This is a genomic window from Bradyrhizobium sp. LTSP849, from assembly GCF_000938255.1.
Taxonomy (GTDB): Bacteria; Pseudomonadota; Alphaproteobacteria; order Rhizobiales; family Xanthobacteraceae; genus Bradyrhizobium.
The window spans coordinates 1-57,671 of the sequence record NZ_JYMR01000005.1 but is presented as its reverse complement, the minus strand read 5'-3'; the positions used below and the strand labels follow the sequence as shown (position 1 = coordinate 57,671).

At 63.5% G+C, this 57,671-nt stretch carries 49 protein-coding genes and 1 pseudogene (1 of these 50 running past the window's edge); 23 read left to right on the top strand and 27 right to left on the bottom strand.

Annotation, left to right across the window (positions count from 1 at the left end; translation table 11 throughout):
• The 3 genes from UB31_RS04750 to UB31_RS04740 form a co-directional block, all read right to left on the bottom strand.
• A protein-coding gene (locus tag UB31_RS04750) for an isocitrate/isopropylmalate dehydrogenase family protein (RefSeq protein ID WP_045010005.1) crosses the window boundary here: on the bottom strand, window positions 1-821 show its 5' portion. It extends 259 nt beyond the left edge of the window; 821 of the gene's 1,080 nt are visible here — the first part of the coding sequence; its start codon is at window positions 819-821; its stop codon lies beyond the left edge, outside the window.
• Between the two features lie 133 nt (window positions 822-954).
• Window positions 955-2,022 carry an alcohol dehydrogenase gene (locus tag UB31_RS04745; RefSeq protein WP_045009062.1) on the bottom strand — a complete coding sequence of 356 codons (1,068 nt, stop codon included), beginning with the start codon at window positions 2,020-2,022 and terminating at the stop codon, window positions 955-957.
• A 142-nt stretch (window positions 2,023-2,164) separates the two neighbouring features.
• Window positions 2,165-3,361: a CaiB/BaiF CoA transferase family protein gene (locus tag UB31_RS04740; protein ID WP_045008881.1), complete on the bottom strand. Its 1,197-nt coding sequence runs from the start codon at window positions 3,359-3,361 to the stop codon at window positions 2,165-2,167.
• A 204-nt stretch (window positions 3,362-3,565) separates the two neighbouring features.
• Between UB31_RS04740 and glgA the strand changes: the two genes are divergently transcribed.
• On the top strand, window positions 3,566-4,981 hold the full coding sequence (gene glgA / locus UB31_RS04735) for a glycogen synthase GlgA (RefSeq protein WP_045008880.1): 1,416 nt from the start codon (window positions 3,566-3,568) through the stop codon (window positions 4,979-4,981).
• Window positions 4,982-5,144: 163 nt separating this feature from the next.
• Here the strand turns inward: glgA and UB31_RS04730 are convergent, their stop codons facing one another.
• The 5 genes from UB31_RS04730 to UB31_RS04710 all read right to left on the bottom strand — a co-directional run bounded on the left by UB31_RS04730 (window position 5,145) and on the right by UB31_RS04710 (window position 12,095).
• Window positions 5,145-6,098 carry an oxygenase MpaB family protein gene (locus tag UB31_RS04730; protein WP_045010004.1) on the bottom strand — a complete coding sequence of 318 codons (954 nt, stop codon included), beginning with the start codon at window positions 6,096-6,098 and terminating at the stop codon, window positions 5,145-5,147.
• Window positions 6,099-6,206: 108 nt separating this feature from the next.
• A complete protein-coding gene (locus UB31_RS04725) occupies window positions 6,207-7,502 on the bottom strand; it encodes an MFS transporter (protein WP_045002864.1) in 1,296 nt (431 codons plus the stop codon).
• Window positions 7,503-7,525: 23 nt separating this feature from the next.
• Complete coding sequence (locus tag UB31_RS04720; protein WP_045002865.1) at window positions 7,526-8,047, bottom strand: PRC-barrel domain-containing protein; 522 nt, start codon at window positions 8,045-8,047, stop codon at window positions 7,526-7,528.
• Between the two features lie 22 nt (window positions 8,048-8,069).
• Window positions 8,070-10,274: an amylo-alpha-1,6-glucosidase gene (locus tag UB31_RS04715; RefSeq protein WP_045002866.1), complete on the bottom strand. Its 2,205-nt coding sequence runs from the start codon at window positions 10,272-10,274 to the stop codon at window positions 8,070-8,072.
• A 57-nt stretch (window positions 10,275-10,331) separates the two neighbouring features.
• Window positions 10,332-12,095, bottom strand: coding sequence for an ABC transporter ATP-binding protein (locus UB31_RS04710; RefSeq protein WP_045002867.1), 1,764 nt, complete (start codon window positions 12,093-12,095; stop codon window positions 10,332-10,334).
• Window positions 12,096-12,363: 268 nt separating this feature from the next.
• Between UB31_RS04710 and UB31_RS04705 the strand changes: the two genes are divergently transcribed.
• Window positions 12,364-13,434: a glycosyltransferase family 4 protein gene (locus UB31_RS04705; protein ID WP_045002868.1), complete on the top strand. Its 1,071-nt coding sequence runs from the start codon at window positions 12,364-12,366 to the stop codon at window positions 13,432-13,434.
• A gap of 150 nt (window positions 13,435-13,584) precedes the next feature.
• Here the strand turns inward: UB31_RS04705 and UB31_RS04700 are convergent, their stop codons facing one another.
• From UB31_RS04700 to UB31_RS04685, 5 genes and pseudogenes are all read right to left on the bottom strand, one after another.
• Window positions 13,585-15,516, bottom strand: coding sequence for an alkyl/aryl-sulfatase (locus tag UB31_RS04700; RefSeq protein WP_045002869.1), 1,932 nt, complete (start codon window positions 15,514-15,516; stop codon window positions 13,585-13,587).
• A gap of 173 nt (window positions 15,517-15,689) precedes the next feature.
• Window positions 15,690-16,973: a TRAP transporter large permease gene (locus UB31_RS42930; protein WP_045003046.1), complete on the bottom strand. Its 1,284-nt coding sequence runs from the start codon at window positions 16,971-16,973 to the stop codon at window positions 15,690-15,692.
• 243 nt (window positions 16,974-17,216) lie between these two features.
• Window positions 17,217-17,558 (bottom strand): annotated as a pseudogene (locus UB31_RS42925) (TRAP transporter small permease); the annotation flags it as partial.
• 258 nt (window positions 17,559-17,816) lie between these two features.
• Window positions 17,817-18,818 (bottom strand): DctP family TRAP transporter solute-binding subunit, encoded by a 1,002-nt coding sequence (locus UB31_RS04690; protein WP_045002870.1) that lies wholly within the window; start codon window positions 18,816-18,818, stop codon window positions 17,817-17,819.
• Between the two features lie 201 nt (window positions 18,819-19,019).
• Complete coding sequence (locus UB31_RS04685; RefSeq protein WP_045002871.1) at window positions 19,020-19,790, bottom strand: methyltransferase domain-containing protein; 771 nt, start codon at window positions 19,788-19,790, stop codon at window positions 19,020-19,022.
• A 155-nt stretch (window positions 19,791-19,945) separates the two neighbouring features.
• Here UB31_RS04685 and UB31_RS04680 point away from each other — a divergent pair, with 155 nt between their 5' ends.
• Window positions 19,946-20,689, top strand: a complete 744-nt coding sequence (locus tag UB31_RS04680) for an SDR family NAD(P)-dependent oxidoreductase (RefSeq protein ID WP_045002872.1) — start codon at window positions 19,946-19,948, stop codon at window positions 20,687-20,689.
• A gap of 202 nt (window positions 20,690-20,891) precedes the next feature.
• Complete coding sequence (gene arr / locus UB31_RS04675; protein ID WP_045002873.1) at window positions 20,892-21,305, top strand: NAD(+)--rifampin ADP-ribosyltransferase; 414 nt, start codon at window positions 20,892-20,894, stop codon at window positions 21,303-21,305.
• Window positions 21,306-21,350: 45 nt separating this feature from the next.
• On the opposite strand, the gene UB31_RS04670 is transcribed toward arr, so the two are convergent.
• Together UB31_RS04670 and UB31_RS04665 are read right to left on the bottom strand one after the other, a co-directional pair.
• Window positions 21,351-21,755 carry a PaaI family thioesterase gene (locus tag UB31_RS04670; RefSeq protein WP_045002874.1) on the bottom strand — a complete coding sequence of 135 codons (405 nt, stop codon included), beginning with the start codon at window positions 21,753-21,755 and terminating at the stop codon, window positions 21,351-21,353.
• 165 nt (window positions 21,756-21,920) lie between these two features.
• Window positions 21,921-22,883, bottom strand: coding sequence for a LysR family transcriptional regulator (locus tag UB31_RS04665; protein ID WP_045002875.1), 963 nt, complete (start codon window positions 22,881-22,883; stop codon window positions 21,921-21,923).
• A gap of 115 nt (window positions 22,884-22,998) precedes the next feature.
• On the opposite strand from UB31_RS04665, the gene UB31_RS04660 reads away from it, so the two are divergent.
• The 3 genes from UB31_RS04660 (at window position 22,999) to UB31_RS04650 (ending at window position 26,141) form a co-directional block, all read left to right on the top strand.
• Window positions 22,999-23,979 carry a Bug family tripartite tricarboxylate transporter substrate binding protein gene (locus UB31_RS04660; RefSeq protein WP_045003047.1) on the top strand — a complete coding sequence of 327 codons (981 nt, stop codon included), beginning with the start codon at window positions 22,999-23,001 and terminating at the stop codon, window positions 23,977-23,979.
• Window positions 23,979-24,587, top strand: coding sequence for a dioxygenase family protein (locus UB31_RS04655; protein WP_045010003.1), 609 nt, complete (start codon window positions 23,979-23,981; stop codon window positions 24,585-24,587). The genes UB31_RS04660 and UB31_RS04655 overlap by 1 nt, the downstream gene beginning before the upstream one ends.
• A gap of 165 nt (window positions 24,588-24,752) precedes the next feature.
• Window positions 24,753-26,141, top strand: a complete 1,389-nt coding sequence (locus UB31_RS04650) for an MFS transporter (RefSeq protein ID WP_045002877.1) — start codon at window positions 24,753-24,755, stop codon at window positions 26,139-26,141.
• A 5-nt stretch (window positions 26,142-26,146) separates the two neighbouring features.
• On the opposite strand, the gene UB31_RS04645 is transcribed toward UB31_RS04650, so the two are convergent.
• A complete protein-coding gene (locus UB31_RS04645; RefSeq protein WP_045002878.1) occupies window positions 26,147-27,769 on the bottom strand; it encodes a B12-binding domain-containing radical SAM protein in 1,623 nt (540 codons plus the stop codon).
• Between the two features lie 307 nt (window positions 27,770-28,076).
• On the opposite strand from UB31_RS04645, the gene UB31_RS04640 reads away from it, so the two are divergent.
• From UB31_RS04640 to UB31_RS04595, 10 genes are all read left to right on the top strand, one after another.
• Window positions 28,077-28,526, top strand: a complete 450-nt coding sequence (locus UB31_RS04640) for a (2Fe-2S)-binding protein (protein ID WP_045010002.1) — start codon at window positions 28,077-28,079, stop codon at window positions 28,524-28,526.
• 12 nt (window positions 28,527-28,538) lie between these two features.
• Entirely contained in the window at window positions 28,539-30,722 is a 2,184-nt protein-coding gene (locus UB31_RS04635) for a xanthine dehydrogenase family protein molybdopterin-binding subunit (protein WP_045002880.1), read from the top strand.
• 46 nt (window positions 30,723-30,768) lie between these two features.
• Complete coding sequence (locus UB31_RS04630) at window positions 30,769-32,049, top strand: NAD(P)/FAD-dependent oxidoreductase (protein WP_197087204.1); 1,281 nt, start codon at window positions 30,769-30,771, stop codon at window positions 32,047-32,049.
• Window positions 32,042-32,494, top strand: coding sequence for a sulfur oxidation c-type cytochrome SoxX (gene soxX / locus UB31_RS04625; RefSeq protein ID WP_045002881.1), 453 nt, complete (start codon window positions 32,042-32,044; stop codon window positions 32,492-32,494). The genes UB31_RS04630 and soxX overlap by 8 nt, the downstream gene beginning before the upstream one ends.
• An 8-nt stretch (window positions 32,495-32,502) precedes the next feature.
• Entirely contained in the window at window positions 32,503-32,970 is a 468-nt protein-coding gene (locus tag UB31_RS04620) for a SoxY-related AACIE arm protein (protein ID WP_045002882.1), read from the top strand.
• A complete protein-coding gene (gene soxZ, locus UB31_RS04615) occupies window positions 32,970-33,290 on the top strand; it encodes a thiosulfate oxidation carrier complex protein SoxZ (RefSeq protein WP_045002883.1) in 321 nt (106 codons plus the stop codon). Before UB31_RS04620 ends, soxZ begins: the two co-directional genes overlap by 1 nt.
• Window positions 33,287-34,066, top strand: a complete 780-nt coding sequence (gene soxA / locus UB31_RS04610; RefSeq protein ID WP_045002884.1) for a sulfur oxidation c-type cytochrome SoxA — start codon at window positions 33,287-33,289, stop codon at window positions 34,064-34,066. Before soxZ ends, soxA begins: the two co-directional genes overlap by 4 nt.
• A gap of 81 nt (window positions 34,067-34,147) precedes the next feature.
• On the top strand, window positions 34,148-35,470 hold the full coding sequence (locus tag UB31_RS04605) for an ABC transporter substrate-binding protein (protein WP_045002885.1): 1,323 nt from the start codon (window positions 34,148-34,150) through the stop codon (window positions 35,468-35,470).
• Window positions 35,467-36,402, top strand: a complete 936-nt coding sequence (locus UB31_RS04600; protein ID WP_045002886.1) for a carbohydrate ABC transporter permease — start codon at window positions 35,467-35,469, stop codon at window positions 36,400-36,402. Before UB31_RS04605 ends, UB31_RS04600 begins: the two co-directional genes overlap by 4 nt.
• Complete coding sequence (locus tag UB31_RS04595) at window positions 36,399-37,223, top strand: carbohydrate ABC transporter permease (protein ID WP_045002887.1); 825 nt, start codon at window positions 36,399-36,401, stop codon at window positions 37,221-37,223. The genes UB31_RS04600 and UB31_RS04595 overlap by 4 nt, the downstream gene beginning before the upstream one ends.
• Window positions 37,224-37,279: 56 nt before the next feature.
• Here the strand turns inward: UB31_RS04595 and UB31_RS04590 are convergent, their stop codons facing one another.
• The 3 genes from UB31_RS04590 to UB31_RS04580 form a co-directional block, all read right to left on the bottom strand.
• Window positions 37,280-38,932 (bottom strand): hypothetical protein, encoded by a 1,653-nt coding sequence (locus UB31_RS04590; RefSeq protein WP_045002888.1) that lies wholly within the window; start codon window positions 38,930-38,932, stop codon window positions 37,280-37,282.
• Window positions 38,933-38,942: 10 nt separating this feature from the next.
• A complete protein-coding gene (locus tag UB31_RS04585) occupies window positions 38,943-39,641 on the bottom strand; it encodes a cysteine hydrolase family protein (RefSeq protein ID WP_045002889.1) in 699 nt (232 codons plus the stop codon).
• A gap of 205 nt (window positions 39,642-39,846) precedes the next feature.
• Window positions 39,847-40,797: a hypothetical protein gene (locus tag UB31_RS04580; protein ID WP_045002890.1), complete on the bottom strand. Its 951-nt coding sequence runs from the start codon at window positions 40,795-40,797 to the stop codon at window positions 39,847-39,849.
• A 165-nt stretch (window positions 40,798-40,962) separates the two neighbouring features.
• Between UB31_RS04580 and UB31_RS04575 the strand changes: the two genes are divergently transcribed.
• Window positions 40,963-44,439 (top strand): indolepyruvate ferredoxin oxidoreductase family protein, encoded by a 3,477-nt coding sequence (locus UB31_RS04575; protein WP_045002891.1) that lies wholly within the window; start codon window positions 40,963-40,965, stop codon window positions 44,437-44,439.
• Between the two features lie 135 nt (window positions 44,440-44,574).
• On the opposite strand, the gene UB31_RS04570 is transcribed toward UB31_RS04575, so the two are convergent.
• The 4 genes from UB31_RS04570 to UB31_RS04555 form a co-directional block, all read right to left on the bottom strand.
• Entirely contained in the window at window positions 44,575-46,302 is a 1,728-nt protein-coding gene (locus UB31_RS04570) for an FAD-dependent oxidoreductase (RefSeq protein WP_045002892.1), read from the bottom strand.
• A 59-nt stretch (window positions 46,303-46,361) separates the two neighbouring features.
• Window positions 46,362-47,381, bottom strand: coding sequence for a S1C family serine protease (locus UB31_RS04565; RefSeq protein WP_045002894.1), 1,020 nt, complete (start codon window positions 47,379-47,381; stop codon window positions 46,362-46,364).
• A 91-nt stretch (window positions 47,382-47,472) separates the two neighbouring features.
• Entirely contained in the window at window positions 47,473-47,922 is a 450-nt protein-coding gene (locus tag UB31_RS04560) for a hypothetical protein (protein ID WP_045002895.1), read from the bottom strand.
• 7 nt (window positions 47,923-47,929) lie between these two features.
• Window positions 47,930-49,528 carry a GMC family oxidoreductase gene (locus UB31_RS04555; protein ID WP_045002896.1) on the bottom strand — a complete coding sequence of 533 codons (1,599 nt, stop codon included), beginning with the start codon at window positions 49,526-49,528 and terminating at the stop codon, window positions 47,930-47,932.
• 203 nt (window positions 49,529-49,731) lie between these two features.
• On the opposite strand from UB31_RS04555, the gene UB31_RS04550 reads away from it, so the two are divergent.
• Window positions 49,732-50,520: a thermonuclease family protein gene (locus UB31_RS04550; RefSeq protein ID WP_045002897.1), complete on the top strand. Its 789-nt coding sequence runs from the start codon at window positions 49,732-49,734 to the stop codon at window positions 50,518-50,520.
• A gap of 219 nt (window positions 50,521-50,739) precedes the next feature.
• Here UB31_RS04550 and cyoD read toward each other — a convergent pair whose 3' ends face one another.
• Genes cyoD through UB31_RS04530 form a run of 4 tightly spaced genes read right to left on the bottom strand, consistent with a single transcriptional unit; the run spans window position 50,740 to window position 54,590 of the window.
• On the bottom strand, window positions 50,740-51,129 hold the full coding sequence (gene cyoD, locus UB31_RS04545) for a cytochrome o ubiquinol oxidase subunit IV (RefSeq protein WP_045002898.1): 390 nt from the start codon (window positions 51,127-51,129) through the stop codon (window positions 50,740-50,742).
• Window positions 51,126-51,767, bottom strand: coding sequence for a cytochrome (ubi)quinol oxidase subunit III (locus UB31_RS04540; protein ID WP_045002899.1), 642 nt, complete (start codon window positions 51,765-51,767; stop codon window positions 51,126-51,128). Before UB31_RS04540 ends, cyoD begins: the two co-directional genes overlap by 4 nt.
• Window positions 51,767-53,767 carry a cytochrome o ubiquinol oxidase subunit I gene (gene cyoB, locus UB31_RS04535; protein ID WP_045003049.1) on the bottom strand — a complete coding sequence of 667 codons (2,001 nt, stop codon included), beginning with the start codon at window positions 53,765-53,767 and terminating at the stop codon, window positions 51,767-51,769. Before cyoB ends, UB31_RS04540 begins: the two co-directional genes overlap by 1 nt.
• Window positions 53,757-54,590: a cytochrome ubiquinol oxidase subunit II family protein gene (locus UB31_RS04530; RefSeq protein WP_045002900.1), complete on the bottom strand. Its 834-nt coding sequence runs from the start codon at window positions 54,588-54,590 to the stop codon at window positions 53,757-53,759. Before UB31_RS04530 ends, cyoB begins: the two co-directional genes overlap by 11 nt.
• 232 nt (window positions 54,591-54,822) lie before the next feature.
• Here UB31_RS04530 and UB31_RS04525 point away from each other — a divergent pair, with 232 nt between their 5' ends.
• The 4 genes from UB31_RS04525 to UB31_RS04510 all read left to right on the top strand — a co-directional run.
• Window positions 54,823-55,635: an SDR family NAD(P)-dependent oxidoreductase gene (locus UB31_RS04525; RefSeq protein WP_045002901.1), complete on the top strand. Its 813-nt coding sequence runs from the start codon at window positions 54,823-54,825 to the stop codon at window positions 55,633-55,635.
• 17 nt (window positions 55,636-55,652) lie between these two features.
• Window positions 55,653-56,207 carry a carboxymuconolactone decarboxylase family protein gene (locus tag UB31_RS04520; RefSeq protein WP_045002902.1) on the top strand — a complete coding sequence of 185 codons (555 nt, stop codon included), beginning with the start codon at window positions 55,653-55,655 and terminating at the stop codon, window positions 56,205-56,207.
• Between the two features lies 1 nt (window position 56,208).
• On the top strand, window positions 56,209-57,009 hold the full coding sequence (locus UB31_RS04515) for an SDR family NAD(P)-dependent oxidoreductase (protein ID WP_045002903.1): 801 nt from the start codon (window positions 56,209-56,211) through the stop codon (window positions 57,007-57,009).
• A 102-nt stretch (window positions 57,010-57,111) separates the two neighbouring features.
• A partial coding sequence (locus UB31_RS04510) for an IS5/IS1182 family transposase (protein WP_045009489.1) occupies window positions 57,112-57,671 on the top strand: 560 nt, incomplete at its 3' end.

Here is a 57,671-nt window from a genome sequence, read left to right as displayed (position 1 = left end):
TACTTGTCACCGATGTCGGCCGACGGAGCCATGCCGAGGCCGCCGATCAGGCTCGCGGTGATGTCGGAGACGATGTCGCCGAACATGTTCTCCATCACCATCACGTCGAAATCCCAGGGCCGCTTCACCAGCATCGCCGCGCAGGCGTCGACATAGAGCCGATCGGTCTTCACCTCCGGATGATTTTTCGCGATCTCATCGAAGATGCCGCGGAAGAACGCAAAGGCCTTGAACACGTTCGCCTTGTCGACGCAGGCAAGGCTGCCCTGCTTGCCGCGCGCCTTGCGCCGCTCGGCAAGGCGGAACGAGAACTCGAACAGGCGCTCGGAGGTCCTGCGCGTGATCACCAGCGTCTCGCGCGCGTCCTCGTGGGTGACGATGCCCTTGCCCATCGAGGCGAACAGGCCTTCGGTGGATTCGCGGATCACCACGAGATCGATGCCACGCTGATCGGCGCCGACGATCGGGCTCGGCACGCCCGGGATCAGCCGCGCCGGCCGCACGCCGGCATAGAGATCGAAGATGAAGCGCAGCTCGATCTGCGGCGCGATCTCGGTGTTGTCGGGGTAGCGGACCGACGGCAGGCCGCAGGCCCCTAACAGGATCGCGTCGGCCTCCTCGCAGAGCTTGATGGTGCTGTCCGGCATCGACTTGCCGGTGGCGAGATAATTGTTGGCGCCGGCAGGCGCCTCGGTGAAGCGGAAACGCAAGTCCGACTTCGCCTCGATCTTGCGCAGTACCTCGAGCGCGGGCGCCATGACTTCGGGACCGATGCCGTCACCGGCGAGCACGGCGATGTGGAAGGCGTTGTTTGCGGACATTTCAAGGGCCTCGGGAAGGAGCTAGCCAAGTCGTCATTGCGAGCGAAGCGAAGCAATCCAGAACTGCATCCGCGGAGACAATCTGGATTGCTTCGTCGCTTCGCTCCTCGCATTGACGAGGAGAGAGTGTGGGTTACGGCGTCAGCACCGTGCGTCCGACTACCGCGCCCTGCTGCAATTGCACCAGCGCATCGTTGGCCTTGTTGAGCGGTGCCGTCGTCACCGGGATCGGCGGCACCTTCTTGCTACGGACGAGCTCAAGCAACTCCTGCGTCTCGCGCAGATTTCCGACATAGCTGCCCTGGATCGTCACCGCCTTGATCGGAATCAGCGGCAGTGCCCAGGTCGCTCCGCCGCCGAACAGGCCGACGATGACGAGCTTGCCGCCCTTGGTCAGGCAGTCGAAGCCAAGCTGCGTGGTAGCAGCGTTGCCGACGAGGTCGATTACGGCGCGGATCGGTCCGCCCGCCTTCTTCGCCAGTTGCTCCAGCGCATCCGGTGCCTTGGGATCGACGGTCGCGAGCGCGCCGGCCTTCTCCGCCGCCTCGCGCTTCCTGGCATCGATATCGAGCATGATCGCGCCCTTGCCGCCCATGGCTTTCAAGAGCGACAGGGCCATCAGACCGAGCCCGCCGGCGCCGAACATCACGATCGGCGTATCGAAATGTTGCTCGACCTTCTTCAATGCGCTGTAGGTGGTGACGCCCGAGCAGGCATAGGGCGCGGCCGATGCGGGATCGAGCCCCCTGAGATTGAGAAGATAGCGCGGATGCGGCACCAGCATGTGGTCGGAATAGCCGCCGTCGCAATAGACGCCGAGCGAGCGCGGCGTCAGGCACATGTTCTCGTCGCCGCCAAGACAGGTGGCGCATTTGCCGCAGCCGATCCAGGGATAGACGAGGCCGACATCGCCGAGCTTGATATCACCCTGATCCGATGGCTTGACATCGGGGCCGAACGCCAGGACCTCGCCGACCGTCTCATGGCCCATGGTCAGCGGCAGGTTGATGCCGCGCTCCTTCAGCGACAGCGGCTTGCGGCCGTGGCCGAGATCATAGCCGCCTTCCCAGATATGGAGGTCGCTATGGCAGACGCCGGCCGCCTTCACCTTGATCAGCACCTGCGTACCCGATGGCTGCGGCGTGGCCTCGTCGAACTCTTTCAGCGGCGCCTTGAAATCGGCGACCTTGAAACTCTTCATCGGCGTCCTCCCGGCATATTTCTTGTTGTCGCGCCACCATGCCACGGGCGGCGGGACGAGACAAACCTGTCTAGTTGATCGGCGGATGGTGGCAAGCCGGCCACGCGCAACGCCGCATTGCTGGCCTGCACGAAGCCGCTCGTCAGCCCTGCACGGATGTTTTGCCTGACGGAATTGGCGCGTCGTCGGCGAGGCCAACCTCGTTGCGCAGTTCGCGCGTGTGCTCGCCGAGCGCGGCCATCCTCTCGCCCGGCGTCGTGTCGGCACCGGTCATCCGGAACGGCAGGTTCAGAACCCTGAACGAGCCGCCCTCGTCCTGGACAGCCGACAGCGCCTGCCGGTGCGCGAGCTGCGGATCGGCCAAGGCCTCGGTGATGGTGCGATACGCCGAGGCCGGCACGCCAGCGGCGCTCAAACCGACAAGACATTCATCGGTCGACAGCTGCCGCGACCATGCCTCCACACCGTCCATCATGTCGGCCCAGTTCTCGCGGCGCGCGGCGTAGGTGGCAAAGCGCGGGTCGGCGATCCATTCGGGGCGGCCTATCACGCCCATCAATCCCTGAAACGTCTTCTCGCTCGCGACAGTGATCATGACGTAGCCGTTGGCCGTCTCGGTCGGGCCGAACATCGGACGCGGCGGCGGCTTTACCGCGAATTGCGAGCTCTGCAACTCGATCACCGTCAGCGTCAGCATCGACTCCAGCATGGAGACGTCGATGTGCTGGCCGAGCGCGGTTACCGTGCGCTGGTAGAGCGCGGACGCAATCGCGCCAAAGCCATAGGTGCCGGTGACGACGTCGGCATGATAGATGCCGCAATAGTCGGGACGGCTGCGGCCGGGCTGGTAGGCGAGATGCGCCATGTCGTAGCCGGAAGCCGCGTGGATCACCGGCGCATAGGCCGGCAGCTCGGCCGAGGGACCGGTCTGGCCGTAGCCGGAGATCGAGCAGTAGATCAGCTTCGGATTGACCGGGCGCAGGCTGTCGTAGTCGAGCCGCAGCCGGCGCATCACGCCGGGACGGAAGTTCTCGACGAGGATGTCTGATGTCGCGACCAGCCGGCGGACCGCCTCCCTGCCGTCCTCCGATTTGAGGTCGAGCACGACGCTTTTCTTGCCGACATTGAGCTGGCCGAACACGGTGCTGCATCCCTTGCGCAGCGGCGGCCGGGTTCGCATCGTCTCGCCGCCGTCGGTCTCGATCTTGATGACCTCGGCGCCCATGTCGGCAAGCATCCGCGCGCAATGGGGACCGGCAATGGTGGTCGAAAAATCCAGGACCCTGAGGCCGGCAAAGGCCTTTGTCGTCGTCCCCTCATGCTTATCTGATAGCTGCATGCGTGCCGCGTCCCTGCCTGTGTCCTCGGGTCCCCTAGGAACAATCGATGTTCTCTATCGTTGGTGCGCAGACCCTAGAGGGCGGCGGCTAAGTAGGAAAGTCTTTACCGAACCGACGCGACTCGCGGGCAGGCTTTGGAATCCTGGGGCAACTGGACCCTTTCTTGCATAGCAGCAAACTAGATCGGCAAGGGGCAATCGTTCTTGAGGGTCTTATTTGTTACGACAGAGATGGACGACTTCGTCCGCGTCGGCGGACTTGGTGCCGTTTCTGCTGCCCTTCCCAGAGCCCTTCGTCCGTTCGCAGATATCCGGATCATGCTGCCCGGCTATCGCGACATCATCGAGCAACTCACGCATATACAGATCGTTGGACGCTGCCCGGCATTCGCGGAGATGCCGGCTTGCTCGCTCGGCCGGGCCGCAACCAAGGACGGCCTGCCGGTCTATGTGCTGTTGTGCTCACAACTCTACGACCGACCCGGCAATCCCTATGGCGACGAGTCCGGGCGCGATTGGCCGGACAACGACATCCGCTTCGCGCGCTTTGCCTCGGCCGCCGCTGAGCTTGCCATGGGCAAGCTGGACAAGAATTGGGCAGCAGACCTGGTGCATGCCAACGACTGGCAGGCCTCGCTCGTGCCGGCTTACCTCGCCTGGCGCGGAAGCAAGCTGCCGTCGATCCTGACCATTCATAACCTCGCCTATCAGGGCCTCTTCCCGAAGGACTCGTTGCGACGGATCGGCGTGCCCGAGAGCTCCTTCCACATCGACGGCGTCGAATTCTACGACCAGCTCTCCTTCCTCAAGGCGGGGCTGGTCTATGCCTCGCACCTCACCACCGTCAGCGGCACTTACGCGCGGGAGATCACCACGTCCGAATACGGCTGCGGCATGGAGGGCCTGTTGCGCCTGCGCTCCGATGCGGCCGAGCTCACCGGCATTCTCAACGGCATCGACGAGAGCTGGGACCCGCGCTCCTGCGCCCAGCTCGCGCAACAATTCGGCGCCGGCGACTGGGTCGGCAAGAAGGCCAATGCGGATTATGTGCGCAAGCAGTTTGGGCTGGCGGTGTCGCGCGGCCCGATGTTCGGCATCGTCGCGCGCCTCGTGCACCAGAAGGGCATCGACCTCGTGCTGGCGGCGGCCGACGAGATCGTCGACGCCGGCGGGCAGATCGTGGTCACCGGCTCCGGCGAGCCGGCGCTGGAGCAGGCCCTGATCGATGCACACCGCCGTCGTCCCGACGCGATCGGCGTTACGATCGGCTTCAACGATGCCCAGGCCCGCCGCATCTTCGCCGGCAGCGATTTCACCCTGATGCCGTCGCGCTTCGAGCCGTGCGGATTGAGCCAGATGTACGCCCAGCGCTTCGGCTCGCTGCCGATCGGCCACCAGACCGGCGGGCTCGCTGAAACCATCAGCGACGGCGAGACCGGCTTTTTGTTCTCAAAACCCTCGCACGAGTCTTTCCTCGGCGGCGTCCGCCGGGCCTTCGAGGCTTTCATGGCCCAGGACCAGCTCGACTCCATGCGCCGCAGCGCCATGGGACGCTCGTTCTCCTGGAGCATCTCGGCCGGCAGCTACAACGCGCTGTACCGGAAGCTCGCGGCGGTGTGAGAGAGCACCATACGCCACTCTATCCCCCGTCACCCTGAGGTGGCCGCTCCTTCAGCGGCCCTCGAAGGGCGACGGCCCGGCTGCAGTTGCGGGGCCGTGCATCCTTCGAGGCTCGCCGCGCAGTGCAAGTGCACTGCGCAACTCGCACCTCAGGATGACGGAGCTAAGACTCCCTACCCCGCACGTCCATTTGCGGCCGTCCGATCCAGGCACGGTTGAGACAGCGGGTCATCCAATCCGGCTCAGCTCTGCCATTCAGCCGCGCCTGTGCTTCCTGATAGGGACCGACGTATCGCAGCCGATCGGGCAGTTTCGGATAGACGCGCTTGATCCATCTCAGCGCGCGGTCGGCTACCATCTTGTCCCGATCGTCGAGCTCAAACCCAATACCCGCGCGCAAGCGCTCCGGCAGCAGGCTCGCGGTGAGCGCGCGATACCATCGCGGCGGCCGCAGCCATGGACGGGCGCCGGTGAAGATTTGTGCCGCGATCTCGCGCGCGGCCGGACTGACGGTCAGCGTGTCCGACTGCGCCATCATTGCAGTGTAGGCTGCGAAGCCGGCCCAGTCCGCCGGCAGATCATCCGCCGTCAGTCCGAACAAGGCGCCGAACGTCCGGCTCTCGGTCCAGTAGCGTTCGCGCTCGTCCACCGAGAGCGGGGGCAGGACCAGGTCGTGCGCCATCAGCGCGGTCTCGACCAGCGTGGCGTGGACCCAGCGCAGCGACGGAATGTCGTTGGCGCAGTAGCGCGAGCCGGCCGCGAACGGACCGACCGCTTCGGGCATCTCGCCGACGATCATGCTGTGACGCCGGTGCAGCTGCCGGGACGACAGCATGGCGCGGTCGAGCGAGCCGAACACCATGGCGAAGACGATGTCGAAGGTACGATGGAAGCGGCCGATCGGATCGGCAAAAGTGCGCGAATGCTCGGCGATGGCGGCAGCGACCCAGGGGTGGGCGAGCTGAAGCAACAGCGCGCGGCCAGCACCGAGGAAGATAACGGCCTCCCGGTCGATCTGCCAGGTCAGCGAGGCCGGACCGAATACGCCGGCCACCGGCCCTACCGCGTGAGCCCGAACCTGATCGAGGGCAGATTCCAGATCGTTCTCGGACACCACTTGCAGGGCCTTTCGACTGCGGACCGAGACTGACAATCCGCAGGGCCTGTGGCAATTCGATGAACGACGATGTTCGTCTTGATTTCGGAGAGCCGTTTCGGGCTGCGATCATACCGTGCGCCGCGTCTCCGGCATCACCAGCAGGATCAAGAGAAAGCCCATTGCGGCGACGCTCGCCAGACCGACGAAAGCGGTGGCATTGCCGAACTTGTCGCTGACATAGCCGCCGAGCACCGTGCTCAGTGCCGCGCCGATGCCGGTCGCGGTGCCGACGATGCCCTGCGCGAGGTTGAAATGGCCGCTACCGAAGGCGACGTCGGCCACGATCAGTGGGATCATCACCGCGAACACCGCCGCGGTGAAACCGTCGAACACCTGCACCAGCACCAGCAGATAGGGATCGCGCACCGTTGCGAACAGAAGGCCGCGGATCGCCAGCGCGCCGAAGCCGATCAACAGCAGCGGCCGCCGGCCCCAAAGCTGCGACTTGCGCCCGACGGTCGGCGACAGCAGCGCCACGATCGCTTGCGGTACGACAATGCAAAAGGCGACAAGGACCGTCGCCCATTGGCTCGACCGCGCCGTCACCGCGCTCGCCATCAGCGGCATCATCGCGGCGTTGGCGAGCTGCAACAGCAGCACGCTGAGTGCGAACACGATGAGCGGCCGCTGCCGCACCAGATGCCAGATATTGGTGTCGCCGCGATCTTCCGCCTCGCGCGGCATCTCGCCATGACAGCGCGCGATGTCGACCTCCTCCTCGCGGATGCGCGACAGCGCGATCAGGGTCGGGATCGCGAGCAGGAAGGTGACCAGGAACACCGAACGGCTCGACAGCAAATAACCGGCGGTGCCCATCACCGCAGCCGCGACGCCGTTGCCGAGCGAAGCGAAACGCGCGTTGCGGCCGAGCCGCTCGCCGATCGCGAATGGACCGACGAGACCAAGGCTGATCGCCGCGATCGCCGGCCCCAAAACGCAACTCGCCGCCGCATGCAGCGTCGCCGCAGCCACCACCACGGGGAAGATCGGCATCGCCGCATAGGCGAGCGCGCAGCAGCCGATGGTCACGATCGCAAGTCCGGCGACCAGCCGCTCGGATTTCGCCGCGTCGATGATCGCGCCGCCCGGCATCTGCCCAATCAAGGCAACGATGCCGCCGATCGACAGCACCAGGCCGATTTCGACCTGGGTCCATTTCTGCGTCGTCAGATAGACCGCGATGAAGGGACCAAATCCCGTCTGCACGTCGGCAAGAAAGAAAATGAACCAGTCAAGGCCGCGCAGGCTCCGACGCGACGGCGCCGGAATACCCGCGGCCGATTGCAGGCCGGCGACATTGTCCTGCGCAACGCGGCCGCTGCGATCCTCGGCTGCACGGTTCGGCTTTCTCGACAACAGCACAGGCGCCCATCCCTCCCCGCGCCTCACTGAACCGCTTGCAGCGGTTGCAGGCTGCCGGACGCGCCGAGCACGACCATCGGCGTGTCTTCCTTGTATTCCGGCGCGGCCGCGACCTGCGCCTTGGTCAATTCAAGCGTGATGCTGTCCTTCTTGTTGACGATCTTGCCAAACCGCATCGCGTTCCAGTCCACCACGATCCTGCGGCTGCCGACGCCGAGGAAGCCTCCGAAATCGATGACGGCCGCACGCACGCGTCCGCTCCGATCGACGATGACGTCGACGATGCGGCCCATGTCCTCGTTCGCCGCGCTGAGCACATCACGACCTAGCACACCGTGCGCATCGCTCGCGCCGATGATGGTTACCGACGGCGGCGGCGCGGCATCCTTTGGCGTGACGGGCACCACCGAGGCTGGCGGCTGTGCCGTCGGCGGCGCATTCGCTTCAGTTGGAGCCGCGGGTGGCTCATCTGCGGCGCGCGACCCTGCGATCGTCAAGCCTGCGACGATCGCAACACTGAGAAACAACCATCCGATCGCACGCATATACCCTCCTCGCGGCGCGTCGCTATCGCGCCAGCACGATCGACACCTGGATTTGCCCGCGCGTGCGGAGCACTTCCAGCGCCACGTCGTCACCGTGGCGGCTGACGCGCAGATCGACAGTGGACTCGCCCAATCGCAGGTCGCGCAGAATGACCTCGTTCAAAAACGCCGGCAGATGTGGGTTGCGCAGCCGGATCTCGCTGCGGCCGACATCGAACTCGATGCCGAGCGCCGCCTCCAGCAGTGTGAACGGCGTCGCGCTGGCCCAGGCCTGCGGCGCGCAGGCGACCGGATAGAGCGTCGGGCCGCGCCGCTTCTCGCGCCGGAAACCGCAGAACAATTCCGGCAGCCGGCGCAGATCCATGTAGGTCGCGGCGTCGAACAGCCCTTTGAAGAGATGTGCCACTGAATGCTTGAGCCCGTACTGCGCAAACCCGAGCGCAATCAGCGCGTTGTCGTGCGGCCAGATCGACCCGTCATGATAGGACATCGGGTTGTAGCGCACCTCGCCCTGCGCGACTGTGCGGATGCCCCAACCGGAGAAGAAGTGCGGCCGCATCAGGTCGGCGGCGACCAGGCGCGCGCGGTCCTCCCGGATCATGCCGCTGAACAGCACCTGCCCGGCATTCGACGTCCGCACCTTGCAAGGCCGCTTCCTGCCATCGAGCGCGAGCGCATAGGTGCCGAGCTCCTCGCACCAGAACGCCTTCTCGAAGCGCTCGGCCAGCGCCTTGGCTTCGGCCTCGAGCTTCTCGGCGCGGTCAGGCTTGCCGAGCCGCCGCGCGCAACGCGCCGCGAGCTGCTTGGCGGCAAAGACGTAGCCCTGGACTTCGGCGAGCGCGATATTGCCCTCCGCGAGCTGGCCGTCGGCATGGAAGATCGCATCGTAGGAATCCTTCCAGCCCTGGTTAGCGAGCCCTTTTTCGGTAGCGCGTTGGTACTCGACAAAGCCGTCCTGATCTGGATCGCCGGGCCCGTCGATCCAGGCGAGCCCCGCCTCGATCGCGGGCCACAGCTCGACCAATGTCTTCTCGTCGCCGGTACGCTCGACATAGCGCCCTGCCAGCAGCACGAACAGCGCGGTCGAATCTACGCTGCCGTAATATTGCGAGAACGGCACCTCGCCCAGCGCCGCCATCTCGCCGCCGCGCATCTCGTGCAGGATCTTTCCGGGTGCGGCGTCGGCGAGCGGATCGACCGCCTTGGCCTGGAAATGCGCGAGCCGCCGCAGCACGCCCTTCGCCACCCGCGGGTCGACCCACAGCATCTGGAGCGCGGTGATCAGGCCATCGCGGCCGAACGTCGTCGAGTACCAGGGGATGCCGGCATAGGGATAACGCCCCTGCGGGGTCTCCGTCATCAGCATGTTGAGGTCGGCCATGGCCTGGCACAGCACCTCGTTAAAAATATTGTTGGAGGTCTCGACGCTGGCTGCGTGCGTCGTCAATTGGCGCATCTCGCGGCGGTGCGCGAGCAGGCCCCTGAAGAAGCGCGCCGGCTTTTCCGTCAGCGGCCGGTTGCAGGATGCGGCCACGAACAGCGATTTCGACTCATGCGGATCGAGCTCGAGCTGCCAGCTGGCAGAATTCACCGACAGCTGGGTCGGGCGCGGATCGAAATGCAGGCCGGTGGTCCGCTCGGCATCATCGAGGCCACGATAGTCGAATAGCACGTCGGTCGGCCCCAGCAGCCGGCTCGCGCTGGTGCCGCGGCGCGGGCGCCGCTCGCCGCGGACCTCGAAGAGGTCGGCAAAGTCGTTGTCGAACAGCAGCGTCAGTTCAAAACTGGCGCGGCGGTCGCCATGGTTCTGCACTCCGATGCGCTGATAGGCGGTGCCGCGCCACAGGAAGATCGTGCGCACGATGTGCAGAAGATCCTTTTGCAGCACGAGGCTGCCCTGACGGTAGATGTCGGGGTTGGTGAGGTCGACCGTCAAGGCCGAATTGTCGTCGCGCAAGTTCGAGCCGAGTAGCAGCGGTTGAAGGTCGTCGAGCACGAGTTCGAGCCGCGCGAGGTAGCGCGTGTCGTGGTGGAACAGGCCGTCCGGCCCACCGGCGGACGCGCCGATATCTCCATGGCTGTCGAGCACGATAAAGGTGTCGTCGTGCTTGAGCGAGCGCCGCGGCCGCGCTGAGGGCCCCGTCATCGGAATATAGAACGGCTGCTCCGCGACCTGTTCTACGGTCCGCGAGACGGAGACGAACTTGGTGACGACTTCAGCTGCCATAAAGTGCTCCCCTGCGTTTGTTTCGAAACGCAACCAACGCGAACGCAATTGTCGGATTTACGCTGCGAATTTGGCGAGCCGGCTCATCTCTTGCGTGACGAGTTCGCGATAGGGCCCCTGGCCCTGCATCAGGCGATCGGGCGCACCGTCCTCGATGATCTTGCCTGCTTTCAGGACGATCACGCGGTCGAAATTGCGCAGCGTCGCCAGCCGATGCGCAATCGCAATCACGGTCCGGCCGCGCATCAGGCGCGACAGGGCCTCGCGGATCGCTTCCTCCGATTCACTGTCGAGCGCCGCGGTCGCCTCGTCAAGCAGCAGGATCGGCGCGTCCTTCACGAAGGCGCGTGCGATGGCGATACGCTGGCGCTGGCCGCCGGACATTTTCACGCCGCGGTCGCCGACCATGGTGTCGAGCCCCTCCGGCAGACTATCGATGAAATCGCAGCGTGCCGCGATCGCTGCGCGCAGCACCTCGTCGTCGGTCGCATTGGGGCGGCCGTAACGGATGTTCTCGCGGATGGAACGGTGGAACAGCGAAATATCCTGCGGCACCACCGAGATGGCCTCGCGCAGGCTCAGCTGCGTCACCATCGAGATATCCTGGCCGTCGACGGTGACGTTGCCTTCGTCGGCATCGTAGAACCGCTGAAGCAGCGTGAACAATGTCGACTTGCCGCCGCCCGACTGGCCGACCAGGCCGACGCGCTGGCCGGGCTGAAGCCGCAGGCTGAAGCGCTCGAAGATCTTTACACCGCCGGGATAGCCAAAGGTGACGTTGTTGAACGCAATCGCGGCGCCGCTCTTGACCAGCGGCTCGGCCTCGGGGTGATCGCGCAACTCATGCGGCACCAGCAGCGTCGCGATCGCCTCGGTCAGCCGCGCGACATGCTGGGTGACGTCGACCAGCGCCACCGCGAGATCCCGCGTGGCGTTCAGGATAGAAAGGCCAAGCGTACAGACCAGCACGACATCGCCGGTGGTCGCCTCGCCGTCCTGCCAGAGCGTGATGGCCCAGGCCATCAAGCCGACGGTCAGCACGACGGTAATGCCGGCATGCGTGAGTCGCAGCTTCTCCAGATAGCGCAGGCTGCGGCCGCGCGCGGTGAGTTCCCGGTTCACGGTGGCATCGAACCGCTCGTGCTCGTGGCTGATGCCGCAAAAGGCGCGGACCAGTGGCATGTTGCTGATGACGTCGATCATCTCGCCGTCGACAACGGCGGCCTTGTCGGCAAAGTCGTCGTGGAGCGGCTTGCCGGCGGCGGCAAGACGGAACATCGCAGCCACCATGCCGCCGGCGATTACAATCAGGCCGAGCGCCATATAAGGGCTCACGGTTCCAATCAGCGCGATGGCCGCAACTGTGGCGATGCACGGCGGCAACACATTCCAGACGAACATGTTCTCCACGGTGAACACGGCGTTGGATGTGGCGGTAATGCGGCTCGTCAGCATGCCCGGCATCCGGTCCGAGAAATAGCTCGGCGCGTGCCCGGTCAAATGGCGGAAAATGTCACGGCGCAGATCGCCGGTGACACGGACGAAGGTGAAGCTCGCGGTCCAGCTCGCGATCCGCCACAGGAAATTGTCGGCGGCGATCAGCGACATGAGGAAAATGAATGCCAGCCATACGCCGCCGCCATGCGAGGCCCCGGCCGATAGACTGTCGACGAGGGATTTGACGCCGTACTGCGTGCCCACCGAACAGGCAACTGCCGCAACGACAGCGGTCAGGATCACCAGATGCGACGCCAGACGATGCCGGAGATAGCGCAAGACAAAGGCAAATGGCCTGCGCGCGTATCCAGAGAGATGATCCATGTGGCTGCGACCCTGTTATTTCTACTTTTGTTACTGGTCGAATGAACATCGACCACTTCGCCTCGGTTCCCGGGCAAGCCATCACGACATGCGGATGCGGACGAACTGAGAAGCGGTGATGGCAGCATCGAGACGCGTGTGCGATGTGGCGAATAAGTAACGTTCGTTGAGAGGAACTTCGCAACTGCGGGAACGTTCCCTTGGCTGGCATTGCCGGTGCCGCACACACTGGGGTTTTAACGTTCATGATCGCAGAGGAGATGGCGAGATGCGCATCGCGCAGGTAGCTCCGTTAACGGAGGCTGTTCCACCCAAGCTGTATGGCGGCACCGAGCGGGTGGTGCACTGGTTGACGGAAGAGTTGGTTGCCCTTGGTCACGACGTGACACTATTCGCCAGCGGCGATTCGCAGACGTCGGCAAAGCTGGATGCAACCTGGCCGCGGGCGCTTCGGCTCGACGGTTCCGTGCGCGATCCGAACGCGCTTCACATGGTGATGCTGGAGCGGGTGCGGCAGAAATGTGACGACGAGGAGTTCGACTTCCTCCACTTTCATCTCGACTATTATCCGTGGTCGCTGTTCTACCGGCAGCCGACACCGTTCCTGACCACGCTGCATGGCCGGCTCGACCTTCCCGAGCATCAACCGGTGTTCAACACCTTCTCCAAAGTCCCGGTGATCTCGATCTCGAACGCGCAGCGGCGGCCGGTGCCGCAGGCGAATTGGGTGAAGACGATCCATCACGGCCTGCCGGAGAATTTGCTGACGCCGAAGCCGGCTCGCCAAGAATACCTTGCCGTGCTCGGCCGCATCGCGCCGGAGAAAGGCGTCGACCGCGCCATCAAGATCGCGATGAATTGCGGCATCCCGCTGAAGATCGCGGCCAAGGTCGATCGCGCCGACCAGGACTATTATGACGAGCTGATCCGGCCGATGATCGAGAACAATCCGCTGGTGGAATTCATCGGCGAGATCGGCGATCACGAGAAGTCGGAGTTCTTGAGCGGCGCGCTCGGCTTGCTGTTGCCGATCGACTGGCCGGAGCCGTTTGGGCTGGTGATGATCGAGGCCATGGCCTGCGGCACACCGGTCGTCGCGTTCAACCGCGGCTCGGTGCCGGAGATCATCGACGAGGGCCTCACCGGCTTCGTGGTCGAGGACATCATCAGCGCAGCCGGCGTCGTCAAACGACTTCCGCAACTGGACCGCGCCGCGATCCGCAAGCAGTTCGAAACGCGCTTCACGGCGCGACGGATGGCGCTGGACTATCTCGCGGCGTATCGCAGCCTGACCGAGGCCCAGGCGCCGCGGATCAAGCTGGTAAGCAGCGCGGAGTAGACAACGCCGCATCCACACGATCGCTGTCATGCCCCGCGAAAGCGGGGCATCCAGTATTCCAGAGGCGAAGAGATTCAGAACAACAGCCTCGGCGTACTGGATCGCCCGGTCAAGCCGGGCGATGACAGCAAGTTTGTGGCGGCAGTTCGCCTACCCCACCACCGCCCGCCTCGGCTCCACAATCTCGAACATCCGTGGAAACTCGTCCATCAGGCCCATCAGCTCGGCCAGCCGCATCGGATTACCAGCAAGCTTGACCTTGCCGGCAGCCACAGCTTCCGGAAAGCTCGTCAGCTTCGCGATCACCTCATCGAGCGTCGCACGCGCCAGCGTGAAGCTGGCATCCGCGCCTTCGGCTTGCACACCCTCGGTATAGGTCAGCGCGCAATTCTCTAAATTGAGCACGAACGTCTCGCCGGTATCCGAAAAACTCCAGTTCAGCACGATGTGCTTGCCCTCGGCCTTGGGTCCGTTGAGGCGGATGCCGAGCACGTCCCAGAGCTGTGAGGTGCGTAGCGCCGCCAGCGTCTCGCGCGGCATCGGCGGGCGTGGCGGCGTTTTCGGCATGCCCTGGCGCAGCTCCTGCGCGCCGAACAGATAGGCGTTGCGCCAGGTCGCGCTCTCGGCGACATAGCCGAGCTGCTCCAGCGTATCCGCAAGCAGCGTCCGCGCCGCCGCGTTGTCCGGCTCGGCAAACACGAGATGGCCGAGCGCCTGCGCTACGAAGCGGAATTCGCCCTTGTCAAAATCCTTACGTGCGCGCGCGAGGATGGCGTCCGCGCCGCCCATATACTCGACATATTTCTTGCCGGATTCCACCGGCGGCAGCGGGTCAAGATTGACCGGATTGGCATCGTACCATCCGAGATATTTCTGATAGATCGCCTTCACATTGTGCCGGATGTGGCCGTAATAGCCGCGACCGTGCCAGGCTCCTTCGAGACTCTTCGGCAGTTGAATGGTCTCCGCGATCTCGGCCGCGGTCAGGCCATGGTTCATCAGGCGGATGGTCTGGTCGTGCGCGAACTTGTAGAGATCACGCTGCTGCCGGATCATGGTGCCGATGCGCTCGCGGCCCCACACCGGCCAGTGATGCTGGCCGCACATCGCCTCCGCCTTGCCGTCCCAGAGCTGCAAGGCCTCGTTGAGGTATTTTGACCAGGCCAGCGCATCGCGCACGTCGGCGCCGCGAAACGGCAGCAGATTGTGGAAATTGTGAGTGCAGTTCTCCGCGAGGTTCAACAGCTTGTAGCGCGGGATGAAGAAGTGCATCTCCGCCGGCGCTTCGCTGTTGGGAGCCATCTGGAATTCGAATTCGACGCCGTCGATCACGCGCCTGTCCCCGGTCGCCATAATCAGATCGGTCGGGCGAAGCAGCGCAACCGAGCCCGCCGCCATCGACTTGCCGAGGCCGCAATCGACCTGCCCACGCACACCCTTGGCGAGGAACGGCCCGAACTGGTATTGTGCCCGGCGCAGCATCGCCGGTCCCGCGATGATGTTCTCGGAGACCGCGTGCTCCATGAACAGGTTCGGCGCAATGATCGGTACGCGGCCGGTGGCGAGCGCATCCTCCTCCAGCACGCCGCGCGCGCCGCCCCAATGATCGGTATGGGTGTGGGTGAAGATGACGGCCGCAACCGGACGGGCGCCCCGATGCTTGTAATAGAGATCGAGCGCGGCGCGCGCACCCTCGGTCGAGGTCAGGGTATCGACGACGATGACGCCGCTGTCGCCCTCGATCAGCGTCATGTTGGCGATGTCGAGCCCGCGCACCTGGTAGACGCCCGGCACGACCTCGAACAGGCCGTGATTCATGTTGAGGCGCGACTGTCGCCACAGGCTGGGATTGACGGTCGGGGGCGCCTGTTCAGTGGACAAGAAGCCGTAGGGCTCGAGGCTCCAGACCGTCCGCCCCTGCGGATTTGAGACCTTCGCATTCTCGATCGTGCCGAGGAAACCACGCGCGGCGTCATCGAAATCCCGCGTGTCGGAAAACGGCAGCGCATTCAGCATCGCCGTTTGCTGCGCGATCACGGACGACGTTGCGTCCTTCGGCTCGCTGCTGGATGTGTCTGTCATCTCTATCCTCCCGGCTTTGTTGCGGCATCTAACCGCATCTCGCGGTTGATTGCCATCACTGGCGGAGGAGTAATGCGTAGCCCGGATGGAGCGAAGCGCAATCCGGGGCCTTCTATCGAGCTGCGAGAGAGACCCGGATTACGCTTCGCTCCATCCGGGCTACGACGTGCGGCTCAATGCATGCCCAGCACCCGCGGCAGCCACAGCGTCAAATCGGGCCAATAGGTCACGATGACGAGGAAGCCGAGCATGGTGAGGAGCCATGGCATCACCGCGACAGCGAGCTCGGTTATTCGCATTCGCGCTATCATCGAGGCGACATAGAGATTCAATCCGACAGGCGGATGGCAGAGGCCGACCTCCATGTTGACGTCCATCACGATGCCGAAATGGACGAGGTCGATGCCGAGCTTCTTGGCCGCCGGCGCCAGGATCGGCGCCATGATCAGGATGATCGAGTTCGGCTCCATGAAGTTGCCGGCGAGCAGCAGCAACACGTTGACGACCAGCAGGAAGCCGACCCAGCCGAGGTTCTGCGCCGCGATCCAGTCGGCGAGCGTCGACGGCAGGTTCTCGTTGGAGAGCACGAAGGAAAACAGCACCGCATTGGTGACGATGTAGAGCAGCATCGCACTGGTATTGGCGGCACGCAGCAGCACCCGCGGCACGTCCACCATCTTGATCGCCTTGTAGACGAACACCGCGATGACGAAGGAGTAGACCGCGGCCATCGCGGCCGCCTCGGTGGCCGTGAACAGGCCGCTGTAGATGCCGCCGATGATGATGACGACCAGCATCAGGCCCCAGATGCTCTCGCGGAAGGCGTGGAGCGTCTCACCCCAGCTCGCCTTCTTCATCCGGGGATAGTCGCGTTTGCGTGCCAGCCACCAGGTGACGATGCAGAGCATGGTCGTCAGCAGCATGCCGGGGAGCAGGCCTGCGACGAACAGCGCCCCGATCGAGGTATTGGTCGAGACCGCGTAGACGATCTTCGGGATCGACGGCAGCATCAGGATGCCGAGCGAACCCGCGACCGTGATGATGCCGGCGCCGAAGCGCATGGGATAGCCGTGGCGGACCATCTCCGGCAACACGATGGCGCCGATCGCCGCGACAGTCGCCACGCTCGAGCCGCAGACCAGTGCGAACATCGCGCAGGCGACGATGCCGGCAAGGCCGAGGCCGCCGTGCCAATGCCCGATCAGCGAGGTCGCGAAATTGATCATGCGGCGCGCGACGCCGCCATGGGTGAGGAAATTGCCGGCGAGGATGAAGAACGGAATCGCCATGATCTCGAAGCCCTCGATGCCCGTGAAGAGCTTCATCGAGACCGCTTCGATCGGCACCGTCGTCAATGTGAACAGGAACGTCATCACGGTGAGACCGAGCGCAATCGACACCGGAATGCCGGTCAGCATCAGCGCAATCAGCAGCGCGAACACGGTGAAGGCGCGCAGCCAATGCGGCAGCACGACGACGCCAAACTTCTCGGCAAGGCACATCGCGAAGATCAGGATCGGCGCCATGATCAGGATCACGCCAAGCGGCGAAACTTTTCGCGCAGCAGCTCTCGTCGCCGCGCCCGCGGGCTGCGGATGCAGCGCGGGCGAGATGTCGGCCTCCACGCCCTCGACATGGGTCTCATCATGGTGCGGCAGCTCGCCGGTCCAGTAGTAGAACCACGAGACCTGGAGGAAGCGGAAGCACATCAGGCCGGAGCCGAGCGGGATCGCCAGATAGACGAACCACATCGGCGCTTCGAGGTCGTTGGACTGCTGTCCGGTCTTGAACATCTCGGAGACAAAGGAAGCGCCGAAGGCGGCGATCATGCCGGTGAACAGTGCGCCACAGAGCAGCGAGAACAGGATGACATGCTTGCGCGAATGTTCGGGCAGGCGATTGACGAGGAGATCGACGCCGACATGGATGCCGGTGCGCACGCCATAGGCCGCGCCGAACTTCGCCATCCAGATGAACATGTAGATGCAGAGTTCCTGCGCCCAGGAGAGATCGAGCTCGGACAGGAAGGTGAACACCGCCATCGACAGCGTCGCGAGCCAGGTCAGCCCGTGCGCGGCGGCCCATCGCGAGAACACGATCGACTCGCCGGCGCCGTAGCGGTGCACCACGGCAATGAAGATCAAACCCGTTGCCGCCGCAATGAGCGTCGCGATCAACCATTCTTCGAGATGATTGAGCGCACTATTGAGCACGCGAAGCAAATCAAGTCCCCCATATCAGATCGAAACGGCCGGGAGCGTTCACTCCCGACCGTTCTTGTTGTTTTTTCGGAAGCGCCGTCAGTTCATCTTGACGTCGAGTTCCTTGGCGACGAGATCGAGCACTTCCTGCCCGACCCGGCCCTTTGCCCAGGTATAAGTCGGCCGCATCGCTTCCTGCCATGCCTTGCGATCGGCGTCAGTCAGATAATGCAGCGTGGTCTTGCCGGCCTTCTTGATCTCGGCCAGCGCATCCTCGTTCTCCTGATGCGCGATCAAGTTGGTGTAGTCGGTCGCGTCGTTCATCGCCTTCTCGAGCTGGGCGCGGATGTCAGGCGGCAGGCCGGACCAGAATTTCGAGTTGACAATGACAGCATACTGCAGATGCGCGTGATAGGACACGGTGATGTCCTTCTGCACCTCGTAGAATTTCTGCGTTAGATAGTTCGAGGCCGTGTTTTCGCAGCCGTCGACCACGCCGGTCTGCAAGGCCTGATAGACTTCCGAGAACGCCATGATTTGTGGGATCGAGCCCATCAGGCGGAAATACTGGTCGGCGATCTTCGATCCGGAAATGCGGAACTTCAGGCCCTTGAAATCCTCCGGCTTCATCAGCGGACGACTGGAGGAAACCATGTGAAAGCCGTTGTCCCAATAGGCAAGCCCGGTGATGCCCTTGGCTTCCAGTTTCTGGAACAGCCATTTGCCGATCGTGCCCTTCATCGCATTGGAATAGGTCTCGTCATCCTTGAACAGCCAGGGCAGGTCGAGCGCCTCGAATTCCCTGATGCCGAGCGGCGCGAATTTTGCGGTCGAGGGCGCGAGCATCTGCACCGAACCGAGCTGGAGCGCCTCGATCTCCTCCTTGTCCTTGTACAGCGAGGAGTTCGGATAGACTTCGATCTTGACCTTGCCGTCGGTATACTTCTCGGCAAGCTCCTTGAACTTCAGCGCGCCCTTGCCCTTTGGCGTATCGTTGGCGACGACGTGGCTGAATTTGATGACAATCGGGGCCTGAGCCTGGACGGCAGCCGGGACCACGAGAAGAGACGCGGCCGCGACTGCAAAAAGCAGCTTGCGCATGAACTAACCTCCCAACAACCTCTAAAACCGGGTTCTTTTTTTGTTTTCCGGCTTCAGTAGTGGCAGCAATCCACCACCCGAACAACTAGACCTAAGCCCAATTTGCCGCAGCCAAGCTATCTTGACGGCTGTTGGATACGCAACCCGGCGCCCGCACCTTCCTGAGGAAGCGAGCGCTTATGTCGCATCGCGGCGGCGCAATTAACCTTTGCGCTGGGCGACCATGAAGAGGCGCCGGAACGGGAACAGCGTCTGCCCCGCGGCATTCTTCGGATAGGCCTTTGCGACGCGCTCCCCATAGGCCGCTTCGAACGCGGCCTTCTCGTCGCCCTGGAGCACGTCGAGATAGCGCGTCAGCCAGGTGCCCTTGGTCCATTCCTTCACGGGGTTCTCGCCTTCGAGCACCTGGAGATATTCGGTCTCCCAGATGTCGATGTTTTGCGACAGCGGCGCGAGCACATCGTGATAGAAGGCCGGCCCCTCGACCGGCGGTGGCGTGACGAGATGTTCGACCTTGGACCGCCACGGACCGTTCAGGGCGGTCTCGCCGATCAGCACATGCGAAGGGGCCAGGAAGTTGCGCGGCATCTGCACCGCGAGCATGCCGCCGGGCGTGACCTTCTCCATCACCGACGGGAAGAGTGCCGCATGATTGGGCAGCCAGTGCAGTGCGGCATTGGAATAGACCAAATCATATCGCTTGGCCGGACGCCAATGACCGAGGTCTTCGTGCGACCATTGCACGTCCGGCGCCGCCTTCCGCCCCGCGGCGACCATCTCGGCGGAGCCCTCGACGCCGGTCACCGCCGCATCCGGCCAGCGCTCCTTGATCAGCTTTGTCACGTTGCCGGCCCCTGCCCCGAGATCGGCAATCTCGCTTGGGGCAAAATCCGGAATCCGCATCAACAGGTCGACCGCGGGCCGAAGCCGGTGGCCGGAGAACTTGAGGTATTGCTGCGGGTCCCAGACCATCGTTCAACGCCTTTTCTTTTTCGTGTTTCCTTCACTGTCTCTCTTGGTTACCACTGCTCGTCCCCGTCGGGCAAATCACGCTGACCGGGACCGGGCAGGAAAACGAACACCAAACGAACAGCAATAAGCAAAAGCAAACAAGAGAGCGTGTGACCATGGACCTCGGGCTCAAATCGAAAACCGCTGTTGTCACCGGAGCCAGCATCGGCATCGGCCGCGCCATCGCCAAGGGCCTAGCTGCCGAAGGCGTGCGCGTGGTCGGCGTGGCGCGGCGGACCGACCTCCTCGCGCAATTGGTGCAGGAAGTCGGTGGCGGGTTGATCACGCCGTTCGAGCAGGACGTGATGGCCAAGGATGCAGCTGAGAACATCGCCGCCTTCGCGCTGAAAGAGCTCGGCCATGTCGACATCCTCATCAACAATGCCGGCGGCAGCCGTCCGCTGCCGGTCGATGCGCCCGACAGCAAATGGGACGAGGCGATCGCGCTGAATTTTACCAGCTACCGCCGCATCGCGCACGCGCTGCTGCCGCAGATGATCGAACGCAAATGGGGCCGCATCGTCAACATCACCGGCAAGTCCGAGCCGGAAGGCCTCAACGCCGCCTTCGCCGCGAAAGCCGCCGTGCACGCCTGGGCCAAGGGACTGTCGCGCGAGATCGGCGAGCACGGCATCACCATCAACTGCATCCCGCCCGGCCGCATCATGAGCGAACAGATTCGCCGCAACTATCCGCCGGAGTACCGCGAGCGGTTTGCGGAAGAGGAAATCCCGGTCGGCTATTGGGGCGAGCCGGAGGATCTGGCGGCACTCGCGGTGTTTTTGGCGTCGCCGGTGGCGCGGTACATCACGGGGACAGTGATCCCCGTGGATGGGGGGTTGCGGAGGTATCAGTTTTAGGGGGCTCGCTCGCCGTCGGACTGCCCGTTTCGCGGGGCGAAATGTCGGAATGATCTCTCGCGGCATCCGCATCGTCATTGCGAGCGCAGCGAAGCAATCCAGAGCCTTTTCGCGGAGACAATCTGGATTGCTTCGCTGCGCTCGCAATGACGGAGTGCATATGCGACATCCTTGCCGCTGCTAACGATTCCAGGATCGTCTTATGTCATCTGCCGCAACCACGTTCGCGCAATCCTTCTTCCACGGCACACGGGCCGATTTGAAACCCGGCGACCTTATTGTCGTCGGCCACCCATCCAACTTCACCGATGTGAAGCCGCTGTCCTGGGTTTATTTCGCGGCCACGCTGGATGCGGCGATCTGGGGCGCCGAGCTGGCCGTAGGTACCGCACGCGGACGAATCTACGTCGTCGAGCCGACCGGGCCGATCATGGACGATCCGAACGTGACCGATAAGAAGTTTCCCGGAAATCCGACGCTGTCCTATCGCTCCCGCGATCCGTTGCGGGTCATTGCCGAAGTGACGCAGTGGCAAGGCCATGCGCCTGAACGGCTGCAACAGATGAAAGACAATGTCGCCCGCCTGAAGGCGGAGGGCGGCAACATCATCGATTAAGGCATGATCCGGGAGAGTGCGCGGCGGTTTTCCGACCTAAACCTGCTAACGATCAAGTGGCACCAGCAACGTCTCGCCGGTGGCAACCAGCGTCCTGCCGCCCTTCTCGTCCTCGGAAAAGAGTTCGGCTTTTGCAAAAATCTGCCTGCGGCCGGCTCGGACCGTAATTCCCTTCGCGACAAATCGCCGGCCGACGGCCGGCTTGATACAATTCATGGAAAAATGAGATGCGGTCACACCGCCAGCTACGGTGACGACTGCGAAACCGCACGCGGTATCCAATAGGGCGGCGATCATTCCCGCATGAAGATGACCAGCATATTGTGTCAGATCATCGTTCCATTGCATGACGAGTTCAGCCGTTCCGTTTGCTGCGGTCGTGACCTCGAATCCGGCTAAACGATTCAGCCGGGCGGAAGCATTTAGCGCGACAACATCCTGAAAACTCATTCCCGAACTCGTCACCGTGCCCCCCAATTTGGTGTAACGATGACCGCTTAGCACGTGTCTGGCAGCAGGCACCTGCCAACAAAGTTTTAATCAACGCCTCAGCGTGTGTTTAAAACGCCCCGTCAGGAGCAGCCGCACGGGAGCCTGCAACGATCAGTTTCAATTTCATCGATTGGACCGGGCGTTTCGCTTGCCTGCGAGCGGCTTCGCCACCTCTCGAGCGCACGCGACGAACAGGCGCTGAGCAGGGTTTGGCGTTCTGCCCTTGAGCGCAATAATTCCGACCGGCCACATCTGAATGGGCATTTCGACGGGTAAGACCTTCATCGACAGCCGCTTCGCGCTGAAGTGCAACATCGATGCCGGAAGAAAACTCAGGAAACGTTCCGACGACAGCAACGCCGACTGCATAAGGATCGAATACACGGTCACGCTGGCACGTGGCACCTCCAATCCGCAGGCGTGAAATGCGTGGGCAATCCAGCCGCCCGGAAAACTTTCGCGGGGTGGCAGGCACCAACACTCGTTGACCAGCTCGTCGAGGCGGATCTTGCGCCGGCGCACCCACGGACTGTTCAAGCCTGCAACAACGACACCGCTTTCGTGCAAAAGCACTTCCACATCGGTATCGGCCGCCGGCGTTGGGCCCGGTAGACGCCCGATCATCAGGTCTATGTCGTGATTGCGCAGATGGCGATCCTGCAGTTCCGGCGGCTCGCCCTCGATGATGTGAAGCGCAAGTCTCGGATATTGCCGGGACAGCCGGTCAATAATCGCGGGGAGTAATCCAGCCATCACGGGCTCGGTGCTGCCAATGCGCAATTCACCCATCGCGGGATCGGCGAGCGATTGCAGCTCGTCAACACCGCTCCGCAAATCGTTGCACAACGCAATGCTACGCTTGAGCAAGGCCTTGCCATAAAGCGTCGGCTCAACGCCGAGCCGGCTGCGCTCCAGAAGCGGAAGACCGAGCGTTTGCTCGAGGCTCGCGATCATCTTGGATATAACGGGCTGCGAAATGGCCAGGTGCTCGGCCGCTTTCGCCATGCTCCCGTGTTCCACGACGGCGATAAACACGCTCAGCTGCCGCAGCTTGATCCGACGGCTGATCTGGGATGCATCGAGCATGCGACCCCTTTCTGAAATGGAATAGAAGCATCGGAAAATAGAACTTTTCTTATATAGCTCCGCCGGACAAGCTGCAATCCGCCTTAACCTCCACTGCATAGCGTTGGAGCAGCCCATGTCGAAGATTTATCTTCCTCGCCGCACCTTCCTGCTCGGAAGCCTCGCGGGATTGTTGCTGCCCGGCAAGGTCGCCGCGCAACCCTATCCGTCCAATCTCATACGGATTGTCGTCCCTACCAGTGCGGGTACACCGCCTGATATTATCAGCCGCCTGATCGCGGACGGGCTCGCGGTCAATGAAGGCTGGCGGCTTGTGGTGGAAGATCGCCCAGGCGCACTGCAGACTATCGCCATGAACGACGTGAGCGGGCATCCCGCGGACGGTTATACCCTGCTGACCATGAGTCTTCCGATGACGGTCACGCCGTCCCTGCTTCCGAAGACGGAAATACGGCCGGATGTTGATTTCGATCCCGTGATCAAGATATCGAAGTCCTACACCGTACTCGTTACAACACCTTCCTTGCCGGTCGAATCGCTGTCCGATCTGGTGGCGCTGCTCAAGAGCAAGCCGGGAACGCTCAACTTCTCTTCCGCCGGCTTCGGCACCCCCTCGCATCTGATCGGCGAACTGTTTGCATTGCAGGCAGGCGTGCACGCGACCCACGTGCCTTACCAACAGTTTTCTCAAGCAATCGCCGATCTGATCGGCGGCAACGTACAGTACATGTTTGTTACCACGCTTCCCGTTATTGACCTCATCGCGACCGGCAAGTTGCGCGCGCTTGCCGTCACCGCTCCTACCCGGATCGCTGCCTTGAGGGACGTTCCCACCGTGATCGAGGCTGGCCTTCCCGACCTGGTGACAGCCGATTGGATCGGCTTAGCCGCCAAACGTGGGACGTCCGCAGAGATAACGTCGCAACTCAACAAGGCAATCAACAAGGTCCTGGCCGAACCAAAAATCGGCGCTTCGCTCAACAAAATAGGAGCGGTAGCAGTGGGCGGCACCGCTGCGGAATTTGGAGAAGGAATTCGGACCGACATCGCCCACTGGGCCAAGGTCGTCAAGGATGCGGATATCAAGCTACCCTGATGGGCCAGACCACATCCAAAACCCAGACGGGTGGCCCCGAGGCGGCCGCATTGGCGATCACGCCGCCGCAGATTGTCGGCCCGTTCTATCCAGTCTCGGAGCGCCCCGATCTGGCAAACGATCTGACGCGTCCAAACGGCAGCACCGCTGAGGCGCAGGGTCAGCTCATCCATGTCCGGGGACGTGTGCTCAACCGTTCTGGAGCGCCGGTGCCGCATGCACGCATCGACATCTGGCAAGCCAACGCTGCGGGGAAATATCGTCATCCGAGTGATACCAATCCGGCGCCGCTCGATCCCAATTTCAAGGGCTTCGCGCGTCTCACAACGGATGCGTCCGGGCACTACAGCTTTCGTACGATCAAACCGGGCCGCTACCCGACACCAGAAGACGACGTCCGGCCGCCGCACATTCACCTCACCATTGAGGGGCAGTTCGATTGCTTGGTGACCCAGCTGTATTTCGCAGGCGAAGGAGACAACGCCACCGACCGCTGGCTTAATGCGGCCCCGCATCCGGAACGGTTGATCGTTACCCTGCAACCCCTTTCGCACTTGGAAAAGCACGAGTTGGTCGCGCAATTTGACATCGTTCTGGCTAACGGGTGATCGGCGGTTTCAGCTGTCGGTCAAAGGGCAAAATGGCGGGCACGACAACAGCGCCTGACCTTCGCGCATACACAGCATGCAAGCATATGCCTGTGGAAGCAGCTCCAGCCGTAGTACATGCCGGAAAGACCATTTGGGCCATGCTGTCGGAGAACGCGCAAGGCAATGACAATCACGTTACCTGCCGCTGCGCGCGAGCCCGATCACCCCGTTGCCGATGGCCTGCCGGCGGAACGGCGGCGCTGGGCGATTGCCGCGATCTTTACCGCGCTGGCGATGGCCTCGCTCGACACCGCGATCGCCAACATCGCGCTGCCCGCCATTGCCGCCGATCTCCATGTCAGCCCGGAGCAGTCGGTGTGGGTGGTCAACGTCTATCAGATCGCGCTGGTGGCAACGCTGCTGCCGCTCGGCGCGCTTGGCGAGATCGTCGGGCACCAGCGCATCTATCTCGGCGGCTTGATCCTGTTCACCATCGCCTCGCTGCTCTGCGCGGTGGCGTGGTCACTGGACAGCCTGCTGGTCGCGCGCACGCTGCAAGGCCTCGGCGCAAGCGGCATCATGAGCGTCAACACCGCGCTGGTGCGCTTCGTCTATCCCGGCCGGATGCAGGGCCGCGGCTTCGGCCACAATGCAATGGTGGTCGCAACCGCCTTCACGCTCGGACCGTCGATCGCCTCCGCGATCCTGGCGGTCGGGCCGTGGCCGTGGCTGTTCGCCGTCAACATCCCCTTCGGCCTTGTCGCAATCGGCATCGGCTTTGCGATGCTGCCGAAGACGCCGCGGGCCGATCACAGCTTTGATTTTCTCGGCGCGGCCCTGGCCTCCGCCTGCCTCGGCCTGTTCATCACGGGGATCGGCAGCGCCGCGCATAACCTCTCGCCGGCGCTGGTTGCGGTCGAGCTGGTCACGGCGCTCGTGCTCGGCTTTATCCTGATGCGCCGTCATGCCGATCATCCGGCGCCGATGCTGCCGATCGACCTGTTCGCCCGGCCGATGTTCGCGCTGTCGGCGGCGACTGCGGTCTGCTCCTTCGTGGTCCAGGGCCTCGCCTTCGTCTCGCTGCCGTTCTATTTCGAGGACGTGCTCGGCCGTTCGCAGGTCGAGACCGGCTTCTTCATGACGCCATGGCCGCTGGTGGTCGGCATCATGGCGCCGATCGCCGGCCGCCTGTCCGACCGCCACGCCGTCGGCCTGCTCGGCGGCATCGGGCTCGTGCTGCTCGGGATCGGCATGGCGCTGCTCGCGTTGCTTCCGGCCAATCCCGCCATTCCCGACATCATCTGGCGGATGGCGATCTGCGGCATGGGCTTTGGCTTCTTCCAGGCGCCCAACATGAAGGCTGTGATGGGAAGCGCGCCGCCGCATCGCAGCGGTAGCGCCTCGGGCATCGTCGCGACCGCGCGTCTGACCGGACAGACGACCGGTGCGGCGCTCGCTGCGGCCTGCTTTGCCATGGCCGGTCACAACGGCGCCACCGTCGCGCTGGCGCTCGGCGCAGGCTTTGCCGCGCTCGGCAGCGTGATGAGCTTTTTGCGACTCGCGGTGAAGTAGGACGGTCAGGCCAGATGCTGAGCCGCCGTCGCGTCTGCGATCGCCGCGGGGATGATTGGCTGCTCGTCATCCAACTCGGCCAAACGCACATCGATGGCATCGATGACCTTGCGCGAGAACGGCCCGAGATGCGCATAGGCCGCGATCATCTGCACGGCGATACGCGCCGATGACGTGTCGCGCTTGGCGCAATTCATGAACGTCTGCCAGAGCGGTCCGCGCGCCTCGGGGATCGCGGTGACCACACGGTGCACGGTCTCCATTGCGCCGACCCGGGCGCGGATGTCGCCTTCGGCGAGCTCATGGCGCTGCCTGGAACGGTCGAGCAGCGTCATCAACTTGTCGACGCGGCCCGCATAGGCGGCCGGGCTGTAGACGCGCTCCAGCACGGTTTTGTAGTCCATCAGGATATCGCGCAGCGGCCGCACTGGATCGAAATTGATGCCGCCCGTGCATTGATCGCCGCCTGTCGTCGACGCCAGATCGTGATCCGCGTGCAGCCGGCCCTCCTTCTCCAGGCGACGCGTGAGCTGGGTGTTCGGCAACGCATAGAGCAGGCCGACCATGGCGACCGGGATGGCGGCCTCCTCGATGAAATCGACCATGGCCTCCGCCATCGAGACTTTCTCGGTGTCGAAGCCGACGATGAAGCCCGCGGTGACGAGCATGCCGGCGGCGTAGATCTTGTGAATGCTCTCGGCGATGTTGCGTCGCGTGTTCTGCTTCTTCCGCATCGCGACCAGGGTTGCGGGATCCGGACTTTCGATGCCGACGAAGACGGCGAAAAAATTGGCCGCACCCATCAGATCCAGCAGTTCGGGATCGTCGGCGAGATTGACCGAAGCCTCAGTGGACAATTCGAAGGGATAGCCGTGGACGCGCTGCCATTCGGCGAGCTGCGGCAGGAACAGGCGGAGCGACTTCTTGTTGCCGATGAAATTATCGTCGACGAAATCGAGGTGACCGCGATAGCCCATCTGGTAGAGCTTCTCGAGCTCGACCAGCATCTGCTCGTTCGTCTTGGTCCGCGGCACACGGCCGTAGAGCTCGATGATGTCACAGAACTCGCAGGTGAACGGACAGCCGCGCGAATACTGCACACCGAGGTAGAGGTAGTCTTCGAATTTGAGCAGGTCGAAACGCGGCACCGGCGTCGTGGTGACGTCGGCCTGGAATTTCGGCGCGGTGAAAACGCCGGAACGTGCGCCGCTATCCCAGGCAGCAATGAACTCGTCGAGGATGCTCTCGGCCTCGCCGAGCACCTGAAAGTCCGCGCTAGCGTAAACGTGCGGGCTCGACGTCGGATCAGGACCGCCGACCACCACCGGCTTGCCCGCCGCGCGGCACAGCTCGATCAGGCGTAAAGTGTCGGCTTGCTGCGGCAGCATCCCGCCGGTGAAGACGACGTCGGCCCAGGCGAGATCGTCGCGGCCGAAGGTCTGCGTGTTGCAGTCGATGAGCCGGACCGTCCAACTCTCGGGCAACATTGCGGCAACGGTGATCAGGCCCAAGGGAGCAGCCGGGCGCTTGACGCCCATCAGCTGGCAGGACTCGCCAAAGCTCCAGAACGACTCGGCGGTGAAGAGCGGATAGAGCATCAACACGTTGCAAGAGCGCGGTACGTTCATGGAACCCCTTTTGCTTCGCGCCAGTGTAACAGAGCGCATCCGTCTTGCATCCCTGTAAAAGGGACAAACTGTCGCCGCCCCTCGTCGCCCGAGGCCGCACCTCTGGCGTTCAGGGAGGCGGCGTTTTGGGGCATGGGCGGGTATCTCCTGCGGGGAGGACAAAACACCGCCCGGTCCGTAATCTTCCCGCGACCTACAGAATCTTCTGCCGCCAGCCCTCAGACTCTTGATTTGAACAGTTCCAATTTGCCGGACACATTGCGCCCTGAGGCCAGTCGATGGATTGGGCCAATCAGGGGACTTTGCGATGGCAAACCTAACAATAAACGGAAAATCACTCACGCTCGATGTCGAGCCGGATACCCCGCTGCTCTGGGCGATCCGCGAGAATGCCGGGCTGACCGGCACCAAATATGGCTGCGGCATCGCACAATGCGGCGCCTGCACCGTTCACATGGACGGTGTCGCCACCCGCTCCTGCGGGATCTCGGTCGCCGAGGCCGAAGGCAAGAAGATCACCACGATCGAGGGGCTGGGGGCCGGCAGCACGCTGCACAAGGTGCAGGAGGCCTGGATCGCCCAGGATGTTCCGCAATGCGGCTATTGCCAAAGCGGCATGATCATGGCGGTGGCAGCGCTCCTCAACGATAATCCGAAACCGACCGACGCCGACATCGACGAGGCCATCACCAATATCTGCCGCTGCGGCACCTTCCAACAGGTGCGCGAAGCGATCCACACGATCGCAAGCGCGTAAGGAGCCGCCAACATGAACAAGCATGTTTCACCCCGAATGAATCGCCGCGCCTTCGTCATCGGCAGCACCGCGCTCGGCGCCGGCCTGGCCATCGGCCTCGATATTCCCTTCGGCGGCCCCGCCGTGGTGCGCGCGGCCGACGGCTCGCCCGAAATCAATGCCTGGGTCGTGATCAAGCCCGACGACACCGTCGTGATCCGCGTCGCCCGCTCCGAGATGGGCCAGGGCTCGCTGACCGGCCTTGCCCAGCTCGTCGCCGAGGAACTCGAATGCGACTGGACCAAGGTCACGACCGAATTCCCCTCGCCCGGCCAGAGCGTGGCCCGCAAGCGCGTCTGGGGCGATTTCTCGACCGGCGGCAGCCGCGGCATCCGCACCTCGCAAGACTACGTCCGCAAGGGCGGCGCCACCGCGCGCATGATGCTGATCCAGGCCGCGGCCAACGACTGGAAGGTGCCGGCATCGGAATGCACGGCCGCCAACAGCGTCATCACCCATAGCCCGTCGGGCAAGACCACGACCTACGGCAAGGTCGCTGAGGCCGCCGCGAAGCTGACGCCACCGGCCGATGTCAAGCTGAAGGACCCAAAAGACTGGAAGCTGATTGGCAAGGGCGTCAAGCGGCTCGACACGCCGGACAAGGTCGTCGGTGCCACCGTCTACGGCATCGACGTCAAGCTGCCCGGCATGCTCAACGCCGCGATCAAGGATTGCCCGGTCACCGGCGGCAAGCTGAAGAGCTATGACGAAGCCAAGATCGCCGGCATGAAGGGCGTGAAGAAGGTCGTGAAGGTCGGCGACAGCGCGGTCGCGGTCGTGGCCGACACCTTCTGGCACGCCAAGACCGCGCTCGATGCGCTGCCGATCGTCTGGGACGAAGGCGAGAACAAGAAGGTCTCCAGCGCCTCCATCGCAAAATGGCTGGCGGAAGGCCTCGACGGCGGCCAAGCCTATGTCGGCAATTCCAACGGGGATGTGAAGACGGCGCTCGCGGGCGCGGCGAAGACGGTCGAAGCCGTCTACAACTATCCCTACCAGAACCACGCCACCATGGAGCCGATGAACGCGACTGCGCTCTACACCGCCGACAAGTGCGAGGTCTGGTGCGGCACGCAGAATGGTGAGGCAGCGTTTGCCGCGGTCCTTGAGGCTTCCGAACTGCCTGCTGACAAATGCGACGTGCATAAGCTCATGCTTGGCGGCGGCTTCGGAAGACGCGGCCAGACCGATTATGTGCGCCAGGCTGTGCTGATCGCCAAGCAGATGCCGGGCACACCGATCAAGCTGTTATGGACTCGTGAGGAGGACATGACGCATGGCCGCTATCATCCCATTACGCAATGCAAGATGACCGCGGGCTTCGACGCCGACAACAATCTGACGGCGCTCCACATGCGGATCTCCGGTCAATCGATCCAGTTCACGCTCCGACCAGATGGCCTGGTCAACGGCATGGATCCCTCGACCTTCCAGGGCCTCGCGCCCAAGGGCGATGCATCGTTCGGCTACTCGGTGCCCAATCTCCTGATCGATCACTCGATGCGCAACCCGCACATCATCCCGGGCTTCTGGCGCGGCGTGAACGTCAATCACAACGCTCTCTATGTCGAATGCTTCATGGATGAGCTGGCTCATGCGGTGAATCAGGATCCGCTCGAGTTTCGGCGCAAGTTGATGAAGAACAACCCCAAAAATCTTGCGGTGCTCGAGGCCGTCGCCGAAAAGGTCGGATGGGGCAAGCCGGCCCCGGAAGGGGTATATCGCGGCCTCGCTCACTTCATGGGCTTCGGCAGCTATGTTGCGGCGGCAGCCGAAATCTCTGTGACCGACGGGACCAAGGTCAAGGTCCAGCGCATCATCGCGGCCACTGATCCCGGTTATGCCGTCAACCCGGCGCAGATCGATCGCCAGATCGCGGGCTCGTTCGTCTACGGGCTCAGCGGACTGTTCTTCGGCGGTTGCACGGTGAAGGACGGCGCTATCGAGCAAACCAACTTCGACACCTACGACTCCATGCGCATCGCGGCGATGCCGAAGGTGGAATCGATCGTGATGCCGAGTGGCGGTTTCTGGGGTGGAGTCGGCGAGCCGACCATCTGCGTTGCCGGACCTGCGGTGCTCAACGCCTATTTCGCGGCGACGGGCAAGCGCATCCGCTCGGTGCCGCTGCGCGACCAGAACATTACCCTCGTCTAAAAGACGAGTTGCGGCGGCGAGAAATTGCCGCCGCAACCACTTCCGGATGATCCTGATGACCACGCGCCCGGTGACACGGCGGAATGCGGTGCTCGGCATCGCGGCGGCCGCGACATTGGCGCGGCCGTCGATCTTGCGCGCGCAATCCACGGGCCGTGTCGTCGTGGTCGGTGGCGGTTTTGGCGGCGCAGCCTGCGCGCGCGCGCTGAAGCGTATGCAGGAGAACTTGCAAATCATCCTGATCGAGCCCAATGCGGTTTTCACCTCCTGCCCCCTGAGCAACGAGGTGATTGCGGGCCTGCGCAACATCGAAGCGCAGCAGTTTGGCTATGACAAGCTCGCCGCCGAGAGCGTCACCGTGATCGGCGAGACCGTAACCACGATCGAGCCGCAGCAGCGCAGCGTCGTGACGGCTGATGGCGTCGCGCTGCCCTACGACCGTCTCGTGCTCTCGCCCGGCATCGACTTTCACTTCGACGCCCTGCCCGGGTACGACGAAACCGCATCGAAAAAAATGCCGCACGCCTGGAAAGCCGGCGAACAGACGCTGCTGCTACGCACGCAATTGGAAGCGATGGACGATGGTGGCGTGGTGGCAATCGCGGTCCCCGCCAATCCCTCGCGCTGCCCGCCGGCACCTTACGAGCGCGCCAGCCTGATTGCGCATTACCTGAAGACGAAGAAGCCGCGCTCGAAAGTATTGATCCTCGACGCCAAGGACAATTTCTCGCAGCAGCGGCTGTTCGAGAAGGCGTGGAAGGAGCTCTACGGCGACATGATCGAGCGCGTGGCGCTGTCGCAGGGCGGCCGTGTCACCTCGGTCGATCCCTCGACCAAAACCATCATCACCGAATTCGGCAACTACACCCCAGATGTGGCCAATGTCATCCCGCCGCAGCGGGCCGGGCGCATCGCCGAAATCGCCGGAGCGGCCGACACGTCCGGCTGGTGTCCAATCGATCCCATGACCTTCGAGTCAAAACTCGTCCCCAATATCCACGTCATCGGCGACGCCTGTCTCGGCGGCGGCATTCCAAAATCGGCGTCAGCTGCGAGCGCGCAAGGCAAGGCTTGCGCCGCCGCAATCGTCAACCTGCTCGCGGGCGACGCGCCGGAGACACCGCGGCTCACCGGCGTGTGCTACAACACCGTCGCGCCCGGTTACGGCTTCTCACTCGCCGGCAACTACCAGCCCAGGGGCGATATCTTTGCCGAGGTCGAGGGCGGTGCGACGAGCCCGGTCGATGCGCCGCGCGAGCTGCGCGCCCGCGAGGCGGCCGAGGCGGAGCGCTGGTTTCAAACCATCACGGCGGAGACCTTTGGCTAGATCGACCGTCCATATCGCTGCGCTGATCGCCGCCAGTCTCGCGTTTGTCCCCGGCGCGAGAGCAGAGGGCCTCGTGCCCTACAAGATCATCAGTGACGGCATTCCGGAATCGCTCACGGGTTCGCCCGGCGATGCCGTGCGCGGACGCGCGCTGGTGCTGGCGCGGACGACGACCTGCATCCTCTGCCATTCTGGCCCCTTTCCCGAAACGCGGTTCCAGGGTGATCTCGCGCCTGATCTCACAGGCGCCGGGAACCGCTGGTCGGTGGGCCAGTTGCGGCTTCGGCTGGTAGATGCTTCGCACTTCAACCCTGAGACCATCATGCCGTCCTATTATCGCGCCGACGGGCTCGTTCGTGTCGGGCGCAATTTCGCCGGCAAACCGATACTATCGGCCACGGAGATCGAGGACATCGTGGCCTATCTTGCAACGCTTCGGGACTAGGACTGTTCATGCCAACCACGCGACGACAATTTTTGAGCCTCGCCGGCAGCGTTACAGCCGCCGGAGCAATCCCGATCGTCACGTTGCGTCCACTCAACGCGACGCCCGCGATGCTCAATACCGCCATTCGCAATGTCGTCGGCGAAGCCGCGATACGCACCGGCAAGGTCAAGATCGACATTCCGCCGCTGGTCGAGAACGGCAACACGGTGCCGATGACGATCAGTGTCGCAAGCCCGATGACGGCGGACGACTACGTCAAGAGCATCCACGTCTTCAACGAGAAGAACCCGCAGCCGAACATCGGCAATTTCTACTTCAACCCCTCCTCCGGCCGCGCCCAGGTCTCGACGCGGATCCGGCTTGCCGACACCCAGAAGGTGGTCGCCATCGCCCGCCTCTCCGACGACAGCTTCTGGCAGGTCACAGCCGACGTTGTCGTGACGCTCGCCGCCTGCACCGAGGAGGTGAACTGATGGCCGCAGCCCTCATCAACGTTCCCTCACGCGCAAAGCGCGGCGACATCATCGAGATCCGCACGCTGACCTCGCACATCATGGAGACCGGCTTTCGCCACACCATGGACGGCACACTGGTGCCGCGTGACATCATCACCAGCTTCACCTGCCGCTACAACGGCACCGAGATCTTCCGCGCCGACCTGTTTCCGGCGATCGCAGCCAATCCGTATTTGTCGTTCTTCACGATCGCGAAGGAAAGCGGCAAGTTTGAGTTCGAATGGATCGGCGACAACGGATATGCGTCCACCGCGTCGGCATCGATCACGGTCGAATGAGTTTTTGGCGCGCGATAGCGGTCGTGGCGTTTCTCGTCACGGTCCCCGGCCTGCTCGCCGGCGAAATTCCGTCCGATGCGCGACGCTCCGGCTATTCCTTCATGGGCCCCGAGACACGCGCCATCCAGGATGACGACACGTCCAACCCCGGCATGCTGTTCGTGCTCGACGGCGAGGCGCTGTGGGCGAAGAAGACCGGCAGCGCCGGGAAAGCCTGCGCGGACTGCCATGGTGATGCGCGCAACAGCATGAAGGGCATCGCAGCGCGCTATCCCGCCTTCGACAAGACGCTCGGCCGCCCCGTCACGCTCGACCAGCGTATCAATCTCTGCCGCGCAGATCATCAGCAGGCGACGCCGCTGCCCTACGAGAGCCGCGACCTCTTGGCGCTGTCCGCTTTCGTCGCCCAGCAGTCGCGCGGTGTCGCGATCACGGCCGGCGACGATCCTCAAGCAAAGCCTTTCGTCGAACAGGGCCGCAACCTCTTCATGCAGCGCGAGGGCCAGCTCAACCTGGCCTGCACCAATTGCCACGACGACAACTTTGACAAGCACCTCGCCGGCGCGCCGATCACGCAAGCACAGCCGACCGGCTATCCGCTCTATCGGCTGGAATGGCAGACGCTGGGATCGCTGGAGCGTCGCTTGCGCAGCTGCATGGCCGGTGTCCGCGCCCAGGCCTATGATTACGGCGCGCCCGAGCTGGTCGCGCTCGAGCTCTATCTGATGTCGCGGGCGCGCGGCATGCCGATGGAAACGCCGGCCGTGCGACCTTGATCCGCAGAGATTAGGGCTAGGCAGGCGCGGCACGGACGCTACTATCCCTCCCAAAGAAAATGAGTCACAGGGAGGAATACAGTGGTTGACCACAAGATTTCGCGCCGCAGCCTTTTGGCCGGCACCGCAGCAGCAGGCGTGCTCGGCGTCACCGGATTTCCGGCCCGCGCGGAGATAGCCTGGAAGAAATATTCCGGGACCAAGCTGGAGGTGATCCTCGCCAAGGGACCGCGCGGCGACAACCTGCAAAAATACATCAAGGAGTTCACCGAACTCACCGGCATCCAGGTGGAGTCGGAGCAGATCCCCGAGCAGCAGCAGCGCCAGAAGGTCGTGATCGAGCTGACCTCGGGCCGGCCGAGCTTCGACGTCGTGCATCTCAGCTATCACGTGCAGAAGCGGCAGTTCGAGAAGGCCGGCTGGCTCGCCGACATGTCCGGTTATCTCAAGGACCCCAGTCTCACGCCGCCCGATCTCGTCGAGAGCGATTTCTCGGCGGCGGGCCTGCAATACGCCCGCAACGACAAGGGCCAGATGCTGTCGCTGCCGTGGTCGGTCGACTATTTCATCCTCTACTACAACAAGGAGCTGTTCCAGAAGAAGGGCGTCGAGGTCCCGAAAACGCTGGAGGAAATGGCTGTTGCGGCCGAGAAGCTCACCGATCCCAAGGAAGGGATCTATGGCTTCGTCGGCCGCGGCTTACGCAACGCCAACATGGCAATGTGGACCAACTTCTACCTGAACTATGGCGGCGAATTCCTCGACGCCAAGGGCAACATCCTGACCGACGGTCCGGAAGCGATCGAAGCCACCAAGCTATATCAGCGGTTGTTGACCAAGTCCGCGCCTCCCGGCGTCGCCGGATTCAACTGGATGGAATCGATGGCCTCGTTCACGCAAGGCCGGGCGGCGATGTGGATCGACGCAGACGGCTGGGCGCCACCGCTGGAAGATCCAGGCGCCTCCCGCATCGTCGGCAAGGTCGGCTACACCGTGGTGCCCGCGGGTCCCAAAGGCCAGTTCTCGTCAACCTATGGCGACGGCATCGGCATTGCGGCGGCGAGCAAGAACAAGGAAGCCGCCTATCTGCTCTGCCAATGGGTGGCCTCAAAGGGACAAGGCGCCCGCCTGCTCCAGGCCGGCGGCGGCGTGCCGTTCCGCAACTCCATCGTCGATGATCCCGAAGTCGCGAAGGGCGTGAAGACCAAGGAGTGGCTGCAGTCGGTCATCGACTCCGCCAAGATCTCCAAGCTCGGTCTGCCCGTCATCATCCCGGTTGCCGAATTCCGCGACACCGTCGGCGCTGCACTGACCGCGACCTTGTCCGGCGCCGATCCCGCAACGGAGCTGAAGAAGGCACACGAGCAATTCCGCCCGATCCTGGAGCGCAGCGAAAAAGCGTGAGCGTAATAACACAGACCTCTCCGGCCGCGGCGCAAGCCGCCGCGCCGGAGAAACCGTGGCGTCGGCCGTCCTATTGGCCATTCGTGGTGCCGGCGCTGGTCGTCGTGCTCGCCATCATCATTTTCCCTTGGCTGTTCACGATCTGGATGAGCCTGAACGAGTGGAAGGTCGGCGCGCCGACCACCTTCGTCGGATTTTCCAACTATCTGCGGCTACCCAACGATCCCCGCTTCATCGAGGCGGTAGGCCACACCCTGGTCTACACCGCGCTGTCAGTTCTGCTGCCGCTGCTGTTCGGCACGTTCGCAGCCGTGGTGTTTCACCAGAAATTCGCCGGCCGCGGCTTCCTGCGCGGCGTCTTCATCATGCCGATGATGGCGACGCCCGTCGCAATCGGCCTGGTCTGGACCATGATGTTCCATCCCCAGCTCGGCGTGCTGAACTACCTGTTGTCGCTGATCGGCCTGCCGCCGCAGCTCTGGGTGTTTCATCCCGCAACGGTGATCCCGTCGCTGGTGCTGGTCGAGACCTGGCAATGGACACCGCTGGTCATGCTTATCGTGCTCGGCGGCCTCGCTGCTATACCGACCGAGCCCTATGAAAGCGCACAGATCGACGGCGCCAATTTCTGGCAGGTGTTTCGCTTCATTACGCTGCCGCTGATCATGCCGTTCCTGTTCATCGCCGGCATGATCCGCATGATCGACGCGGTGAAAAGCTTCGACATCATCTTCGCGATCACCCAGGGCGGACCAGGCTCGGCATCGGAGACCATCAACCTCTATCTCTACAGCGTCGCCTTCGCCTATTACGACATCGGCTATGGCTCGGCGATCGCGGTCATCTTCTTCCTGCTGATCGTCGCGCTGGCCGCGGTGATGCTCTACTTCCGCCAGCGCATGCTGTGGACCGAGACGGGGAGCGACGCATGAACCTGCGCAGCCTTCTCGGCCGGATCGGGCTGTGGTTCGCGGTGCTCGTCATCGTGTCGCCGGCGATCCTGTTCTTCCTCTGGATGGCGTCGCTGTCGCTCAAATTCGAGATCGACAATGCCGCCTACCCGCCGGTGTTCATTCCCGAGCATTTCGCCTGGAAGAACTATGCCGACGTGCTCGCCTCCAACCGTTTCCTGACCTATTTCATCAACAGCCTGATCGTGACCGGCAGCGCCACCGCGCTGGCACTGCTGACCGGGGTCCCTGCCGGCTACGGCATCGCGCGGATGGCCGCGCACAAATCCGCGATCGTGATCCTGATCGCCCGCATCACGCCGGGACTATCCTATCTGATCCCGCTGTTCCTGCTGTTCCAGTGGCTCGGATTGCTCGGTACGCTGGTGCCGCAGATCATCATCCATCTGGTGGTGACGGTGCCGATCGTGATCTGGATCATGATCGGCTATTTCGAGACGACACCGATGGAGCTGGAGGAAGCCGCCCTGATCGACGGCGCCACGCGCTGGCAGGTGTTTCGGCACGTCGCGCTGCCGATCGCAAAACCGGGCATCGCGGTCGCCTTCATCCTCGCCGTGATCTTCTCCTGGAACAACTTTGTGTTCGGCATCGTGCTGGCGGGACGCGAGACGCGCACCCTGCCGGTTGCCGTCTACAACATGATCTCGTTCGACCAGTTGAGCTGGGGCCCGCTCGCCGCCGCCGCGCTGATCGTGACGTTCCCGGTGCTGTTGCTGACGGTGCTCGCCCAACGGCAGATCGTCGCCGGGCTCACTGCCGGTGCCGTCAAGGGCGGGTAGAAATGAAACGGCCGGGCGACACGACGTCACCCGGCCGCGATTGATGTCAGAGCTGCCTACTCCGCAGGCGCGGCGTGCATCTCCGGATGCGCAGCATAGTGCTCGGTAGCGCCTAGCTTGGTCGCCGCGAACAGGCCCGCCGCCATCACGGCATAGGCGAACGCCACCGCGGGCGTCACGCCGAACCCGCCGCCGATGCCGACGGCTTCGCCATGCATGAAGCCGAAGTAAGTCAAGACGGCACCGACCAGCGCGAAGGCCGAGGCTTTCTCGAAGTCACGCTCGATGATGAAGACACCGATCGCACCCAGGATGAGGCCGCCGAGGATGGAGCCACCGCCCATGATCTCGAGGCCGTGATAGAACACGCCCTGCTGCGGCAGTGCTGCGATCGCAGCAGCCTTGACCGCGTCGGCCTTGTCGGCGGCCATGCCGCCGACCGTTGCCGCCGCATTCATGGTCGAGCCCAGCATCGTGTCGATCTGGAGTTTGGCCCAGGCGGCGAGATGCGGCGTGAAGGCCAGCGCCACGGCGGGCGCGTGCTTCGACGGTGTGGTCTGGAATGCCTGCGCAGTCATGAGCATGCCGATATAGAGCAGGATCGGCGAGATCGCGACGACGGGCACCAGCGCCAGCAGGACCGAGATGACGCCGAACCACGACAGGACCACCACCATGATGCCGGTCGCGGCCGAATAGCCGATCCGGCCACCCATCGCCTTCCAGCCGGGATGACCGATATAGACCGCGTTGATGAAGGGATTACCCATCAGGCAGCCGATCAGGCTGACGACGCCGTCGGCGGTCAGCACGCGCGTGGTCGGATATTCGTCGCCGGCGGCTTCCGCGCTCTCGACGTTATCCATGGCCTCGACGAGGTCATAGATGCCGAAGGGAATAGCGGTCACCAAAATGACGCCGAGATATTCGAAGCCGGAGAAGACGTAGCCCGCCGCCGGGATCGGCACCGAGAAGCCGAAATTGGCGAAGGCATCCCCGACGCCCTTGATGCTCAGTCCGCCGAGGCTGAGACCGAACAGGTTCGAGCCCCAGGCGATGATCATGCCAACCACGATCGCGATCAGACCGGCGGGAATGCCCTTTGGATATTTCACGCCACCGAACCAGCTCACCAGGATGACGGCGAAGCAGACCAGACCGATTTGCGGCGTCATGTACATCTCGAGCGCCGGACGCATCGCGATGAAGGTCAGCGAGACGCCTGCAAGCGTGCCGAGCAGCGCAGCGCGCGGGGTGATCTTCCGGATGAAGGGCGCGATGAAGCCGCCGATCATCAAGATGAAGCTCTGGAAGAACACCCAGACCAGGCCGGCCGACCAGCCCTTGAGTGGATCGCCGGTCTTGATCGTGACTGGCAGCATGATCACAAAGGTGACGATGAACATGTGCGGCACGCTGACGCCCGAGGGCAGCGCGCAGACATCGGTGCGGCCGGTTTTCTGCGCGAGGCGATAGGCGAGGTACGCATAGTAGAAGGTCGACAGGCACATCATCAGCCCGAGCGCGGGCAGGATGCGGCCGAACACGAGACTGTCCGGCATCTTCAGCACGAAACGAAGCAGGCCCGTAAGCACCAGCATGTTGACGAGGATGTTGGTGCCGAAGCCGAAAAACGCGTTCCAGTCGCCCGGTGTCCATAGTACCGGCTTAAACTCGGACTTGCCGGCCGTCCCCGTCAAAGCGCTCATGATAATACCCCTATGTGGTCGAAGTCTTCATCGCCTCCAGTACTGCGGCTGAGTCCGCGACCCAGCCGAAGATGCCGCCTTGGGCCTTGATCATCTTCAGGCCCATCTCGTGAAACTCGGGAAAGTAGGATGCGCAGCCGTCCGAGATGACGACGCAGCGATAGCCGCGGTCATTGGCCTCGCGCACGGTGGTGTTGACGCACACCTCTGTGGTGACACCGCATACCAAAAGGTTCTCGATGCCGTATTTCTCCAGCACGTCGGTGAGCTCGGTGGCGTAGAATGCGCCCTTGCCGGGCTTGTCGATCACGACCTCGCTGTCGAGCGGATAGAGTTCGGGGATGATGTCGTGGCCGGCTTCGCCGCGAATGAGAATGCGTCCCATCGGGCCGGGATCGCCGATGCGAAGGCTCGGCGCGCCGCGTTCGACTTTCGCCGGCGGCGCATCGGAAAGATCCGGCAAATGGCCTTCGCGGGTGTGAACCACCAGCATGCCGGTGTCGCGCGCAGCCGTCAGCAGCGCGCCGATCGGCTTCACGGCACGCGCAAGCTGGCTGACGTCGTTACCGAGTGTCTCGCCGAAGCCGCCGGGCTCCATGAAATCGCGCTGCATGTCGATGATCACGAGCGCCGTGCTCGCCCAGTCGAGCTTGATCGGCTCGGGCTCGGCGCTGATGACGCCCAGTGTCGGCTTGGTTGAGTTCAACATGACGCAGGCCCCCGCGAGAACTCTCGTTGCCAGGAGTTCTGCAAACGCCGTGCCATTGTGTACAATGACAATCCGACGCGCGACGCGGAGAAATTTGCTGTGCTGTCAGAATGTTAAGAGAGGAGCGCGGGTCTGCTCATTCGCTGTGCGACGTCTTTGCGACGTGCATTTGCTCAAATGATGAGCGACGGCGAAGCTCGCTTTTTTAGCGGGCAGTATCTCCGTACAGCCGCCGATACTCGTCCTCATACGGCGCATACGAGTCCTTTAGCGTCGCCATGTTGAGCAGCATCGTGGCCACCATCGTACCCGTCTTGTCGAACACGCGCGTCTTGATCCAGGCGCTCTCGGTGCGGCGACTGCCGGAGAGCGCGACGACCTCGCGCTCGACTTCATAGGCCTCGTCGACAAAGAGCGGACCCTTCACGAGCCTGATCTCCTGGTCGGCGAACAGGCCGACGGCAGGCCCCTTGGCCGGGAGCGGATCGTCCTTGGAGCGGTACTGAAACAGCACGCTCAGCATCTCCATCGGAATGATGGCGCGGCCCCACGGATTCTCCGCGCTGGAATAATATGGCGAGTTCTCGGTGATGACGGCGAGCTTCTGCCGCAGCGAGAACGGATAGAGGTCGCCCATGTTCTGGTCGAAGGCCATCCGCACCGACTGCCGCTGGCTGGTCTGCGCCACCTTCACGTCGCGCAGGATCACGGGATCAGTAAGCGGCTTGAGCTCGGCAAGGCGCGCCTCCAGCGCGGTCGCAGCTTGGGGATCGCCGACCGATGCCGTGCCGCGCAACACCTCGGTGCCGTCACGCTTGACCATCTGGATCTGGCTGGTGCCGGGCAATGGCTTCGACAGGATCGCCTGCACCTCCTCGCCCTCGAAGCAGGCGTTGCGGTAGTGCGCGGAGAGACAGCCGCTCTCGAACCAGGCCTGTCCCCACAACCGCACGCCGAGCGGCGCGAACTGGCTGAAATGCGTCGGCCCCTCGATGGTGCCGCCCTTGAAGCCAAGCTTTTGCGCGGTGGCATCGTCGTGGATGGAGGCATGCGCGTCATAGGTCTGCGCGTGGAGCATCTGCCGCGGCTGACGCCACGGCCCGACCAAGGCATTGGCCGTTTCTGATATCTCGGTTTCGAATGCGCTTGCAGCCATGGTGTCCTCCGATCGAAGCCATGACTAGCAGGAGCGCCACAGATGCGGCTAGCCGTATTGACTTCGCTGGCCCATGCTTTTGACTGCCTCATCCTGCTTCGCAAGCCGCCACTCTTTCCGCGGCGCAAAATTCCCGTCAGACCAAGAAAAACAAGGACTCCCGAAATGACGCTGATGCAGGTCGAGCTGGACGATAAATACCGGCTCGAATCGAAGCGGATCTTCCTGTCCGGCACGCAGGCCCTGGTTCGATTGCCCATGTTGCAGCGCGAACGCGACCGGCTTCAGGGGCTCAACACCGGCGGCTTCATCTCGGGCTATCGCGGTTCCCCGCTCGGCATGTACGACCACGCGCTGTGGCGCGCGAAGTCGCACCTTCAGCAGCAGGACATCGCCTTCGTACCCGGGCTGAACGAGGATCTGGCGGCGACCGCGGTCTGGGGCAGCCAGCAGGTCGGACTGTTTCCCGGCGCCAAGGTCGATGGCGTGTTCGGCATCTGGTACGGCAAGGGCCCCGGCGTCGATCGCTCGGTCGATGCGCTCAAGCACGCCAATGCCGCCGGCACCTCGCTCAATGGCGGCGTGCTGGCGCTCGCCGGCGACGACCATGGCTGCCAGTCCTCGACACTGGCGCATCAGAGCGAGCAGGTGTTTGCGGCGGCGCTGATTCCCGTGATCAATCCCGCAACGCTCCAGGACTATCTCGATCTCGGCCTCTATGGCTTCGCGCTGTCGCGCTTCTCCGGCTGCTGGGTCGGCTTCAAGGCGATCAGCGAGACCGTGGAGAGCTCGGCGTCGATCTATAGCGATCCCGCGCGCATCCAGATCAAGCTGCCCGATGATTTCGAAATGCCGCCCGGCGGCCTCAACATCCGCTGGCCCGATCCACCGCTGGAGGCCGAGCGGCGCCTGTTCGGCCCGAAGATGGCTGCGGTGCAGGCCTTTGCCCGCGCCAACCAGCTCGACCGCATCGTGCTCGATTCAAAGCCCGCGCGGCTCGGCATTGTCGCGACCGGCAAGGCCTATCTCGATCTGCGCCAGGCGCTCGCCGACTTGGGCATTACCGACAAGGACGCGCAGGATCTGGGCTTGCGCATCTACAAGGTCGCGCTGACCTGGCCGCTGGAGGAAAGCGGCGCAAGGCGCTTCGCGGAGGGTCTTCAGGACGTGCTGGTGGTCGAGGAGAAGCGCGGCTTCATCGAAGACCAGCTGATGCGCATCCTCTACAACATCGATGCGTCGAAGCGGCCGACGGTGACGGGAAAACGCGACGAGAGCGGCGCGCCGCTGCTGCCGAGCGAAGGCGAGCTGACGCCGACCATCGTTGCGTCCGCGCTGCTGGCGCGGCTGCGCAAGCTCGGCCATCACAGCCCGGTGCTGGAGCAGCGCCTGGCGCGGCTCGAGGCGTTCGACAATCCTGTTCCGGCCACTGCACAAATCAAGCTCGCGCGCACGCCGTTCTTCTGCTCGGGCTGCCCGCACAACTCTTCGACAAAAGTACCCGAAGGCAGCCGCGCCATGGCCGGCATCGGCTGCCATGGCATGGCCTTGAGCATGCCGACCCGCCGCACCGATTTGATCTCACATATGGGCGCCGAGGGCGTGAACTGGATCGGGCAGTCGCCCTTCACCACCGAGCAGCACATTTTCCAGAATCTCGGTGACGGCACCTATACGCATTCCGGCCTGCTTGCGCTTCGCGCCGCTTCCGCCGCCGGCATCAACATCACCTACAAGATCCTCTACAACGATGCGGTGGCGATGACCGGCGGCCAGCCGGCCGAGGGCGGTTTCAACGTTGCGCAGATCGCGCACCAGGTCTGGGCTGAGGGCGTCAAGCGGCTCGCGATCGTCTCGGACGATCCGAGCAAATATCCCGAAGGCAATTACTTCCCGCAAAGCGCAACCATCCATCACCGCCGCGAGCTCGACGCTGTCCAGCGCGAGCTGCGCGACATCAAGGGCCTGACCGTCCTCATCTACGACCAGACCTGTGCGGCGGAAAAGCGCCGCCGCCGCAAGCGCGGACTCTATCCCGATCCCGCCAAGCGCGCCTTCATCAACGAGCTGGTCTGCGAAGGTTGCGGCGATTGCTCGCAAGCCTCGAACTGCGTCTCGGTGCAGCCGCTGGAGACCGAGTTCGGTCGCAAACGCCAGATCGACCAGTCGAACTGCAACAAGGATTTTTCCTGCGTCGAGGGTTTCTGCCCGAGCTTTGTCACCGTGCACGGCGGTACGCTCAAGCGCATCAAGACCTCGGGCGTTGATTCCGGGCAGTTGTTCGCCGACCTCCCGCTGCCGCCCGCACGCGAGCTGGAGGCCCCCTACAACATCCTCGTCACCGGCATCGGCGGCACCGGTGTCATCACCATCGGTGCGCTGCTCGGCATGGCCGCGCATGTCGACGGCCGCGGCTGCTCGGCACTGGATTTCACCGGCCTGTCGCAGAAGAACGGTGCGGTGATGAGCCATGTCCGCATCGCCCCAAAGCCGGAGGATATCTCTGCCGTCCGCATCACCACCGGCGGCGCGGACGTCATCCTCGGTTGCGACATGATCGTTTCGGCAGGTCCCTCCGCGCTCAGCCGTGCCGAGCGCGGGGTGACGAAAGCCTACATCAATGCCGATCTCCAGCCGACCGCGAGTTTTGTGCAGAACCCCGATCTCGATTTCGAGATGGGCACGATGCAGACTGTGCTGAGCGATGCGATCGGCGACAAGAACCTCGACATCATCGACGCCACCGGCATCGCCGCGGCGCTGATGGGCGATTCGATTGCGACCAATCCCTTCATGCTCGGTTTCGCCTTCCAGAAGGGCGCGATCCCGCTGTCGCTGGAGGCCCTGCTCCGCGCCATCGAGATCAACGGTGCCGCAATCGAGATGAACAAGCTCGCCTTCACCTGGGGGCGGCTGGCCGCCCACGACATGACGCGGGTGCGCAGCGTGCTCCAGTTCAAGAGCCGGGCGAGTGCGCCAACGAAGTCGCTCGACGACATCATTGCGACGCGCGCAGAGTTCTTGACCGGCTATCAGGACAAGGCCTACGCGGACCGCTACCTCGCTGCCGTCACCAAGGTGCGCAAGGCAGAGAACGCTGCCTCGCCTGCGTCGACCGAGCTTACGGAAGCCGTAGCAAAAAGCCTGTTCAAGCTGATGTCCTACAAAGACGAATATGAAGTCGCGCGGCTCTATACCGACGGCAGTTTTGCCAAAAAAGTGTCGGAGAAGTTCGACGGCGATTTTTCGTTGAAGTTCTATTTGGCGCCCCCGATCTTCGCACAGCGTGACAAGACGACTGGGCATCTTCAGAAGAAAGAGTTCGGCGGCTGGATGATCCACGCGTTCCGCGCGCTGGCAAAGCTGAAGTTCCTGCGCGGCGGTGCGTTCGATCCGTTCGGACGTACCGAGGAGCGCAGGACCGAGCGCAAGCTGATCGAGGATTATCTCGCGATGATCGATCAGCGGATCGCTGGGCTGAAGGCCGCGCAGATCCCACTGCTGACGAGGCTTGCACGCGTGCCGGAGACAATCCGCGGCTTCGGCCACGTTAAGGAAGCCAATATCAAGCTGGCGGTGGCGGAGAAGGCCCGGCTCGAGGCGGAGCTGGAGAACAGCCGCTTTGCGGCAGCGGCGGAGTAGCTGTCGCCGTGTTCTCAGCTGTCATCGCCCGGCTTGACCGGGCGATCCAGTGCGCCGAGACAGGAGTGGTTGAATCGATGGGCCGCGGCGTATTGGATGCCCCGCTTTCGCGGAGCATGACAGCGGTGGAGATGGCTAGACTGACGCTGTAACCGCACTCATCGTCACGGCTGCCCCCTCCGCCAAATGCCGTCCCGCAACATACCCGAACGTCAGCGCCGGCCCGAGCGTAATGCCCGGCCCCGGATAGTTGCCATTCATGATCGAGCCCATGTCGTTGCCGCAGGCATAGAGCCCCGCAATGGGCGTGCCGTCGTCGCGCAGCACGCGGGCCTGGGCATCGACCTTCATACCGATCGCGGTGCCGAGGTCGGCTGGATAGATGCGCATCGCGAAGAACGGCGCGCGGATGATCGGTGCGACGCAAGGGTTGGGCTTGTGCGCGGCGTCGCCGAGGTGGCGCTGATAAATCGTGCTGCCGCGACCGAATTCGGGATCGCGGCCCTCCTTCGCATCGGTGTTGTAGTTTGCAATGGTCGCGGCGAGCGCGGGCGGCTTGATGCCGATCTTCGCCGCAAGTTGCTCGATATCTGGAGCCTCGATCAGCTCACCGCTCGCCGCATAGCGCCGAACGTTGCGGGTGAAGGGCTTGATGCGGCCGAGGCCGTAGCTCCACAGGAACTGGCGATCGCAGATCAGATGGAAGGGCCGATCGGGCTCGCCGTTGCCGTCGCGCAGCATGGCGAGCACGAATTCATGGTAGGACAGCGCCTCGTTGACGAAGCGCCGGCCAGCTGCGTTGACGGCGATCACGCCGGGCTTGGCGCGATCCGTCACCGTATGCGGGAACACGCCGCGGCTGCCGTCGGCGCGCCGAAACAGCGAGGCCGGCACCCAATACGCCGGGCTGGTGGCATCCGTGTTGAGCGCGGCACCCCCGGCTGTCGTCGCGAAGCGAAGCCCATCACCCGTGCCGGATGTATTGGTTGCTGAGACGAACCCGGCCGCGGGTGGGAAGAAACGTTTGCGCAAGGCGGCATCGTGCGAAAAGCCGCCGGTCGCCAGCACCACGCCGCGACGTGCGGAGATCGGGCGATCGCGCGAGCCGTGACGGATCACCACGCCAACGACGCGATCGCCCTGCATCGACAGATCTTCGACATCGGCGCTGAAGAGAATTTCAACTTGCCGCGCCAGCAGCGAGGCATAGAGCCGCGCGGCGAGCGCATTGCCGAGATACAGCGTCGTGCCGCGCGGGTTGCGCAGCCGCTGCAACGCGTATTCGGAAACAAGCCGCGCCGCGCGCAAGGTCGAGCGCAGCGATTTTCCGACCCGGCGCAGATGCGGGATGTCGAGCCGATTGACCATCATCCCGCCGAACAGCGTGAACTCCGGCAGCGGCGGCCGCAGCCGTGCGAAACTCGCGCCCAGCCGCCTGCCATCGAACGCGACCGGCTCCAGCACGCGCCCGCCGGGCGTGGCGCCCAGCCGCTCCGGATAATAGTCCGGGTAGGCCTTCACCGGCTGGAGGCGAACCTCCGTCTTGGCCTCGAGATAGGCGATGGCCTCCGGCCCTCGCGCGAGGAAGGCGGCGCGCAAGCCGGCATTGGCAGGCTCAGGCACGGTGCTCGCGAGATATTGGACGGCATCCGTGACGCTGTCAGAAAGCCCCGCCTCTTTCATCTTGGGATTGGCGGGGATCCAGACCATACCGCCCGACCAGGCCGTGGTGCCGCCGACGAACGCCGTCTTCTCGATGACCAACACGCGCAAGCCTTCGGCGGCGGCGACGGCAGCAGCCGTCATGCCGCCCGCGCCGGCGCCGATGACAATTACGTCGTAGGTCTCATGCGCCGGCATCATGCGGCGGGTTTCCCGGAACGAGGCATAACACCGTCATACCCCGCCCCGGGCATCAGAGGCTAGCGCGCAGGCTTGCGCTCGACGGGATCGATGTCGATCGCCCGCAACCGGCCGAGCCGCAACACGTCCATAGCGAGCCGCCGGCCGATCCGGTCACGGTCGAGCACGCGGATCAGGTCGTCGACGCCGTTGATCTCTACGCCGTCCAGCCTGATCACGACGTCGCCGGACAGCAGGCCCGCCTTTGCCGCCGGCCCGTCAGGCTCGATCTGCGCCAGCAGCGCGCCCATCTTGTTCTCAACGCCCGCCAGCACCGCGTGGCGCCGGGGGACTGGCGCGGTCTGTCCGGCGACGCCGATATAGGCGCGGCGGACGTAGCCGTGGCGGATGATCTCCGACAGCACGAATTGCGCGGTGTTGCTGGCAACCGCGAAGCAGATGCCCTGCGCACCGCTGATGATGGCGGTGTTGATGCCGATCACCTCGGCATTCGACGACACCAGCGGCCCGCCGGAATTGCCGGGATTGAGCGCGGCATCGGTCTGGATCACGTCCTCGATGGTGCGTCCGCTGACCGAGCGGATCGAGCGCCCCAGCGCCGAGACGACGCCGGCGGTGACGGTTGACTCGAAGCCGAGCGGGTTGCCGATCGCGATCACGAGCTGGCCGCGCTTGAGGCTCTTGGAGTTGCCGAGCGCGGCATAGGGCAAGTCGCGGACGCCGTTGGCGCGCAGCAGCGCAAGGTCGGTGTCGGGATCGACGCCGAGCACGCGGGCATCACCGACGTTACCTTCGACGTCCCGCAGCCGGATCTCCTTGGAGGAGCCGACCACGTGGCTATTTGTGAGGACCAATCCATCCGGAGAGATCACGATGCCCGAGCCGAGGCCGCCGCGCTCGCGGCCGTTCGGCACTTTTGGTCCGGTCTCGACCCGCACGACGGCAGGGCCGACGCGATCGGTCACGTCGATCACGGCATTGGAATAGGCGTCCAGCAGGGCCCGGTCATCGGCCGGGGCAGCCGCTGCCGTTCGCGATGACGAGCCGTCATCGGCGATATCTGAGGTAAAATCCAACATGGCAAGAGTCCTTGAGGCTCACAGAGATGGTGGCCTGTTCCCTCTCGCGCAAGTGGCCCGCTTGGGGCGCAAGGCTGGACTGCCCAGGTGGCTAGGGCGCGCGCCGGAGCGTGCCCGCCTTTGCCTTGACTGGATCGAGCAGCGACCAGTCGCCATCCGGGAGCACATAGCCCTTTGGGAATGGCGCGCGCAGCTCCAGCCCAAGCGAACGCAGCACGCGATCGTCGCGGTAGTAGCATTGCAGCACGACGCGAACGAGCGTTGCGGCCGCCGCGCCGCCGTGCTTGCGAAACTCCTGCGCTACCGCATCGCGCTTCCCGGCATCGAGCTCCGCGAGCGGCTGGCCTGCGAGCCGCGCCAGATGGTCGAGCGCCGCCGCCACCAGTTTGGTGTCGCGGCCGAGCGTCGCAAGGATATCGGCCTGGATCGCGGGATCGTCGGCGCCGGGCACCTTGTACTCGTCACTAGCGGGAACGATCATCGCAGCAATTGTGCGGAGATCGTTGCATTGAGTGCGTGTCAGTTGATTGTCTGCGGACATGACGGCCTTAATCGAACAAATTGGCGAGACGCTGCTTCATCTGGTCGGCGATGTAGAGCGCGAGGGCCTGGATGGTGGACGTCGGGTTCACGCCGCCCGAGGTGACGAAGATGCTGCCGTCGACGATGAAGAGGTTCTTCACGTCGTGCGAGCGGCCCCATTCGTTGACGACGGAGCGTTCGGGATCGGTGCCCATCCGCGCGGTGCCGAGCAGATGCCAGCCGCCCCACGGGATCGGCGAATTGACGCAGATGTCGGTCGCGCCCGCCGTCTCGAGAACCTCGCGGCCGCGCGCCAGCGCATGCTCCATCATCTTCCGGCTGTTCTCGCTGATCGTGTAGTCGATCTTCGGCGCGGCAATGCCGTGGCTGTCCTTGAGGACCGGATCAAGCGTGACGCGATTGTGCTCTTCCGGCAGGTCCTCGCAGATCGCGGAGAAACCCAGCCGGTGGCCATTGAGCTTGCGGAACACGCGGTGATGATCGGCGCCCCACGGCAGAATGCCCTTCTGCTCGCTCACGACGGCTTCGAATACTGGCCCAGCGCCGCGGACGAACTGCACGCCATAGCCGCGCACGAAGCCGCGGGACAGGTCGGTGTCATACCACTCCTTGCTCCAGAGGCAGGTCGGCGGCGCGCGGTTACTATCGGTCGGCTCCTTCACATAGCCGTAGATCTGCGCATAAGGGTGGAACATCAGATTCTTGCCGACGAGACCCGACGAATTGGCAAGACCGTCTGGAAATCGCCCCGACGCGGAGTTCAGCAACAAGCGCGGCGTGCCGACGCCATTGCAGGCGATGATGACGACATGCGCGGGCTGAAACTGCTCGACACCGTCCTTGTCGTAATAGACCACACCCGAGGCCATGCCGTTCTCGTCGGTCGTGATCTCGCGCACCCGGCAATGGGTGCGCAGCTCGACGCCGGCGCGAACCGCGTGCGGCCAATAGGTGATGTCGGTCGAGGACTTTGCGCCTTGCGCGCAGGCCGGCGTGCAGTGGCCGAGATTGATGCAGCGAGCCCTGCCCTCGTAGTCCATGGTCGCGACCGTCGTATCGGACGGCCACCAGTGCCAGCCGAACTCGTTCATGGCCTTGCCGATGATGGCGCCGGACAATCCCATCGGCTGCTGCGGCATCGGCGGATGGGTCAGCGGCGACAACGGATCACCCGACAGCCCTGAGGTCCCCATCATCCGGTCGTTCTCTTCGAAAAATGGGGTCAGCGCGTCGTAGTCGATCGGCCAGTCATCGGCGACGCCGTCGAGCGTCTTCACCTTGAAATCGGAAGGGTGCAGCCGCGGCCAATGCGCGGTGTACATCACCGTCGAGCCACCGACGGCGTTGTAATTCACCACCTTGATCGGTGAATTGTCGTCGTTGATCGGATAGTCCTCGGGCCGTCCCCGGATATTGGGGCTCGATGACCACTCACCGTAGAACTTGGCTTCCCAGTCCCGGCCCGTGCTCGGGTATTCCGCCGGGTTCATCCAGCCGCCCTGCTCCAGGCAGAGAATGTGCATCTTGGTCTCGGCCAGCGACCACGCGACTGCGGCGCCCGAAGCGCCGGCGCCGATGATCAGGACGTCCACGGGGTCTTTCATCGCAACCTTTTCCTCCCGCCCTCGCCGCTTCCCGGGCGATTCGGCCTTCACGGCACGCTGGCTTATCGCAAACGATAGGATCAGAGCGGCGGCTGAGTAAAGCCACGAGGCCGGAATGTCGCACTTCGCAGGGCGCAGACCATTGGTATCGCCACATCCGGATGCTAGGAACGAAGCGCAAGAGCAATCGATAGCGAGACCGCATGTCCTTCCGAAATTCCTATGCCGCCGCCCGCGCTTTCGCGCTTGTTTTATGTCTCGCTCTGTCAGGATTTCTGGCCGCATCCGGGCCAGCCTCCGCGCTGACCGCAGCCGCAACCGCCCGGGACGCCAATTCCATCCAGCTTGGTGATATCACCTACCGGCTCGACGGCATCGATGCGCCGGAACTGGACCAGGTCTGCATCGACGACCACGCCGATCCCTGGACCTGCGGCATCGACGCCCGCGACCAGCTGACCAAGCTGATCGGCGGACGCTCCGTGCGCTGCGACGATGTCGGCCCCGAAAAGAACTTTGGCAAACGGCACCGGGCCATCTGCACGGCCGAGGGCGACAAGGTCAGCTTGAACGAGCAACTGGTCAAGCTCGGCTTCGCCATCGCGCGCGATCCGATCAAGGCCAATATCAAGTCGGCGGCGGCTGACGCCAAGACCGCCTCGGCCGGCATCTGGAAGGGCTGCTTTGTTGCACCGCAAGAATTCCGTACCGGCAAGAGGGACGGCGCGCTTCTCGGCGCCGCCTGCCGCTCCGACCGTGACAAGGAGATCCGCGGGGTGTTGTTTCCGGACGAGCTGACGGCGCCGCCGAGCTGCGCCATCAAGGGCAAGCTCGCGGTGCGCGCGCGCGTCACCGGCAATATCGGCATCTACCACTTGAGAGGCTGCCCCAGCTATGCCGCGACCACCAGGCCGGACCGCTGGTTCTGCTCGGAGGACGACGCCCAGGCCTCGGGCTTCCGCAAGGCGTACAACTGCCGCCGGCCAAAGTGAACAATTGGTTCACGCACCCGTGAGTGGTGGCCGGAGACAGTATTGATCCGGAATTGAACTCCATCGCGAGTTGCTGCACTTATCAACGTGCGCACGCGCCTTGCGCGAGTGCATCCTTGGCAGACGATCCTCATCGGATTGTCTTTGCTCGGGCGTTTCCTCCCTAGACTTGGGCCGCTTGTCACAAACGAGCGGCTCTTCTTTTTTGTGCGGGCTCTACTACTGTCGCATCTGCATGATCTGGTCCATCGGCGGCATGTTCTGATTGAGATGCCCCATGATCCAGACGGTCCCGCCGACCACCAGGAACACGACCATAAGCCCGAACGCCAGCGCCAGCACGTTGTTGGTGTTGTCGGGCCCCGTCGTGATGTGGAGGAAGAACACCAGATGCACGCCCATCTGCGCGATCGCGAGCACGATCAGCGCGACGGGGATTGAAGGCTGCCAGACCAGATTGGTGCCGGCGATGAAGAACGACGTCGCCGTGAGCAACAGCGCAAGCGCGAGGCCGACGACATAACCTGTGATCCGCTCACCGACGCTGTGTTGCTCTTCCTCGCCCGGTGCGAGGTCGTGTTCGACAGGCATATGTGTCTGATCGCTCATACGCCACTCCCAAGCAAATAGACGACAGAGAAAACCCCAACCCAGACGATGTCAAGCGCATGCCAGAACAGCGCAAAGCACATCATCCGGCGCAGGACGTCGGCACGAAAGCCCTTTGCGAAGACCTGGGCCATCATGGTGAGCAGCCACAATATGCCAGCCGAAACGTGGAGGCCGTGGCAGCCCACCAGCGAGAAAAACGACGTCAGGAACGCGCTGCGTGACGGGCCGTAACCGCGCGAGACGAGATCGGCGAATTCGCGGAACTCGATGGCGAGGAAGATCAACCCCAGCACGCAGGTCACGGCCATGCCGAGGTAGAACCAGAACCGGTTACGCACGTCGGCCGCAATGCTGGCCATGCCGCAGGTGAAGCTCGACAGCAGCAGGCAGACCGTCTCGATCGCAACGTTGCGCTGCTCGAAAATCTCCGAGCCCTTCGGGCCGCCGGCGGTCTGGTCGGCCAGCACCGCGTAAGCCGCGAAGAAGCAGGAGAACATCACGATGTCGGAGAGCAGGAAGACCCAGAAGCCGTAGGCGGTCACGGTGCGCTTCGGCGCGGGTCCGGGATGCTCGACAACGAGCCCGATGTGATGCGGATCGGCGTGCGCGCGGCCGACGGTTGCGGTCATCGACATCAGATCATCCCCGCCATGCTGACGAGGCCGCGCCGTTCCTCGAGATTGATGCGGTCGATGCGCGCGACCTCGGCTGCCGGAATGACGTACTCATCATGATCGCGCCAGGCGAACACGACGAAGGTCGCGATCGCGCCGATGCCGCCCAAAATCACCATCCACCAGATGTGCCAGATCAGCGCGAAGCCCATGATGGTGGCAAAGAACGCGCAGACAAAACCGGTCGGCGAGTTCTTGGGCATCTCGATGTCGTGATATTCGGGTGCGGTGTGGTCGAGCGATTGCTGCTGGGCAGCGACCTTCATGTCCCAATAGGCGTCCTCGCCGCGCACGTCGGGATGGAAGGCGAAATTGAACACCGGCGGCGGCGACGAGGTCGCCCACTCCAGCGAGCGGCCGTCCCAGGGATCGCCGGTACGGTCGCGCAACGCCTCGCGATTGCGGATGCTGACGACGAGCTGCATGATCTGGCAGATCACTCCGATCGTCAGCACGGCCATGCCGAACGCCGCCACGATCATCCAGGGCCGCCACGCCGCGACCTCATAGTGCTGCAGGCGCCGCGTCATGCCGAGCATGCCGGCGACATAGAGCGGCACGAAGGTGACGTAGAAACCCGTGAAGGTGAACCAGAACGCACGTTTGCCCCAGCGCTCGTCGAGGCGGAAGCCGAATGCCTTGGGAAACCAGTATTCGAAGCCGGCGAAGGCGCCGAACAGCACGCCGCCGATGATCACGTTATGGAAATGCGCCACCAGGAACATGCTGTTGTGGAGCATGAAGTCGGCCGGCGGCACCGCGACCAGCACGCCCGTCAATCCGCCGATGATGAAGGTGACCATGAAGCCGACGGCCCACAGCATCGGCGTCGCAAAGCGGATACGGCCGCCATACATCGTGAACAGCCAATTGTAGATCTTCACCCCCGTCGGCACCGCGATGATCATGCTGGCGATGCCGAAGATGGCGTTGACGTCGGGGCCTGCGCCCATCGTGAAGAAATGATGCAGCCAGACCATGAAGGAGATGACGCAGATCGCCATGGTCGCAAGTACCATCGAGCGATAGCCGAACAGCGCCTTGCCGGAGAAGGTCGAGACCACCTCGGAGAAGATGCCGAAGGCCGGCAGCACGAGGATGTAGACCTCCGGATGGCCCCAGGCCCAGATCAGGTTCATGAACATCATGACGTTGCCGCCGGCCTCGTTGGTGAAGAAATGGAAGCCGAGATAACGGTCGAGCAGCAGCATCGCCAGCGTGGCGGTGAGGATCGGGAAGGCCGCGACGATCAGGAGGTTCGAGGCCAGCGTGGTCCAGCAGAACATCGGCATGCGCAGATAGTTCATGCCTTTTGTGCGCAACTTCAGCACTGTCGTCACGAGATTGATGCCGGCGACCAGCGTGCCGACGCCGGAGATCTGGAGCGACCAAGCGTAATAGTCGACGCCCACACCCGGCGAATAGGACAGTTCCGACAGCGGCGGAAAAGCCAGCCAGCCGGTGCGCGCGAACTCGCCGACCACGAGCGAGATATTGACCAGCAGCGCGCCGGTCGCTGTCAGCCAGAAGCCGACGGAGTTGAGCGTGGGAAAGGCGACGTCGCGCACCCCGAGCTGAAGCGGCACCACCAGGTTCATGAGCCCGATCACGAACGGCATCGCCGTGAAGAAGATCATGATGGTGCCGTGCGCCGAGAAGATCTGGTTGTAATGCTCCGGCGGCAGATAGCCCTGTGACTGATAAGCGACCGCCTGCTGGATCCGCATCATGATGGCGTCGCTGCCGCCGCGCAGCAGCATGACTGATGCCAGCAGGATATACATCACGCCAATGCGCTTGTGGTCGACGCTGGTGATCCATTCGTGCCAGAGGTAAGGCAGGTGCCCTTTCACCACGACCCAGATCAGCACCGCAAGGATCGCAACCAGCACCACGGCGCCCGCGATCAGCGGGATCGGCTGGCCGAACGGGATCGCGGACCAATCGAGCTTACCGAGCATCATGGCCTCCACTGTGCGGACGGCCGGCATCGGAGATCAGCTCCGGGCCGGGCCCTGGCGGAATGTGCTGGGTCGCGATCAGATCGAACAGGCGGGGATCGTCGAGGCGATAGGTCGGCCTGCCCCGCTCGATGCCCTGCTGCATCAGCTTCGTGTAGCTCTCCTCGTTCAGCACGGCACCGGACTTCGCGGTCGCCGCCACCCAATCGGGAAAAGCGAGCGGCGAGATCACATTGACGTCGAACATCATGTCCGGAAAGCCGTCGCCGGAGAAATGCGCTCCCAGGCCCTGGAGCTTGCCTTCATTGTCTGCGCGCAGGTTCAGCCGCGTCACCATGCCGTTCATGCTGTAGATCATGCTGCCGAGCTGTGGGATAAAGAACACGTTCATCACGCTCGACGACGTCAGCTGGAAATTCAGCTCAGCGCCGGCCGGCACCGTCAGCGTATTGACAGTGGCGATACGCTGATCCGGATAGATGAAGAGCCATTTCCAATCGAGCGAGACGGCCTGGATCCGCACCGGGCTGCCGGTGCCCGGCACCGGCGCCGCGGGATCGAGCTTATGCGAACCGATCCAGGCGACACCGCCGAGCAGGATCACGGTCAGCGCCGGGATCGCCCACACCACCATCTCGACGCGACCGGAATAGACGAAGTCAGGCTGAAATTTCGCCTTCGGATTCGACGCGCGAAACCAGAACGCGAACGCCAGGATCGCGATGATGGTTGGCACCACGATCGCGAGCATGATGAAGACGGAATCGACCAGGATGGTGCTGTTGGCCGCAGCCACCGGCCCTTGTGGATCGAGCAGATTCATCGGCAAGCCACTGGCGATTGGGAAACCCCGAGGGACAGCGTAACGCGAAAAAGGCCCGCCGACAAACGCAGTTGCGTGAAGACGGTTCCGCAACATACCCGCTCAACCGTGCCTCCTGCCGCGCGGCGGCATGCAATTCCATGCGATGTCAATGACATCGGCGCGTGATGGCCGGCCTTCTCACCTGTCGGGGCGATTGCTAATCTGCACGAAAATATCGGGATGAAACGACATGCAGGGCCCTGAGGACGATGCTGGCCTCGCCGGCAAGGTGGCGCTGATCAGCGGCGGCGGCGCCGCGGGCGACGGCATCGGCAACGGCCGCGCCGCAGCAATTTTGTTGGCTCGCGCCGGCGCAAATGTACTGGTGGCCGATCGCGACCTCAAGCTCGCCGAGCGCACCGTGGAGATGATCGCAGCCAACGGCAGCACGGCCGCGGCCCATGGCGGCGACGTCACCAGCGAAGCTGATTGCAAGAAACTGGTCGAAGCCGCGCTCGATCGTTGGGGCCGGCTCGATTTTCTCGACAACAATGTCGGCATCGGCAGCCGCGGCAGCGTGGTCGACGAGGCGCCCGAGCAATATCGCCGCGTCATGCAGGTCAATGTCGAGACCATGTTCCTGCTCTCCAAGCACGCGATCCCCGCCATGATCAAGACTGCCAAGGGCGGCGCGATCGTCAACATCTCCTCGATCTCGGCGCTGCGGCCGCGCGGATTGACGACCTACACGACGTCGAAAGCAGCCATCATCGGCCTCACCCGCGCGATGGCGGTCGATCACGGCCGCGATAACATCCGCGTCAACTGCATCTGCCCCGGGCCGATGTATACGCCGATGGTCTATGCCCGCGGCATGAGCGAGCAGGCGCGTGCCAATCGCGCCAGGGCCTCCGTGCTGAGAGTCGAAGGCACCGGCTGGGACGTCGGCCACGCCGTCAAATTCCTGCTCAGCAATTTTGCGCGCTATATCACCGGCCAGGTGCTGGTGGTCGACGGCGGCGTGACGCTGCAAGCCCCCGAACGTGAATCACAAGAACACTAGCAGAAGGAATGAGTCGGATGGCCCGCCTACCCTATCTCGAGGCCGACCAGGTCGCGCCCGAATATCGCGACATGCTCAAGCGCAACACCAATCTGCACAAGCTCCTGGTCAACTCGCCGGAGATGGCACGCGCCTTCAACGGCATCGGCGGCTACATCCGCTTCGAGAGCAAGCTCGACCCACGGCTGCGGGAGTTGGCAATTCTTCAGGTCGGCTGGATGGAGAAGTCGGAATATGAATTCACCCACCATGTGAAGATCGGCAAGGAATTCGGCGTCACCGACGAGGACATCGCGGGCCTGATGTCGGAGACCGAGGGCAAGCCCTCGAAGCTGGAGCCGCTGGCGAGAGCGATCCTCAAAGGCGCCCGCGAAATGGTGCGCGAGCTCGCGATGTCGGACGCAACCTTTGCCGAGATCAAGGCACAACTTTCCGACGAGCTTATGGTCGACCTCGTCCTGACCATCGCCTTCTATTGCAGCGTGGTGCGCGTGCTCGCCACCATGAAGATCGACAACGAGCCTTACTACAAAGAGGTACTCCAGCAGTACCCGATCCCGGGAGTGAACTGACATGCGCTTGAAAGACAAGGTCGCGATCGTCGTCGGCGCCGGCCAGAGCCCCGGCGAAGGCATGGGCAACGGCCGCGCCACGGCGCTGACGTTCGCGCGCGAGGGCGCGAAAGTGCTGTGCGTCGACCATCATCTGGAGTCGGCGCAGGAAACCGCCGCGATGATTGCCGCGAAGCAAGGGATCGCCGCAGCCTTCAGGGCCGACGTCACAAAATCCACCGACATCAAGGCGATGGTGGCCGACGCCCAGGCGCGCTGGCGCCGGATCGATGTGCTGCACAACAATGTCGGCGTCAGCCTGTCCGGCGGTGACGCCGAGCTGCTTCAGCTGACCGAAGAGGCGTTCGACCGTATCGTCGCCATCAATTTGAAGAGCTGCATCCTGGCGGCGAAAGAGGTGATCCCGATCATGCGCGCCCAAAACAGCGGCGCGATCATCAATATCTCTTCGATGGCCGCGATCACGACCTATCCCTACGTCGCCTACAAGGCGACGAAGTCGGCGATGATCGCCTTCACCGAACAGCTCGCCTACCAGAACGCCGAATACGGCATCCGCGCCAACGTCATTTTGCCGGGCCTGATGAACACCCCGATGGCCGTCGATACCCGCGCCCGCGAATGGTCCAAGACCCGCGCCGAAGTCGAAGCCGAACGCGACAGCAAGGTGCCGCTGCGCAAGAAGATGGGCACGGGGTGGGACGTCGCGAACGCCGCACTATTCCTGGCGTCGGATGAGGCGAATTTTATCACGGGTGTGACGCTGCCGGTGGATGGGGGAGCAAGCGTGAGACGGGGGTGACTGAGTAGAGGCGCGCTGCCGTCCCTTCTCCCCTTGCGAGGGCTTTGCACAATCGGCTGCACGTGATTCTTTGAATCATGGCTGATTCTAGCGAGGGGAGCCATGGTTGAGCGCAATGTCGGTCAGATGAGCTTGGCGGATGGCCTGGTTCGGGCACCGCGAAGCAGCATCCTGGATGAGGTGGAGGCTGTTGTGGATTGGGCGCCGCTGCGCTCGCTGCTTGGCAAGCGGGGCGGCGATGGTGCCGGCAACAGCAGCTATCCGGCGGAAGTCTTGCTTCGCTGCTTGCTCGCCGGGATCTGGCACAATCTGTCTGATCCCGCGCTGGAAGCGGCCATTGCAGACCGGTTGTCGTTCCGCCGCTTTGTTGGTCTGAGCCTGCACGATCAGACCCCGGATCACACGACATTGTGGCGGTTTCGGCAGGAACTCGCCAAGGACGGTCTGATCGAGAAGATCTTCACTGAGATCAATCGGCAGTTGGAGGCCAAGAAGCTGATCCTCAAGCAGGGAACGCTGGTCGACGCCTCGTTAATCGCGGCACGAGCCACTCCGCCCCGCAAGGCACGCAAGGATGGCGAGGATACGCCACCCAAACCATCTGCGGATCGCGATGCTCGCTGGGGCCGGAAAGGCAAAAAGAGCGTGTTCGGCTATAAAAT

What these genes read in the sequence shown, in the direction of transcription:
- UB31_RS04655 (WP_045010003.1), top strand. Translation starts at nt 23,979, where the DNA reads ATGGGCCAGACCACATCCAAAACCCAGACGGGTGGCCCCGAGGCGGCC.
- UB31_RS04540 (WP_045002899.1), bottom strand. Translation starts at nt 51,767, where the DNA reads ATGTCGATGACCGCAACCGTCGGCCGCGCGCACGCCGATCCGCATCAC.
- UB31_RS04640 (WP_045010002.1), top strand. Translation starts at nt 28,077, where the DNA reads ATGGCAAACCTAACAATAAACGGAAAATCACTCACGCTCGATGTCGAG.
- UB31_RS04690 (WP_045002870.1), bottom strand. Translation starts at nt 18,818, where the DNA reads ATGCGCAAGCTGCTTTTTGCAGTCGCGGCCGCGTCTCTTCTCGTGGTC.
- UB31_RS04515 (WP_045002903.1), top strand. Translation starts at nt 56,209, where the DNA reads ATGCGCTTGAAAGACAAGGTCGCGATCGTCGTCGGCGCCGGCCAGAGC.
- UB31_RS04570 (WP_045002892.1), bottom strand. Translation starts at nt 46,302, where the DNA reads ATGATGCCGGCGCATGAGACCTACGACGTAATTGTCATCGGCGCCGGC.
- UB31_RS04740 (WP_045008881.1), bottom strand. Translation starts at nt 3,361, where the DNA reads ATGCAGCTATCAGATAAGCATGAGGGGACGACGACAAAGGCCTTTGCC.
- UB31_RS04680 (WP_045002872.1), top strand. Translation starts at nt 19,946, where the DNA reads ATGGACCTCGGGCTCAAATCGAAAACCGCTGTTGTCACCGGAGCCAGC.
- UB31_RS04580 (WP_045002890.1), bottom strand. Translation starts at nt 40,797, where the DNA reads ATGGCTGCAAGCGCATTCGAAACCGAGATATCAGAAACGGCCAATGCC.
- UB31_RS04525 (WP_045002901.1), top strand. Translation starts at nt 54,823, where the DNA reads ATGCAGGGCCCTGAGGACGATGCTGGCCTCGCCGGCAAGGTGGCGCTG.
- UB31_RS04520 (WP_045002902.1), top strand. Translation starts at nt 55,653, where the DNA reads ATGGCCCGCCTACCCTATCTCGAGGCCGACCAGGTCGCGCCCGAATAT.
- UB31_RS04665 (WP_045002875.1), bottom strand. Translation starts at nt 22,883, where the DNA reads ATGCTCGATGCATCCCAGATCAGCCGTCGGATCAAGCTGCGGCAGCTG.
- UB31_RS04650 (WP_045002877.1), top strand. Translation starts at nt 24,753, where the DNA reads ATGACAATCACGTTACCTGCCGCTGCGCGCGAGCCCGATCACCCCGTT.
- UB31_RS04555 (WP_045002896.1), bottom strand. Translation starts at nt 49,528, where the DNA reads ATGAAAGACCCCGTGGACGTCCTGATCATCGGCGCCGGCGCTTCGGGC.
- UB31_RS04745 (WP_045009062.1), bottom strand. Translation starts at nt 2,022, where the DNA reads ATGAAGAGTTTCAAGGTCGCCGATTTCAAGGCGCCGCTGAAAGAGTTC.
- UB31_RS04620 (WP_045002882.1), top strand. Translation starts at nt 32,503, where the DNA reads ATGCCAACCACGCGACGACAATTTTTGAGCCTCGCCGGCAGCGTTACA.
- UB31_RS04565 (WP_045002894.1), bottom strand. Translation starts at nt 47,381, where the DNA reads ATGTTGGATTTTACCTCAGATATCGCCGATGACGGCTCGTCATCGCGA.
- UB31_RS04700 (WP_045002869.1), bottom strand. Translation starts at nt 15,516, where the DNA reads ATGACAGACACATCCAGCAGCGAGCCGAAGGACGCAACGTCGTCCGTG.
- UB31_RS04685 (WP_045002871.1), bottom strand. Translation starts at nt 19,790, where the DNA reads ATGGTCTGGGACCCGCAGCAATACCTCAAGTTCTCCGGCCACCGGCTT.
- UB31_RS04585 (WP_045002889.1), bottom strand. Translation starts at nt 39,641, where the DNA reads ATGTTGAACTCAACCAAGCCGACACTGGGCGTCATCAGCGCCGAGCCC.
- UB31_RS04630 (WP_197087204.1), top strand. Translation starts at nt 30,769, where the DNA reads ATGATCCTGATGACCACGCGCCCGGTGACACGGCGGAATGCGGTGCTC.
- UB31_RS04660 (WP_045003047.1), top strand. Translation starts at nt 22,999, where the DNA reads ATGTCGAAGATTTATCTTCCTCGCCGCACCTTCCTGCTCGGAAGCCTC.
- UB31_RS04705 (WP_045002868.1), top strand. Translation starts at nt 12,364, where the DNA reads ATGCGCATCGCGCAGGTAGCTCCGTTAACGGAGGCTGTTCCACCCAAG.
- UB31_RS04550 (WP_045002897.1), top strand. Translation starts at nt 49,732, where the DNA reads ATGTCCTTCCGAAATTCCTATGCCGCCGCCCGCGCTTTCGCGCTTGTT.
- arr (WP_045002873.1), top strand. Translation starts at nt 20,892, where the DNA reads ATGTCATCTGCCGCAACCACGTTCGCGCAATCCTTCTTCCACGGCACA.
- UB31_RS04530 (WP_045002900.1), bottom strand. Translation starts at nt 54,590, where the DNA reads ATGAATCTGCTCGATCCACAAGGGCCGGTGGCTGCGGCCAACAGCACC.
- UB31_RS04720 (WP_045002865.1), bottom strand. Translation starts at nt 8,047, where the DNA reads ATGCGTGCGATCGGATGGTTGTTTCTCAGTGTTGCGATCGTCGCAGGC.
- UB31_RS04670 (WP_045002874.1), bottom strand. Translation starts at nt 21,755, where the DNA reads ATGAGTTTTCAGGATGTTGTCGCGCTAAATGCTTCCGCCCGGCTGAAT.
- UB31_RS04710 (WP_045002867.1), bottom strand. Translation starts at nt 12,095, where the DNA reads ATGGATCATCTCTCTGGATACGCGCGCAGGCCATTTGCCTTTGTCTTG.
- UB31_RS04560 (WP_045002895.1), bottom strand. Translation starts at nt 47,922, where the DNA reads ATGTCCGCAGACAATCAACTGACACGCACTCAATGCAACGATCTCCGC.
- UB31_RS04595 (WP_045002887.1), top strand. Translation starts at nt 36,399, where the DNA reads ATGAACCTGCGCAGCCTTCTCGGCCGGATCGGGCTGTGGTTCGCGGTG.
- UB31_RS04635 (WP_045002880.1), top strand. Translation starts at nt 28,539, where the DNA reads ATGAACAAGCATGTTTCACCCCGAATGAATCGCCGCGCCTTCGTCATC.
- soxA (WP_045002884.1), top strand. Translation starts at nt 33,287, where the DNA reads ATGAGTTTTTGGCGCGCGATAGCGGTCGTGGCGTTTCTCGTCACGGTC.
- soxZ (WP_045002883.1), top strand. Translation starts at nt 32,970, where the DNA reads ATGGCCGCAGCCCTCATCAACGTTCCCTCACGCGCAAAGCGCGGCGAC.
- UB31_RS04645 (WP_045002878.1), bottom strand. Translation starts at nt 27,769, where the DNA reads ATGAACGTACCGCGCTCTTGCAACGTGTTGATGCTCTATCCGCTCTTC.
- cyoB (WP_045003049.1), bottom strand. Translation starts at nt 53,767, where the DNA reads ATGCTCGGTAAGCTCGATTGGTCCGCGATCCCGTTCGGCCAGCCGATC.
- UB31_RS04715 (WP_045002866.1), bottom strand. Translation starts at nt 10,274, where the DNA reads ATGGCAGCTGAAGTCGTCACCAAGTTCGTCTCCGTCTCGCGGACCGTA.
- UB31_RS04575 (WP_045002891.1), top strand. Translation starts at nt 40,963, where the DNA reads ATGACGCTGATGCAGGTCGAGCTGGACGATAAATACCGGCTCGAATCG.
- cyoD (WP_045002898.1), bottom strand. Translation starts at nt 51,129, where the DNA reads ATGAGCGATCAGACACATATGCCTGTCGAACACGACCTCGCACCGGGC.
- UB31_RS04590 (WP_045002888.1), bottom strand. Translation starts at nt 38,932, where the DNA reads ATGAGCGCTTTGACGGGGACGGCCGGCAAGTCCGAGTTTAAGCCGGTA.